At 30.9% G+C, this 57,671-nt stretch carries 51 protein-coding genes, 1 pseudogene, 1 riboswitch and 1 other annotated feature (2 of these 54 cut by a window edge); of the genes and pseudogenes, 44 read left to right on the plus strand and 8 right to left on the minus strand.

Translation table 11 applies throughout. From position 1 onward, the window contains the following. Nucleotides 1-216 carry the 5' portion of a pyridoxal-phosphate-dependent aminotransferase family protein gene (locus NST64_RS05355; protein ID WP_049418502.1) on the minus strand. 948 nt of this gene lie to the left of the window's left edge, so only the first 216 of its 1,164 coding nucleotides appear in the window; the start codon lies at nucleotides 214-216; the stop codon falls past the left edge of the window. Between the two features lie 97 nt (nucleotides 217-313). Then, entirely contained in the window at nucleotides 314-763 is a 450-nt protein-coding gene (locus NST64_RS05360; RefSeq protein ID WP_049418500.1) for an OsmC family protein, read from the minus strand. A gap of 78 nt (nucleotides 764-841) precedes the next feature. Between NST64_RS05360 and NST64_RS05365 the strand changes: the two genes are divergently transcribed. Further along, nucleotides 842-1,588, plus strand: a complete 747-nt coding sequence (locus tag NST64_RS05365; RefSeq protein ID WP_049418498.1) for a glycerophosphodiester phosphodiesterase — start codon at nucleotides 842-844, stop codon at nucleotides 1,586-1,588. Between the two features lie 51 nt (nucleotides 1,589-1,639). Here the strand turns inward: NST64_RS05365 and rpsD are convergent, their stop codons facing one another. Continuing rightward, nucleotides 1,640-2,242, minus strand: a complete 603-nt coding sequence (gene rpsD, locus NST64_RS05370) for a 30S ribosomal protein S4 (RefSeq protein WP_049418496.1) — start codon at nucleotides 2,240-2,242, stop codon at nucleotides 1,640-1,642. Between the two features lie 231 nt (nucleotides 2,243-2,473). Beyond that, nucleotides 2,474-2,941 carry a GAF domain-containing protein gene (locus NST64_RS05375; protein WP_049335921.1) on the minus strand — a complete coding sequence of 156 codons (468 nt, stop codon included), beginning with the start codon at nucleotides 2,939-2,941 and terminating at the stop codon, nucleotides 2,474-2,476. A 130-nt stretch (nucleotides 2,942-3,071) separates the two neighbouring features. On the opposite strand from NST64_RS05375, the gene ezrA reads away from it, so the two are divergent. The 7 genes from ezrA (at nucleotide 3,072) to NST64_RS05410 (ending at nucleotide 11,045) form a co-directional block, all read left to right on the plus strand. Further along, complete coding sequence (gene ezrA, locus NST64_RS05380; protein ID WP_002448287.1) at nucleotides 3,072-4,766, plus strand: septation ring formation regulator EzrA; 1,695 nt, start codon at nucleotides 3,072-3,074, stop codon at nucleotides 4,764-4,766. Between the two features lie 164 nt (nucleotides 4,767-4,930). Further along, complete coding sequence (locus NST64_RS05385) at nucleotides 4,931-6,067, plus strand: cysteine desulfurase family protein (protein WP_002455208.1); 1,137 nt, start codon at nucleotides 4,931-4,933, stop codon at nucleotides 6,065-6,067. Next, entirely contained in the window at nucleotides 6,068-7,291 is a 1,224-nt protein-coding gene (gene thiI / locus NST64_RS05390) for a tRNA uracil 4-sulfurtransferase ThiI (RefSeq protein ID WP_049418493.1), read from the plus strand. A gap of 30 nt (nucleotides 7,292-7,321) precedes the next feature. After that, entirely contained in the window at nucleotides 7,322-8,107 is a 786-nt protein-coding gene (locus NST64_RS05395; protein ID WP_002448299.1) for a sulfite exporter TauE/SafE family protein, read from the plus strand. Nucleotides 8,108-8,200: 93 nt separating this feature from the next. After that, nucleotides 8,201-8,695: a thiol peroxidase gene (gene tpx / locus NST64_RS05400; protein ID WP_002448307.1), complete on the plus strand. Its 495-nt coding sequence runs from the start codon at nucleotides 8,201-8,203 to the stop codon at nucleotides 8,693-8,695. Between the two features lie 123 nt (nucleotides 8,696-8,818). After that, complete coding sequence (locus tag NST64_RS05405) at nucleotides 8,819-9,766, plus strand: class I SAM-dependent methyltransferase (protein WP_002487979.1); 948 nt, start codon at nucleotides 8,819-8,821, stop codon at nucleotides 9,764-9,766. A gap of 82 nt (nucleotides 9,767-9,848) precedes the next feature. Further along, entirely contained in the window at nucleotides 9,849-11,045 is a 1,197-nt protein-coding gene (locus tag NST64_RS05410; protein ID WP_017176115.1) for an acetate kinase, read from the plus strand. 182 nt (nucleotides 11,046-11,227) lie between these two features. On the opposite strand, the gene NST64_RS05415 is transcribed toward NST64_RS05410, so the two are convergent. Next, entirely contained in the window at nucleotides 11,228-11,725 is a 498-nt protein-coding gene (locus NST64_RS05415; RefSeq protein ID WP_002448964.1) for a universal stress protein, read from the minus strand. A 152-nt stretch (nucleotides 11,726-11,877) separates the two neighbouring features. Between NST64_RS05415 and ald the strand changes: the two genes are divergently transcribed. After that, entirely contained in the window at nucleotides 11,878-12,996 is a 1,119-nt protein-coding gene (gene ald / locus NST64_RS05420; RefSeq protein WP_049418490.1) for an alanine dehydrogenase, read from the plus strand. Between the two features lie 89 nt (nucleotides 12,997-13,085). Here ald and NST64_RS05425 read toward each other — a convergent pair whose 3' ends face one another. Then, nucleotides 13,086-14,141 carry a M24 family metallopeptidase gene (locus NST64_RS05425; protein ID WP_019835451.1) on the minus strand — a complete coding sequence of 352 codons (1,056 nt, stop codon included), beginning with the start codon at nucleotides 14,139-14,141 and terminating at the stop codon, nucleotides 13,086-13,088. A gap of 129 nt (nucleotides 14,142-14,270) precedes the next feature. Between NST64_RS05425 and NST64_RS05430 the strand changes: the two genes are divergently transcribed. Beyond that, nucleotides 14,271-14,960 carry a metal-dependent hydrolase gene (locus NST64_RS05430; protein ID WP_002448970.1) on the plus strand — a complete coding sequence of 230 codons (690 nt, stop codon included), beginning with the start codon at nucleotides 14,271-14,273 and terminating at the stop codon, nucleotides 14,958-14,960. 58 nt (nucleotides 14,961-15,018) lie between these two features. Here the strand turns inward: NST64_RS05430 and NST64_RS05435 are convergent, their stop codons facing one another. After that, on the minus strand, nucleotides 15,019-15,432 hold the full coding sequence (locus NST64_RS05435) for a universal stress protein (RefSeq protein ID WP_002448952.1): 414 nt from the start codon (nucleotides 15,430-15,432) through the stop codon (nucleotides 15,019-15,021). Between the two features lie 216 nt (nucleotides 15,433-15,648). Here NST64_RS05435 and NST64_RS05440 point away from each other — a divergent pair, with 216 nt between their 5' ends. From NST64_RS05440 to pyk, 8 genes and pseudogenes are all read left to right on the plus strand, one after another. Beyond that, nucleotides 15,649-16,947 carry a DRTGG domain-containing protein gene (locus tag NST64_RS05440; protein WP_049418488.1) on the plus strand — a complete coding sequence of 433 codons (1,299 nt, stop codon included), beginning with the start codon at nucleotides 15,649-15,651 and terminating at the stop codon, nucleotides 16,945-16,947. 31 nt (nucleotides 16,948-16,978) lie between these two features. Further along, the gene (locus NST64_RS05445) at nucleotides 16,979-17,917 is read left to right on the plus strand and encodes a DHH family phosphoesterase (RefSeq protein WP_049418487.1); all 939 of its coding nucleotides are present in this window, start codon (nucleotides 16,979-16,981) and stop codon (nucleotides 17,915-17,917) included. Between the two features lie 20 nt (nucleotides 17,918-17,937). Continuing rightward, nucleotides 17,938-21,141 (plus strand): DNA polymerase III subunit alpha, encoded by a 3,204-nt coding sequence (locus NST64_RS05450; RefSeq protein WP_049418485.1) that lies wholly within the window; start codon nucleotides 17,938-17,940, stop codon nucleotides 21,139-21,141. Nucleotides 21,142-21,387: 246 nt separating this feature from the next. After that, nucleotides 21,388-21,617 (plus strand): annotated as a pseudogene (locus NST64_RS05455) (NAD-dependent malic enzyme); the annotation flags it as partial. Nucleotides 21,618-21,725: 108 nt separating this feature from the next. Then, nucleotides 21,726-22,592 carry an acetyl-CoA carboxylase, carboxyltransferase subunit beta gene (accD, locus tag NST64_RS05460; protein WP_002448997.1) on the plus strand — a complete coding sequence of 289 codons (867 nt, stop codon included), beginning with the start codon at nucleotides 21,726-21,728 and terminating at the stop codon, nucleotides 22,590-22,592. Beyond that, nucleotides 22,585-23,529, plus strand: a complete 945-nt coding sequence (locus NST64_RS05465) for an acetyl-CoA carboxylase carboxyltransferase subunit alpha (RefSeq protein WP_002448930.1) — start codon at nucleotides 22,585-22,587, stop codon at nucleotides 23,527-23,529. The genes accD and NST64_RS05465 overlap by 8 nt, the downstream gene beginning before the upstream one ends. A gap of 170 nt (nucleotides 23,530-23,699) precedes the next feature. Continuing rightward, a complete protein-coding gene (gene pfkA, locus NST64_RS05470) occupies nucleotides 23,700-24,668 on the plus strand; it encodes a 6-phosphofructokinase (protein WP_002448931.1) in 969 nt (322 codons plus the stop codon). Nucleotides 24,669-24,685: 17 nt separating this feature from the next. Further along, nucleotides 24,686-26,446, plus strand: coding sequence for a pyruvate kinase (gene pyk / locus NST64_RS05475; protein ID WP_002448942.1), 1,761 nt, complete (start codon nucleotides 24,686-24,688; stop codon nucleotides 26,444-26,446). Between the two features lie 314 nt (nucleotides 26,447-26,760). On the opposite strand, the gene NST64_RS05480 is transcribed toward pyk, so the two are convergent. Continuing rightward, nucleotides 26,761-28,113 carry an amino acid permease gene (locus tag NST64_RS05480; protein WP_002449012.1) on the minus strand — a complete coding sequence of 451 codons (1,353 nt, stop codon included), beginning with the start codon at nucleotides 28,111-28,113 and terminating at the stop codon, nucleotides 26,761-26,763. 348 nt (nucleotides 28,114-28,461) lie between these two features. Between NST64_RS05480 and NST64_RS05485 the strand changes: the two genes are divergently transcribed. The 26 genes from NST64_RS05485 to hemB form a co-directional block, all read left to right on the plus strand. Further along, nucleotides 28,462-29,580 carry a citrate synthase gene (locus NST64_RS05485; RefSeq protein ID WP_049418483.1) on the plus strand — a complete coding sequence of 373 codons (1,119 nt, stop codon included), beginning with the start codon at nucleotides 28,462-28,464 and terminating at the stop codon, nucleotides 29,578-29,580. Between the two features lie 35 nt (nucleotides 29,581-29,615). Next, nucleotides 29,616-30,887 (plus strand): NADP-dependent isocitrate dehydrogenase, encoded by a 1,272-nt coding sequence (gene icd / locus NST64_RS05490; RefSeq protein ID WP_002448978.1) that lies wholly within the window; start codon nucleotides 29,616-29,618, stop codon nucleotides 30,885-30,887. Between the two features lie 231 nt (nucleotides 30,888-31,118). Continuing rightward, the gene (locus tag NST64_RS05495) at nucleotides 31,119-31,829 is read left to right on the plus strand and encodes a response regulator transcription factor (RefSeq protein ID WP_002448933.1); all 711 of its coding nucleotides are present in this window, start codon (nucleotides 31,119-31,121) and stop codon (nucleotides 31,827-31,829) included. Then, complete coding sequence (gene pnpS, locus NST64_RS05500; RefSeq protein WP_002448928.1) at nucleotides 31,829-33,526, plus strand: two-component system histidine kinase PnpS; 1,698 nt, start codon at nucleotides 31,829-31,831, stop codon at nucleotides 33,524-33,526. Before NST64_RS05495 ends, pnpS begins: the two co-directional genes overlap by 1 nt. Before the next feature lie 180 nt (nucleotides 33,527-33,706). Continuing rightward, nucleotides 33,707-36,343, plus strand: coding sequence for a DNA polymerase I (gene polA, locus NST64_RS05505; protein ID WP_049335961.1), 2,637 nt, complete (start codon nucleotides 33,707-33,709; stop codon nucleotides 36,341-36,343). A gap of 15 nt (nucleotides 36,344-36,358) precedes the next feature. Then, nucleotides 36,359-37,231, plus strand: coding sequence for a bifunctional DNA-formamidopyrimidine glycosylase/DNA-(apurinic or apyrimidinic site) lyase (mutM, locus tag NST64_RS05510; RefSeq protein ID WP_049418481.1), 873 nt, complete (start codon nucleotides 36,359-36,361; stop codon nucleotides 37,229-37,231). Between the two features lie 21 nt (nucleotides 37,232-37,252). Further along, complete coding sequence (gene coaE, locus NST64_RS05515; RefSeq protein WP_107632404.1) at nucleotides 37,253-37,855, plus strand: dephospho-CoA kinase; 603 nt, start codon at nucleotides 37,253-37,255, stop codon at nucleotides 37,853-37,855. Between the two features lie 188 nt (nucleotides 37,856-38,043). Next, nucleotides 38,044-39,069: a type I glyceraldehyde-3-phosphate dehydrogenase gene (gap, locus tag NST64_RS05520; protein WP_002448943.1), complete on the plus strand. Its 1,026-nt coding sequence runs from the start codon at nucleotides 38,044-38,046 to the stop codon at nucleotides 39,067-39,069. A 289-nt stretch (nucleotides 39,070-39,358) separates the two neighbouring features. Beyond that, complete coding sequence (nrdR, locus tag NST64_RS05525) at nucleotides 39,359-39,829, plus strand: transcriptional regulator NrdR (protein WP_002448939.1); 471 nt, start codon at nucleotides 39,359-39,361, stop codon at nucleotides 39,827-39,829. Next, nucleotides 39,830-41,200: a replication initiation and membrane attachment family protein gene (locus tag NST64_RS05530; protein ID WP_049437856.1), complete on the plus strand. Its 1,371-nt coding sequence runs from the start codon at nucleotides 39,830-39,832 to the stop codon at nucleotides 41,198-41,200. Continuing rightward, nucleotides 41,201-42,121, plus strand: coding sequence for a primosomal protein DnaI (gene dnaI, locus NST64_RS05535; RefSeq protein WP_019835439.1), 921 nt, complete (start codon nucleotides 41,201-41,203; stop codon nucleotides 42,119-42,121). Between the two features lie 309 nt (nucleotides 42,122-42,430). Further along, the gene (gene thrS, locus NST64_RS05540; protein WP_049418475.1) at nucleotides 42,431-44,368 is read left to right on the plus strand and encodes a threonine--tRNA ligase; all 1,938 of its coding nucleotides are present in this window, start codon (nucleotides 42,431-42,433) and stop codon (nucleotides 44,366-44,368) included. 48 nt (nucleotides 44,369-44,416) lie between these two features. After that, nucleotides 44,417-44,592, plus strand: a riboswitch (Lysine riboswitch). Between the two features lie 152 nt (nucleotides 44,593-44,744). Next, entirely contained in the window at nucleotides 44,745-46,238 is a 1,494-nt protein-coding gene (locus tag NST64_RS05545) for an amino acid permease (protein WP_002448996.1), read from the plus strand. 62 nt (nucleotides 46,239-46,300) lie between these two features. After that, nucleotides 46,301-46,428: a sequence feature (ribosomal protein L20 leader region), on the plus strand. Nucleotides 46,429-46,451: 23 nt separating this feature from the next. Continuing rightward, nucleotides 46,452-46,979, plus strand: a complete 528-nt coding sequence (gene infC, locus NST64_RS05550; RefSeq protein WP_002448994.1) for a translation initiation factor IF-3 — start codon at nucleotides 46,452-46,454, stop codon at nucleotides 46,977-46,979. Between the two features lie 27 nt (nucleotides 46,980-47,006). Next, nucleotides 47,007-47,207 (plus strand): 50S ribosomal protein L35, encoded by a 201-nt coding sequence (gene rpmI / locus NST64_RS05555; protein WP_002448990.1) that lies wholly within the window; start codon nucleotides 47,007-47,009, stop codon nucleotides 47,205-47,207. 53 nt (nucleotides 47,208-47,260) lie between these two features. Then, nucleotides 47,261-47,617, plus strand: a complete 357-nt coding sequence (rplT, locus tag NST64_RS05560) for a 50S ribosomal protein L20 (RefSeq protein WP_002448983.1) — start codon at nucleotides 47,261-47,263, stop codon at nucleotides 47,615-47,617. Between the two features lie 182 nt (nucleotides 47,618-47,799). Continuing rightward, nucleotides 47,800-48,411, plus strand: a complete 612-nt coding sequence (locus NST64_RS05565) for an NUDIX domain-containing protein (protein ID WP_002448986.1) — start codon at nucleotides 47,800-47,802, stop codon at nucleotides 48,409-48,411. 12 nt (nucleotides 48,412-48,423) lie between these two features. Next, nucleotides 48,424-49,341, plus strand: a complete 918-nt coding sequence (locus NST64_RS05570; protein ID WP_002448991.1) for a hypothetical protein — start codon at nucleotides 48,424-48,426, stop codon at nucleotides 49,339-49,341. A 154-nt stretch (nucleotides 49,342-49,495) separates the two neighbouring features. Beyond that, nucleotides 49,496-50,812 (plus strand): trigger factor, encoded by a 1,317-nt coding sequence (gene tig, locus NST64_RS05575; RefSeq protein ID WP_340731101.1) that lies wholly within the window; start codon nucleotides 49,496-49,498, stop codon nucleotides 50,810-50,812. Nucleotides 50,813-50,969: 157 nt separating this feature from the next. Further along, the gene (clpX, locus tag NST64_RS05580; RefSeq protein ID WP_002448985.1) at nucleotides 50,970-52,232 is read left to right on the plus strand and encodes an ATP-dependent Clp protease ATP-binding subunit ClpX; all 1,263 of its coding nucleotides are present in this window, start codon (nucleotides 50,970-50,972) and stop codon (nucleotides 52,230-52,232) included. A 151-nt stretch (nucleotides 52,233-52,383) separates the two neighbouring features. Beyond that, nucleotides 52,384-52,974, plus strand: coding sequence for a ribosome biogenesis GTP-binding protein YihA/YsxC (gene yihA / locus NST64_RS05585; protein ID WP_002448982.1), 591 nt, complete (start codon nucleotides 52,384-52,386; stop codon nucleotides 52,972-52,974). A 136-nt stretch (nucleotides 52,975-53,110) separates the two neighbouring features. Beyond that, nucleotides 53,111-54,448: a glutamyl-tRNA reductase gene (hemA, locus tag NST64_RS05590; protein ID WP_002488006.1), complete on the plus strand. Its 1,338-nt coding sequence runs from the start codon at nucleotides 53,111-53,113 to the stop codon at nucleotides 54,446-54,448. A gap of 21 nt (nucleotides 54,449-54,469) precedes the next feature. After that, complete coding sequence (gene ccsA / locus NST64_RS05595; protein ID WP_107632406.1) at nucleotides 54,470-55,282, plus strand: cytochrome c biogenesis protein CcsA; 813 nt, start codon at nucleotides 54,470-54,472, stop codon at nucleotides 55,280-55,282. A gap of 28 nt (nucleotides 55,283-55,310) precedes the next feature. Next, nucleotides 55,311-56,243, plus strand: a complete 933-nt coding sequence (gene hemC / locus NST64_RS05600; protein ID WP_002448971.1) for a hydroxymethylbilane synthase — start codon at nucleotides 55,311-55,313, stop codon at nucleotides 56,241-56,243. Between the two features lie 31 nt (nucleotides 56,244-56,274). Next, entirely contained in the window at nucleotides 56,275-56,946 is a 672-nt protein-coding gene (locus tag NST64_RS05605) for a uroporphyrinogen-III synthase (protein ID WP_002448958.1), read from the plus strand. Beyond that, nucleotides 56,946-57,671, plus strand: partial view of a porphobilinogen synthase gene (gene hemB / locus NST64_RS05610; RefSeq protein ID WP_002448944.1) — the 5' portion only. Its footprint extends 249 nt past the window's final position; the window shows 726 of its 975 coding nt (coding positions 1-726); it begins with the start codon at nucleotides 56,946-56,948; its stop codon lies off the right edge, out of view. The genes NST64_RS05605 and hemB overlap by 1 nt, the downstream gene beginning before the upstream one ends.

The raw sequence follows: 57,671 nt of genomic DNA on the forward strand, positions 1-57,671 counted from the left end.
CATACTAGCTTCTAAAACACTAGTACCGCTTGAAGTAAGGATCATTACTTTGTTTTTAGTTCCAAACATAGGTTTTAAATGATTAAATGCTTCTTCTGCGACAGCTTCAAAATCTGAAGAACGATGGCCTATCATTGATAAATTAAGTGCATGTGTGATTTCATCAGGTACAGGGGTTGGTCCAGGTGTTAATAATAAAGGTTCGTAATAATACATCGTAAATCTTCCTCCTGATATAAGATTTTTTAATTTTACCAAATATTCTGAAATTTTAAAAGTCTAAAATAAAAAGCGGCAGTTTAATTGACCGCTTTTAGTTCTCATCTTGAATGGTTGCTTGAATTTCTATTTTAACGTTGTTTCGAATTGAGTTAGATATCATACAATGATGATCAGCAATATCTAATAGTTTAGGAAGTCGTTTATTAAGACGCGTTTTTTCTTCTTCTGTAAGAGATATTGTTGGATAATGAGTGATTTTTTCCATTTTAAATTTTCCATTTTCAAAAACTGCACTCCCAATTGACTTAATTTCTAAATGAATATTAGTAAATTTAGCTCGTTCAAGTGTAGCAGCTAAAGAGATAATATAACATGAGGAGGCTGCTGCAACTAACATTTCATCGGGATTTGTCCCAGTTCCATTACCCCCAAGTGAAGAGGGAATAGAAATTTGCTCAGAAATTACATCGCCTTTAACTTTACCGATTTCTTCACGACCTCCACGCCATGATGTATGAACTACAAAATCGTGTTTAACCATTATTATTGACCTCCTATATCATTATGGTAATTTAAGTGTAGTTGAACATATAACTAATTTAAAGGATGGTGTTTAAAAATGAAAATACAAAAGCCTAATACATCATTTCAAATCGTTGCACATCGTGGATTATCGCAGAAATATCCTGAAAATACGTTGGAAGGTTTTAAAGCAGCCCTTATGCAACATATTGATATGTTAGAAATTGATGTACATTTTACAAAAGATAAACAATTAGTAGTCATTCATGACGACTCCATTGATCGCACATCGAATCAAAAGGGTAAAGTAAAAGATTTTACTTTAGAAGAATTAAAACAATTTGATTTTGGAATCAAACATGGTGAATCTTTTAAAAATACCTGTATTTCTACTTTTAGCGAAGTACTTTCTTTATTTAAAAAGTATTCTAAAACATTACTTATTGAAATAAAAAAACCAGAACAGTATCCTGGCATTGAAAAAGCGTTACTTGAGGAACTAGATAAATTTCAAATTCCCTCTCATAGAGTCGTTATTCAGTCATTTGATGTGGAAAGTGTTAAAAAAATGTCTGAATACACAAAGAAATATGCACTAGGTGTTTTAATAAGTAAAAAGCAATACTGGTACAAACAACCTGATTATGAAAATATAGCTTCTTTTGCACAATTTATAAATCCTAATTATAAATTAATAAATAAAAAATTTATCAAGCGTGCTCATGAATATCATCTTAAAGTAATACCTTATACAGTAAATAAAGTGAAAGATGTGAAGAAATTGATTCATTTAGGAGTAGATGGAATTATTTCAGATATACCAGATGATATATTTAAATTATAAATAAAAAACCACCCTGACCAAAATGGAAAGGGTGGTAGAATATTAATCAACTTATCTTGAGTAGTACTCAACGATTAATTGTTCATTAATTTCAGCTGGTAATTCACTACGTTCTGGTAAGCGAACAAAAGTACCTTTTAAGCTGTCAGCATCGAAATCTAAATATTCTGGTACGAAATTGTTGATTTCAACAGATTCTTTAACGATATCTAAGTTTTGTGATTTTTCACGAACTGAGATAACTTGACCTGGTTTTAAAGCGTATGATGGGATGTCAACACGTTTACCATCAACTTCAATATGACCATGACCAACTAATTGACGAGCTTGACGACGTGTACGTGCTAAACCTAATGAGTAAACTACTGCATCTAAACGGCTAGCTAATAAAATCATGAAGTTTTCACCATGTACACCGTGTTGTTTACCAGCAATATCAAATGTATTACGGAATTGTCTTTCAGTCATTCCATATAAATAACGTAATTTTTGTTTTTCACGTAATTGTAAACCATATTCTGATAATTTTTTACGTTGGTTTGGACCATGTTGTCCTGGTGCGTAAGGACGTTTTTCTAATTCTTTACCAGTACCACTTAATGAGATACCTAAACGACGAGATTTTTTCCAGTTAGAACCTCTGAATCGAGCCATAATAAGACTCCTCCTTTTTCTTTTTTGTTGGAATGAATAAACAAAAAAGAGTGTTGTATGCTCATTAAGATATATTGTTTTATGTGTCTTCACCTTATAGCTACAGTTACGCGACACGTCCACATCGGGAACAACATAGAGCTTAATAATATACAACTGCTATTTTCGTTAATTCACACAAAATTCATTGTACCATTATTTTTTAAAGTGTCAAGGAATCATTTAAATTTATTATTTTGATAATTGGTGTTCTAAGATAGAAACGATTTCTTCAAGTCCTTGTTGATCGTCTTTACTAAATCGTTGCGTAATAGGTGCATCTATATCTAACACGCCGATGATTTCATTATTAACATGAATTGGAACGACAATTTCAGATTTACTATTAGCATCGCAAGCGATGTGACCAGGAAATGTATTTACATCATCTACAAGTTGTGTTTGGTTGTTTGCAACAGCAGTTCCACATACACCTTTTCCTATAGAGATATGCATACAAGCAGGATGGCCTTGGAAAGGACCTAAAATAAGTTCATTATTTTCAATTAAATAAAATCCTAACCAATTGATTTGATCTAAATTGTCATTGAGTAAAGCTGAAGTATTACTTAAAATTGCGATTAGATTTGTTTCATCTTCAATAAGACTTGCAAGTTGTTTACCTAATAAGTTGTAATTTGTTTCTTTAATTGTCGGCATATAAAAACCTCTCTATCAATATTTTGATTATTAGTATAAATGTAAAAAATTTTTCAATCAATTCTTTGAATTTTATTTTAATGACGAGATAAGATACGTTATAATAATGATAATATAGGAGGAGAATGAGATGGTTTTATACATTATATTAGCAATTATTATTATTATATTGATTGCTGTCGGTATTATGTTTTATTTACGTTCTAACAAACGTAAAATAGTTGAGCAAGCAGAAGAACGTAAATTAAAAGTTCAACAGTTACCTTTTGAAGATAATTTAGAAAAGTTATCAGCTTTAAATCTTAAAGGTGAAACGAGAACAAAATATGACGCGTTAAAACAAAACACATTAGATCACACTAATAACTATTTAGCACCAGTAGAAGAAAAAATTCATGACGCTGAGCTTCAACTTGATAAATTCCAATTTGCAGGAGCTCAAACTGAAATTGATGATGCTCATGAATTAATGGATAGATATGAAGCTGGTTATCAGTCACAAGTAGATGAAGTAAATGAAATTCTTTCTCTACATAAAGATAACGAAGCAATCTATGAAAAATGTAAAACAGATTATCGTGAAATGAAAAGAGATGTTTTAGCAAATAGACATCAATTTGGAGAAGCGGCAGCTCCTCTTGAAAAACGTATTGAGGCTTTTGAACCAGAACTTGATCAGTATGACATGCTGAAAGAAGAAGGTAACTATGTACAAGCTCATAATCATATTAATGGATTAAATGAATCTATTAATGAAACAAAAGAATACATGGATGAAATTCCAGATTTAATTAGAGAAACTCAAAAAGAGTTACCCGGACAATTCCAAGATTTAAAATATGGTTGTAGAGATTTAAAAGTAAATGGTTATGACTTGGATCATGTAAAAATTGATGGTACATTACAAAGCTTAAAAACTGAATTAAATTTTGTAGAACCTATGATTAGTCGTCTTGAATTACAGGAAGCTAATGATAAATTGCAACAAATTAATGATAAGCTTGATGAAATGTATGATTTAATTGAGCATGAAGTAAAAGCTAAAAATGAAGTTGAAGAAACAAAAGAAGATATTACAAATGAATTATTCAAAGCGAGAGAAATGAATTATACGCTTAGAACAGAAATCGACTATATTCGAGAAAACTATTTCATTAATGAAAGTGATGTTCATAGTATTAGACAACATGAAAATGAAATTCAAAATCTAGTTGTAGTATATGATGATATTCTAAAAGAAATGTCTAAATCTGCTGTGAGATATAGTGAAGTAAAAGATAATTTAGAATACTTAGATGAACATGTAAAAGTGATTAATGAAGAACAAGAAAAATTACAAAATCATCTGATTCAACTTAGAGAAGATGAAGCTGAGGCTGAAGATAATCTATTAAAAATTCAATCGAAAAAAGAAGAGATTTATCGTCGACTTCTTGCTTCAAACTTAACAAGTGTTCCAGAGCGATTTGTTATTATGAAAAATGAAATCGACCATGAAGTAAGAGCGGTCAGCGAACAATTTAACGAACGTCCGCTTCATGTTAAACAACTTAAAGATAAAGTTTCAAAAATCGTAATTCAAATGAATACGTTTGAAGATGAAGCGAATGATATATTAGTCAATGCAGTCTATGCAGAACGATTAATTCAATATGGAAATAGATATCGTAAAGATCATCATACTGTAGATAAAAGCTTAAACGAAGCAGAACGTTTATTTAAAAATAACCGTTATAAACGCTCAATTGAAGTATCAGAGCAAGCACTTGAAAGTGTAGAACCTGGTATAACAAAACATATTGAAAATGAAGTAATTAAAGGATAATACATTTTTATAGTTAGAGAATGACCTAGACATCCACATATTTCTAGGTTATTCTCTTTTATTTTTTAAAAAAAATAGTATAATGCTTGAGTGTCTATTTTTAAGTCGAGAAAGTTAAAATATGTTTTAGATATGTTATTGATGAAAGTGAGTGTTCTATATATATGATTTATTTAGACAATGCTGCCACAACAAAACCGAACCAAGCGGTTTTAGATTCATTTCTAAAAGTAAGTGAGAAAGCTTATTATAATGCTAATAGTCCTCATCAAATGGGTTTACAATCAGAAAAAATATTATTACAGGCTAAGTCGCGTGTAAAAGAGATGTTAAACCTCAATAAAAATGCTGATATCATTTTCACAAGTGGTGCTACTGAGTCTAATAATATTGCACTCAAAGGTATTGCATTAAGAAAAAAACAGTTTGCGAATGTAATCATTACCTCAGTCTTAGAACATCCATCAGTACTAGAAGTGATGCGTTATTTAGAAACACAAGGATTTATATTGAAATATGTGAATGTGACTCCAAATGGTCAAATAGATATTAATCATTTAGAACAATTAATGACGGATAATGTGGGCTTAGTTACATGTATGTATGTCAATAATGTTATGGGACAAATACAACCGATAAAAGAAATAGGATCATTATTAAAACAATATCCTAAGGCACATTTTCACGTAGATGGCGTACAGGCTTTAGGGAAAATTCCAATGCAATTAGAGGATGTAAATAGTATTAGTTTTAGTGGTCATAAATTTAATGGTTTAAAAGGTCAAGGCATATTAATTATCGATAATAAGGAAAAAATTGAACCGACAATATTTGGCGGTGGCCAAGAATATGGAATTAGAAGTGGCACTGTAAATTTAGCAATGAATGTTTCACTTGTGAAAGCAATGGAAATTGCAATTCAAAATTTAAATGAGCTTAATCATCGTCTATCACGCTATAATAAAGTAATTAGAGAATGTTTAGGTCAATATAAGGGAATGTATATTAATTCTCCAGAAAATAGTGCTCCGCATATTTTAAATATCGCTTTTCCAGGAGTAAAAGGAGAAGTGCTTGTTAATGCATTCTCAAAATTGGATATTATGGTATCGACTACAAGTGCATGTTCGTCTAAAAGAGAAAAATTAAATGAAGTTTTGTTAGCAATGGGTATTAAGGATAACAGAATAGAGGGAAGTGTTCGCTTATCCATGGGTGAAACGACAACAGAAAAAGATATCGAACAATTTAAAGATAAACTTGAATTAATCTATGCTCAAATAAAGGAGTTGTTGAAATAAATGAAATATGATCATATTTTGGTTAGATATGGAGAACTTACGTTAAAAGGAACAAATAGAAGAAGATTCACAAATGTATTAAAAGAAAATGTTATTCAATCATTACGTTCATTAGAAGGTACACAGGTTAAATGTGAGAGAGATCGCATGTTTATCTCGCTTTTTGAGGACGTAAATGTTAATGAAGTCATAAATCGTTTAACAAAGATATTTGGCATAAAATCTATTAGTCCAGTATTTAAAACAACACAAAATCTTGAAGATATGAAACAACTTTGTATTTCGTTAGCTAAAGACTTTGCAAATGGAGATACTTTTAAAGTTGATGTAAAACGTGTAGATAAATCATTTTCATTAGATACGTATCAACTACAAAGAGAACTAGGTGGCGCCATTTTAAAAGCAGTTGATCATTTAAAAGTAGATGTTAAACGTCCGACACATAATATTAAAGTAGAAGTACGTAAAAAAGGCGTGTATATCTATACTAAAGTTATCAATGGTGCTGGCGGATTACCTACCGGTACAGGTGGTAAAACACTTCTTCAGTTGTCAGGTGGAATTGATTCACCAGTAGCTGGTATGGAAATTATGAAACGTGGAGTAAAAGTAGAAGCTATTCATTTTCACAGTCCACCATTTACAAGTGAAAAAGCGAAAGACAAAGTGATTGAATTGACACGCATACTATCTGAACGTGTAGGACCAATTAAATTACACATTGTTCCTTTCACAGCACTTCAAAAACAAATCAATAAGTCTGTGCATCCACGATATACCATGACATCTACTAGACGCATGATGTTACGAGTGACAGATATTATCTTAGAACGTATTGGAGCGAATGCTATCGTAAATGGTGAAAATTTAGGTCAAGTAGCTAGTCAAACATTAAAGAGTATGTACGCAATCAATGATGTTACATCTACTCCTATTTTAAGACCACTTATTTCTTTAGATAAAGAAGATATTATTAAAAAAGCAAAAGAAATAGGAACATTTGAAGTTTCAATACAACCTTATGAGGATTGCTGTACGATTTTCACGCCTGAAAACCCTGTAACTGAACCAGATTTTGATAAAGTTGTTAAATATGAAAGTGTGTTTAATTTTGATGATCTTGTCCAAGAAGCAGCAGACAATGTAGAAACAATAGAGATTAATAAAGATTATAAAACTGAAAAAGATAAACATACTGATGCACTCATTGATGAATTATTTTAATATGAAAGTAGTAAAGTCATTTAATAAGAGGTGGGCGTTATTGAACTAAGTTTTCATATTATTTTCATTATTATTAGTTTTGGTTTCTTGGCAGCATTTATAGATGCTGTTGTGGGTGGCGGTGGCTTAATATCAATTCCTGCACTCTTAGCTATAGGAATGCCGCCATCATTAGCATTAGGTACAAATAAATTAGCGAGTGCGTTTGGCTCATTAACGAGTGCAATCAAATTTTTAAAATCTGGAAATGTGGATAAAAAAATAGCATTTAGACTATTTCCGTTTGTATTTATATTTGCAGTTGGTGGAGCAAGTTTAGCAACTTTCTTACCATCAGAAGTTTTGAAACCACTCGTTATAGTGATATTGACACTTGTTTTAATTTACACCATTTTTAAGAAAGAATGGGGTAATGTCAGAACGTTTTCTAAACTTACTATTAGTAAAGCGATTGCCTTTATATCACTCCTGCTTTTAATTGGATTTTATGACGGATTCTTAGGCGGTGGTACTGGATCATTTATGTTATTTGTATTATTAATGTTTGGATTTGATTTTTTAAGTGCAGCTGGAAATGCAAAAGTATTAAACTTTGCTTCAAACGTTGGTGCATTAACATTATTTATTATTCTTGGCCAAGTAAATATAACATATGGATTAATTATGGCAGTTAGTATGGTGATTGGGTCGTATACTGGTGCACATTTTGCAATCAAAAAAGGTGTAGGATATGTCAAAATTGTATTTATAATAGTCACCATTTTACTCATTTTAAAAAATACCTTTGATTATATTATGCAAATCATTTCAAATTAAAATAATAGTTAGCGTTTTAAATGATTGAAATAAGTTTAAATACTATCGTATCATTAAACTATAATTTAAATAACTAATGGGAGGTCATATAATATGACAGAAATTACTTTTAAAAATAACCCTATACATTTAGAAGGAACTGAGGTTTCAAAAGGAGATGTGGCTCCTAATTTTAAAGTTTTGGATAATAGTTTAAATGAAGTTACTTTAGATAATTTTAAAGGGCAAAAGAAATTGATTAGTGTCGTTCCTTCTATTGATACTGGTGTATGTGATCAACAAACTCGCAAATTTAATGAAGAGGCTTCTCAAGAAAATGGTGTAGTACTTACAATTTCAGCGGATTTACCTTTCGCTCAAAAAAGATGGTGTGCATCAAATGGTCTAGAAAATGTAATTACGTTAAGTGACCATAAAGATTTATCATTTGGTGAACATTATGGTGTTGTTATGAAAGAAATGAGATTATTAGCTCGTTCTGTTTTCGTATTAGATGAAAACAATCATGTAGTTTATAAAGAGTTAGTTCAAGAAGGTACTGATTTTCCAAATTTCGAGGCTGCTTTAGAAGCATATCGTAATATTTAAGTCACTACTAAACGATTAAATTAAAGATATAATACTAATATTGTCCATATGTATTTTAAAATGAATGATTTCGTTTTAAGACATTTGCATTATGGACATTTTTTTATTGGAAAGGAATTGAATATGGCAGAAGAACAAACTATTATGGAAAGATTATTCCGAACTTTAGATGATAAAGCTAAGTCGTTAAATGAAGAAAATGGTCAAAGCTTTATAGAAAATTTAGGCTTAGCAATGGAAGATGTATATCGTAATCAACGTACACTGTTAGAACAAGCAACGTTCCAAGATCGTCGAAAAGCATTTCAATTTGCTTACTTGAGCTTATTACAAGAAGAAAATATTCAAGCAAATCATCAAATTACACCAGATTCTATTGGTTTGATTTTAGGTTTTTTAGTACAAAAATTTACAGAAAATAATAAAGAATTACAGATTGTTGATATTGCAAGTGGAGCAGGTCATTTAAGCGCTACAGTGAATGAAGTATTAAAAGATAGCGAAGTTATGCATCACTTAATTGAAGTAGATCCTGTTTTATCGAGAGTTAGTGTGCATCTAGCGAATTTTTTAGAAATACCATTCGATGTGTATCCTCAAGATGCAATTATGCCATTACCATTGGAAGAAGCTGATGTTGTTATTGGAGATTTTCCTATTGGATATTATCCTTTAGATGGGCGTAGTAAAGAAATGAAACTTGGATTTGAAGAAGGCCATAGTTATTCACACTTTTTACTTATCGAACAAGCTGTCTATGCTTTAAAACAAAGTGGCTATGCTTTTTTAGTAGTACCTAGTAATATTTTTGAAGATGAACATGTGAAACAGCTACAAAATTTTATTACTACAGAAACTGAAATGCAAGCATTTTTAAACCTTCCTAAAACATTGTTTAAAAATGAAAATGCACGTAAATCAATTTTAATACTACAAAAGAAAAAAGCAAATGAAACTAAGCCTGTAGAAGTGTTATTAGCTAATATTCCGGATTTTAAAAATCCTAATCAATTCCATGGTTTTATTAACGAATTAAATGAATGGATGGACGCAAATCATTCACAAAAATAAACTGTGATATTCTTGAATTACTTCTGTATTAGTGGTTAAATAGATATGGATATTTAATATATAAATTGGAGGACAATGAATCATGTCTAAATTAGTTTTAGCGATTAATGCGGGAAGTTCTTCTTTAAAGTTCCAACTTATCAGAATGCCTGAAGAAGAATTAGTTACAAAGGGCTTAATTGAGCGTATTGGTATTAAAGATTCAATATTTACTATTGAAGTAAATGGTGAAAAAATAAAAAGAGTTAAAGATATTAAAGATCATGAAGAAGCAATTAATATCATGTTAGATAGCTTCAAAAAACATGGTATTATTAATGATATTAATGATATTGCTGGTACAGGGCATCGCGTTGTTCATGGTGGAGAATTATTCCCTAAATCTGCTTTAGTCACTGATGAAGTAGAAGAAAAAATTGAGTCATTAAGTGAATTAGCGCCATTACATAATCCTGCAAACTTAATGGGAGTTCGTGCCTTTAGAAAGTTATTACCTAATATTCCACATGTTGTAGTTTTTGATACTTCATTCCATCAAACTATGCCAGAAAGTTCTTATTTGTATAGTTTACCATATAACTATTACGAAGATTTTGGTATTCGTAAATATGGTTTCCATGGTACAAGCCATAAATATGTATCACGACGTGCGGCTGATATTTTAGAAAAACCTATTGAAGAATTACGTATTATTTCTTGTCATATTGGTAATGGTGCGTCAATTGCTGCAATTGATGGTGGGAAATCTATCGATACATCAATGGGCTTCACTCCATTAGCAGGTGTAACAATGGGTACACGCTCAGGAGATATTGATCCAGCTTTAATTCCATTTATTATGGAAAAAACAGGTAAAACTGCTGAGGAAGTTTTAACAGTTTTAAACAAAGAATCTGGATTATTAGGTATCTCTGGTACTTCAAGTGATTTACGTGATTTATTAGGTGAAGCTGCAAATGGCGATGAACGAGCTGAACTTGCTTTAGATATTTTTGCTTCTAGAATTCACAAATATATTGGTTCTTATGCTGCTAGAATGCATGGCGTTGATGTTATTGTCTTCACAGCAGGTGTCGGTGAAAATTCATCACCAATACGTGCTAAAATTTTAGAAGGCTTAGAGTTTATGGGTGTTTATTGGGATCCTAAGAAAAATGAATCTACTCACGGTGAAGAAGCTTTCATAAATTATCCACACTCTCCAGTTAAAGTAATTGTTGTTCCAACTAATGAAGAAGTCATGATTGCAAGAGACACAGTAAAATTCGGTGAATTATAAGATATATTAAAAAAACGATGAGATTAAACTTATCTCATCGTTTTTTTAGAACATAGCAGGGAAATAGGACAAAAGTCATGTTGAATTTGTTGTCCTACCCTGATGATGTATCTCTAACATATTAAAGAGACCTGAGACAATTCCTTATGTCTCAGGCCTCTTTATTTAAATACATTACTTTATTAAGAAAATTGTTTTCTAAATTCAGGAGTTGCAACTTCAGGTTGGAAATCATCTGGAATTTCTTCAGTACGCACGACAAGTACGTCACACGGTGCATGACGAACGATTGCTTCTGAAACAGAACCAACGATAAATCGTTCTACTGCATTTAATCCTGAAGTACCACACATTATTAAGTCGACACCTAATTCATTTGCTAATTTTTTAGGTATAATTGCTTTAGGTGAGCCAAATTCTAGACGAGTTTCTACATTTGTAACACCAGCACGTGAAGCAACTTCTTTATAGCCTTTTAAAAGTTCATCAGAAAAACCTTTAGATTTTTCTGTGAATTGAGCATCGTACACTTCATAAGAAGAGTAAGTTCTTGAATCGATAATATTAACAATAGTTAATTGAGCATCATTACGTTTAGCAACGTCTAAAGCTTTGTTGAAAGCCCATTCTGCTTCATGTGAACCATCAACTGCGATTAAAATATTTTTATAAGTTAACATCTTAAGTCCCCCTTAACTTTTCTTAATTCAATTTTAACATAAATTTCTGAATATTTAATATTTATAATTCAACAATTATGTGGACGTTGTGCACCTTTGATGATTGCGCTTTCATTAATTTAGCGTTACCATAAGGAGTGGAGGTGGATGGAATGAAAATCGGTATTCCAAAAGAAATAAAAAATAATGAGAACAGAGTAGGTTTATCACCAAGTGGTATACATGCATTAGTTGAACAAGGACATACAGTACTTGTTGAAACAAACGCAGGTTCTGGTTCATATTTTGAAGACGAAGATTATAAACAAGCCGGTGCAGAAATAGTTAACGATGCAAAAACAACTTGGGATGTAGACATGGTGATTAAAGTAAAAGAACCATTAGAAGAAGAATATAAATATTTCAGAGAAGGTCTTATCTTATTCACATACTTGCATCTTGCTAATGAGGAAAAACTTACTCAAGCATTAGTTGATAATAAAGTAGTAAGTATTGCCTACGAAACAGTTCAATTACCAGATCGTTCTTTACCTTTATTAACACCAATGAGTGAAGTTGCAGGACGTATGTCAGCTCAAATTGGTGCAGAATTCTTACAAAAAATTAACGGTGGAATGGGTATTCTACTTGGTGGCGTGCCAGGTGTACCAAAAGGCAAAGTTACCATTATTGGTGGCGGACAAGCAGGTACAAATGCTGCTAAAATTGCTTTAGGATTAGGTGCAGATGTAACTATTTTAGATGTAAATCCTAAACGTTTAGCGGAATTAGAAGATGTGTTTGACGGTCGTGTTAATACAATAATGTCTAACCCACTTAATATTGAAAATGCAGTTAAAGAAAGTGACTTAGTTATTGGTGCAGTATTAATTCCTGGAGCGAAAGCACCAAGTTTAGTTACTGAAGATATGATTAAACAAATGAAAGACGGTTCAGTAGTAGTCGACATTGCTATTGACCAAGGTGGTATCTTTGAAACTACTGATAAAATCACGACACATGATGATCCAACTTATGTTAAACATGGTGTTGTACATTATGCAGTAGCGAATATGCCTGGCGCAGTTCCACGTACGTCTACTATTGCTCTTAATAATGCTACTTTACCTTATGCACAGTTACTTGCTAATAAAGGTTATAAAGAGGCATTTAAAGCAAATGAGCCTCTTTCATTAGGTTTAAATACGTATAAAGGTTATGTAACTAATAAAGGTGTTGCAGAAGCCTTTGATTTAACTTATACATCTATTGAAGATGCATTAAAAGAATAATCTAAATTAATTCAATAAAAAGCGGAATAGCATTCTTTATGAGTGTCTATTCCGCTTTTTTGATATAAAAGAGAGATTTAACTTTTAAATTACTTATTATAATGTGTAAGTACTTCAAACCCAGTATCAGTGACTAAAATATCATCTTCAATTCGGACGCCAGCGACATTAGGCACATAAATGCCAGGTTCAATTGTAATCACCATACCTGCTTCAAGTAAATTTGTATTTGTACTTGATACATCTTGATATTCATGTTCTTCTAAGCCGAGTCCATGTCCCAATCGATGAGGGAAGAAATCACCGTAACCCGCTTCTGAAATAATGTCTCTAGCAATTTTATCAATATTTTGTAAAGGGATACCTGGTTTAATTGCTTCAATAGCACTTTGTTCAGCTTTTAATACAATATCATAAATTGTTCTTGCTTCTTTACTTGGTTCACCAAATTTTACAGTTCTTGTCATGTCACTACAATAATGATTATAGACTACACCTAAATCAAATAGTACATATTCATTCTTAACTAATGTTCGATCTCCAGGTGTACCATGTGGAGATGCAGCATGGTCACCAAATAGTACCATTGTATCGAAACTCATTTCACTGACACCATATTTTTTAATTTCATTTTCAATATGATTTACAACTTCTCTTTCAGTTACGCCTTCAGATAAAAATGAAACACCAATATCTATACATTTATCTGCAAGTTCAGCTGCTTTTTTTATATTTTTAACTTCATTTTCATCTTTAATATTTCTTAGCTTTTTAATAGTTAAATCGATATCTTCATACGCTTTAACGTTAAAGTTATTCGTAAGTTCTCTTTGACGTTTAACAGTGAGGTGTTCACTTTCAATTAATAAAGTATTAAATGTATGGGGTGCTAAATCGAAAGGACTCTCAGTATCTAAATAGCCAACAATATTTCCATTAAAAGGTGAATGCTTAACTTCTTCAACTTCCATTTTAGGACAATATAATGTGCATTCACCATTTGAAGTTATAAGTAACGCAAACAATCTTTCATGAGGTTCACTTCTATAACCTGTAAAGTAGAATATATTAAGTGGAGTAGTAATCCATGCTGCATCAGCATTTTTTTCTTTTAATGTTGCAATAATTTCATCTGTTTTAATCATAATACGTATCCTCCTATAGTTTAATCAATTTAATTTTACGTCTAAATAGAAATGAATTCAAAGTGTTTCAAGTTATAAATATAATTATCAGGGTATAATAATAATATTAAAATATAGGAGGTTCTATATATGAAACTTTCATTTCATGGACAGTCAACGATTTATTTTGAAAGTAATGGTAAAAAAGTAATTGTTGATCCATTTATTTCTGGTAATGATAAAAGTGATTTAGATGAGCAGACATTAGATGTGGATTATATTATTTTAACGCATGGACATGGTGATCATTTTGGTGATGTAGTTGAATTAGCTAATCGTAATCATGCTACAGTGATTGGTTCTGCAGAAGTCCAAGGCTATTTAACAACGTATCATGGAATTGAACACGCACATGGTATGAATATTGGAGGTAAATACAAATTTGATTTCGGTACAGTAAAATTTGTTCAAGCCTTCCACAGTTCAAGTTATACTAATGAAGATGGAATACCTATTTATTTGGGTATGCCAATGGGTGTTATCATTGAAGCAGAAGGTAAAACGATTTACCATGCAGGAGATACTGGTTTATTTAGCGATATGAAATTAATTGCTGAACGTCATCCGGTAGATGTATGTTTTATTCCTATTGGTGATAATTTTACTATGGGTATTGAAGATGCAAGTTATGCAATAAATGAATTCATTAAACCTAAAATTTCAGTGCCTATTCATTACAATACATTCCCATTAATTGAACAAGATCCAGAGAAATTTAAAGAAGCAGTATCTCAAGGAGAAGTACAAATTTTACAACCTGGTGATGAAGTGACATTTTAATGATATATAGAAAAGACGGTAAATATAGCATTTACCGTCTTTTTTTATAAGATTAAAATTATTTAACTATTAAAACAGGGATAGTAGCACGTTTAGCAACTTTATGACTAACACTACCTAAAACAAATTTCTTTTGTTGTTCAGCTTTACGGTTACTTAATACGACAATGTCATATTTACCACTATTTGCATGTTTCACTAATTCCTCTTTTGGATTTCCACGAACGATAATTTGATCATAATTAATACCATAATCATCTAAAGTATGACGTGTGTGTTCAAGACCTTGATCACGACGATGTGTCAATTGTTCGATGTGAGTACCTCCTTTAATAGAGGCTTGGATGTCTTGTTCACCAATCGCATTCATGATTGTAACAACGGTATCTGGGCCAGCTAATTTTGAAATTTCTTTCAATGCTTTGTCATTTTTTAATTGAGTATCTACACCTAGTAATATGTTTTTATACATAGGTCATCCCTCCTTATATTTAATTATATAATTAGTGATTTAATATTTCCATCAAATTTATATTTTTATTATTTAAATTAACTTCATTTATATACATTAAAAACAAAATGATACCGATATATCAGTTTTTGATACTTTTGTCGCATTCAAATCGATTTTTATAAATAAAAAAGTTATAATATATTAGACATTGTCTAAAAATGAAGAGGGTTGAAAATGACTAAACATGAACAAATTGTATCCTATATAGAATCATTAAATATAGGACAAAAAATTTCAGTTAGAAAAATAGCCAAAGTAATGAATGTTTCTGAAGGGACTGCTTATAGAGCAATTAAAGATGCTAGTCAACTTGGCTTTGTAACTACCATCGATAGAGTAGGTACGGTTCGGATAGATAAAAAGAGTCGTGAACAAATTGAACATCTTACTTTTCAAGAAATTGTGAATATTATTGAAGGTGACATCATAAGTGGCAAAAGTGGTTTAAATAAAACTGTTAGTAAATTTGCAATAGGCGCTATGGAACTAAAAGATGTAGTAAAGTATATTGGAAATCAAACGTTATTAATTGTAGGTAACCGTCCTGAAGTTCAGATGGAAGCATTAAAAAGAGGAAGCGGTATACTTATTACCGGTGGATTTAGTACAGCTCAAAATATTATTGATTATGCAAATAAACAAGAACTACCTATTATTTCTTCAAATTATGATACATTTTTAGTAGCTAATATCATTAATAGAGCCATGTATAATCAAATGATAAGAAAAGAAATACTTATTGTTGAAGATATCGTAAAACCTATCAATGATATGACGGTAGTGTTCGATGAAATGGGTTTAGACGACTATATTTCTCGTGCAAAAGTCACAGGACATTCTCGTTTTCCAGTAGTAAATAAAGATTGGAAACTTGTGGGAATTGTAACGAGTAAAGAAGTTATTCACATGAACGAAGATGATAGGATTAATAAAGTCATGACAAGACGACCTATCAATGTTGAATTAACAACTACAGTAGCGAGTTGTGCTCATATAATGATTTGGGAAGGAATTGAAATTTTACCTGTCACAACAAGAAATAAAAAAGCAATAGGTGTTATTACACGAAATGATGTGTTAAAAGCAATGCAATTAATTGGAAGACAACCTCAAATTGGAGAAACCATTATCGATCAAATTGCCAAACACATCTCAATAAATCATAATGAGACGTCTGTTAAAATTTCACCAGCTTTAACCAACCAATATGGTACGTTGAGTAAAGCAATATGTGTCGCAATTATTGAAGAAACAATTAAACATGAATTGCGTAAGTATAAAAAAGTAGATGTTATGATTGAAAGCTTGAATATTATTTATATTAAAAATGTCGCAATTGAAAGTACGCTTGATGTAAAGTATAACATGTTAGATGTAGGAAGAAATTTTGCTAAATTAGAGGTCACTATGACTTGTAAAAATGAGAAAGTTGCAAATGCAATGATCATATGTCAAATGTTTGAAGATATTTAAAAATAGTTTTTGAAATTAAAGGAGAAAAGAAATGGTAGAAATTTTTAATAAAATAATGAATGAAATTGATAAATATGAAACTGTTATTATTCATAGACACGTTCGACCTGATCCAGATGCATATGGTTCACAGTTAGGCTTAAAATATTATTTGCAACGTAAATTTCCAGAAAAGTCTATTTATGCAGTTGGACAACCAGAATCTTCTTTAGCATTTATAGGAGACTTAGACAGAGTTAAAGATGATATGTATCAAAACGCTCTAGTGATTGTTTGTGACACAGCAAATGCACCTCGTATCGATGATCAGAGATTTAATCAAGGCAAAGATTTAATTAAAATTGATCACCATCCTGCTACTGATCAATATGGCAGAATAAATTATGTCGATACCAATGCAAGTTCAACCAGCGAAATTATTTTTGATTTTATTACACATTTTAATGATATTAATATTATCGATGAATCTGTCGCACGTGTTCTATATTTAGGAATTGTCGGAGACACAGGTCGTTTTTTATTTAGTAATACCACACCACATACTATGAATGTTGCTAGTCGTTTGCTAGAATTTCCATTTAATCATAATGATGTATTAAATCAATTGGGTGAGAAAGATCCAAAACTTATGCCATTTCAAGGATATATTTTGCAAAATTTCCAATTAAGTGAAAATCATCAATATTGTCAAATAAAGATTACTAAAGATGTCCTAAACAGATTTCAAATTGCACCTAACGAAGCATCTCAGTTTGTTAACACTGTAGCGGATATCAAAGGTCTAAAAATATGGATGTTTGGTGTTGATGAAGGTGATCAAATTAGATGTCGATTACGTTCTAAAGGAATTACTATCAATGATATAGCTAATCAATTTGGCGGTGGAGGACATCCAAATGCATCTGGAGTCTCTGTTGAAAATTGGGAACAATTTGAGATTTTAGGTGAAGCCTTGCGCCAAAAACTATAAATTACGAAAGGAAGTCATACATGTTTGTACATTTGAATATTCATTCAACATATGATTTATTATATTCAAGTTTAAAAATTAACGATGTCGTATCAAAGGCAAAAGCAAATGGATATCAAGCACTTGCAATTACGGATACGAACGTATTATATGGCTTCCCTAAGTTTTATGACGCATGTATTAATGAGGGAATTAAGCCAATATTTGGAATGACTGTAATGGTTTCTGATGAAATTAGCACAATTGAAACCGTATTATTCGCAAAGAATAATGAAGGTCTCCATGCTCTGTATCAACTTTCTTCTGCAATTAATATGAAACAAAAGACTACGATACCCCTAAAATGGCTACAAAAATATAGTTACCATCTTGCTATTGTTTTTAAAGATGCTAATGCGTCTCACCAATCGTTAATTCAAACACTAAAGAATAATGAGTCAGTATTTATAAATCATACAAGTCAATTAGATTTTTCAGACGATAAAATTGTCTTTCTTAATAATGCAAGATATTTAAATCCTGAAGATGCAGATACAATACTTGCATTAAAAGCAATAAAAAACAATACAAAATTGGATTTAGTAAATGATATCAAGGATGCTCATGAATATTTTCCAACTAGTGAAAATATTAAAGAACTTCAGTTGTCTGAAAAAATAATAGCTAATACAAAGGCTTTAGCTGATGAGTGTAACGCAGAAATTCAATACCATCAAAATCTATTGCCTAACTTTAAAACGCCCAATCAACAAAGTGCTAAATCCTATCTTTTAGAAAAGTTAAAATATAATCTTAAAGAATTTAAATTAGATAAAGATCAGCGATATATTGACCGATTACATCATGAATATTCAATAATAACGAATATGGGATTCGAAGATTATTTTTTGATAGTGAGCGACTTAATACATTTTGCTAAAACGCATGATGTGATGGTTGGACCTGGACGTGGTTCATCTGCAGGATCTTTAGTTAGTTACTTATTAGGTATCACGACTATTGATCCAATTAAATTTGATTTATTATTCGAGCGCTTTTTAAATCCAGAACGTGTCACTATGCCAGATATTGATATTGATTTTGAGGATACGAGAAGAGAAAAAGTGATTCAGTACGTACAAGAAAAGTATGGTCAATATCACGTATCGGGCATCGTCACTTTTGGTCACTTATTAGCAAGGGCTGTAGCGAGAGATGTAGGCCGTATTATTGGTTTTGACGAAAAAACGTTAAATGAAATATCGAATTTAATCCCACATCAATTAGGTATTACACTAGAAGAAGCCTATCAAAATGAAAAATTTAAAGCATTTGTTCATAAAAGTTATCGTCATGAAAAATGGTTTGAAATTAGTAAAAAACTAGAGGGCTTACCACGTCATACATCTACCCATGCTGCAGGAATAATTATTAATGATAAACCATTGTATCATTTTGCTCCTTTAACAATGGGGGATACAGGTATATTGACTCAATGGACAATGACTGAAGCAGAACGATTAGGTTTATTAAAAATTGATTTTCTTGGTCTTAGAAATTTATCAATTATTCATCAAATTATCACTCAAGTAAAAAAAGATTTAAATATTGATATCGATATAGAACGAATCCCTTTTAATGATCAAAAAGTATTTAAATTATTGTCTCTAGGAAACACTACAGGTATATTTCAATTAGAATCAGAAGGTGTTAGAAAAGTATTGATGGAATTACAGCCTGAACACTTTGAAGATATCGTTGCTGTAACATCATTGTATAGACCCGGTCCAATGCAAGAAATACCTACATACATATCAAGAAGACATCGTCAAAGTGACATTAAATACTTACATCCTGATTTAAAGCCTATTTTAAAGAAGACATATGGCGTCATTATTTATCAAGAACAAATCATGCAAATTGCTAGTCAATTCGCTAATTTTAGTTATGGTCAAGCAGATATATTAAGACGTGCAATGAGTAAAAAAAATAGAGCTATCCTAGAAAGTGAACGTCAACACTTTATTGAAGGGGCTGTAAGTAATAATTATGATGCATCAATTAGTGAACGTATTTTCGAACTAATATTAAAATTTGCGGATTATGGTTTTCCTAGAGCTCATGCGGTGAGTTATTCTAAAATTGCGTATATCATGGCTTATTTAAAAGTGCATTATCCTAATTATTTCTACGCGAATATTCTTAGTAATGTTATAGGTAATGAAACAAAAACGGCAATAATAATAGAAGAAGCTAAAACTCAAAGTTTAAATATTTTACCTCCAGATATTAATAAAAGTCATTGGTTTTACAAAGCGACAGAAAAAAATATTTATTTATCGTTGGGCGCAATAAAAGGTGTCGGATATCAAAGCGTCAAATCTATAGTAGACGAACGAATTGAAAATGGATTGTATAAAGACTTTTTTGATTTCACCAGAAGAATTCCTAAAAGAATTAAAACTAGAAAATTATTAGAAGCATTAATATGTGTGGGCGCATTTGATTCATTTGGTAAAACTAGATCAACACTATTATCTACAATTGACGAAGTTATTGATCAAGTTTCGAATGTTGAACAAGATGAATTTTTATTTAATATGTTAACACCAAAGCAATCCTATGAAGATAAAGAGGAATTCAGTGATCAAATCATTAGTGCTTATGAAAAAGAATACTTAGGATTTTATATTTCTAACCATCCAGTTGAAAAATTATTTTATATCAAACAATATTTAGGTATTTTTACGATTAAGAATAGTTTAGATTATCAACCTATACTTGTTCAGGTTAATCAATTTAAGCAAATAAGAACAAAAACTGGACAACATATGGCGTTCTTAGTTCTAGATGATGGTAGAACCACTATTGATGGTGTTTTGTTTCCAGATAAGTACAAACAATATGAGACAATGATTCAACAACAAAATGATATTCTAGTCGTTCATGGCAAATTTGAAGAACGAAATCAAAAGAGACAAATTATCATTCAAAATATGGATACAATTAACGACTTTGAAAATAACAAATTATCTCAAGCCAAACAAATAGTGATTAGAAACGTCAATCAATTAGAAGATATTAAATCATTTTTAATAGATCAGACTACACATAACGATTTAGAAGTAGTTTTATTTAATGAAATGCAACAACAAACTCAATCTTTAGGATTTTTACAAAAAGAAATGGAACAAGTCGAAAGGTTTATAAAGATGTTCAAGCCAAGTGACATCAGAATTATATAACTTTTATATGCAAAAAAATTATGATATAGTTAGTTGATGGTTATAAAGAAGAATTAATAATTTTATTGATTTTTTATCTCTTGATTTAATAACATGTAGCATATAAAAAGATTTTTAAAATTGAACTTAATTGTTACAAAAATCCCTCTTTTCAAAAGTAATTTAATTATAAATCAATTAGAAGTTGATTGAATGTCTTTAAGAGACGATGCATTACAAATGCATAAAGAGAATCAAGGTAAATTAGAAATCAAACCTGATGATGCGAAAGAAGTAGTGCTAAAGTAGTAGGAACGAGACGACCTTATTTTCCAAATCAAGTTAATAAGGTATTAGCTTTTCTAGGTATTTTTAAAGATATCTTAGATATTGAAACTACTCCTTTCGATTAAAGAGTGGCACCATCAGTGACACGAGATTTAACACGATCTGTTATAGAATTAGGTGTTGCATGTATTGAAGTAGATTTCCAATAAGTATATGATAAAACAATGAAGTTAATAGATTTAAAATAAAGTAAGCGAATTTAAAAGTAACTATTTAAAATAACGAAATTATTGAGTGAGTTATGCGGAGGTTTACGCATGTTTAAAGATTTTTTTAATAGAAGTAGTAAAAAAAAGAAATATTTAACGGTACCGGATTCTAAACAAAATGACGTACCAGCAGGCATCATGACTAAATGTCCTAATTGTAAAAAAATAATGTATACAAAAGAACTAACTGAAAATTTAAATGTATGCTTTAATTGTGATCATCATATTGCACTTCCTGCGTACAAAAGAATAGAAGCTATTTCAGATGAAAATTCGTTCAAAGAATTCGATAAAGAAATGGTTTCTTCTAATCCTTTGGATTTTCCTGGCTATCAAGAAAAAGTCGAAAAAGATCAAAAGAAAACGGGTTTAAATGAAGCCATCGTAACTGGTACAGCAGAATTAGATGGCGTGAAATATGGTATTGCAGTCATGGACTCACGATTTAGAATGGGAAGTATGGGTTCAGTCGTAGGGGAAAAAATCTGTAGAATCGTTGATTATTGTACTGAACATCGGTTACCATTTGTACTATTTTCTGCAAGTGGTGGTGCCAGAATGCAAGAAGGTATTATTTCATTAATGCAAATGGGAAAAACAAGTGTATCATTAAAACGACATTCTGATGCTGGATTATTATATGTTTCATATTTAACACATCCTACTACTGGTGGTGTATCAGCTAGTTTTGCTTCTGTGGGTGATATTAACCTAAGCGAACCTAAAGCTTTAATCGGTTTTGCTGGACGTAGAGTGATAGAACAAACAATTAACGAAAAATTGCCGGAAGATTTTCAAACTGCTGAGTTTTTATTAGAACATGGTCAATTAGATAAAGTTGTGCATAGAAAAGACATGAAAGCAACACTTTCTGAAATTTTAAAACTACATCAAGAGGTGAAGACGAATGCTTGATTTCGAGAAATCTTTATATGAGATTAAAGAAAAGATTAATTCATTGAAGGAATCTCAAGAAAAAAATGACGTCGACTTACAAGATGAAATTGACTTGTTAGAAGCCTCTTTGGAAAGAGAAAGAAAAAAAATATATACCAATTTAAAACCTTGGGATCGAGTACAAATTGCAAGACTTCAAGAAAGACCTACAACACTTGATTATATTCCATATATCTTCGACTCATTCATTGAATTACATGGAGATCGTAATTTTAGAGATGACCCTGCGATGATTGGTGGAATAGGATATCTCAACAATCAACCGGTAACTATCATAGGTCAGCAACGAGGGAAAGATACTAAAGATAATATTTATCGTAATTTTGGAATGGCTCATCCTGAAGGTTACCGTAAAGCTTTACGCTTAATGAAACAAGCTGAAAAATTTAAGCGTCCTATTTTTACGTTTATTGATACGAAAGGTGCATATCCGGGGAAAGCCGCTGAAGAACGAGGGCAAAGTGAATCAATTGCGAAAAATTTAATTGAGATGGCTTCGCTTAAAGTACCTGTGATTGGTGTTGTCATCGGTGAAGGTGGAAGTGGTGGTGCGCTTGGTATTGGTATAACTAATAAATTATTAATGCTTGAAAATAGTACTTATTCTGTTATTTCTCCAGAAGGGGCGGCAGCATTACTTTGGAAAGATAGCTCTTTAGCAAAAATGGCTGCTGAAACGATGAAAATTACTGCAAAAGATTTACTGGAATTAAACGTGATAGATGAAGTTATTACTGAACCACAAGGTGGCGCTCATAAAGACATCGTTTTTCAAGCAAAACAAATTAAACAATCTTTTATTCATCAGCTTAATGAATTAAATAAATTAGATGGACAAGCTTTAGCGAATCATCGATTTAATAAGTTTAGAAATATTGGTACTTTTATTAATTAGCACAGAATGACTAGAAATTTTAATTAAATTTCTAGTCATTTTTTTATATAAATTAAATTAAAATTTAAAACGTTTACATATATATAATCTATCAATATTAATGGAATAGATAATAAAATTATGGTAATTTATACATGAAGATTATTATAGTTAGGAAAGGGAATGTCGCTATGAAGAGAATTGCGGTATTAACAAGTGGTGGAGATTCACCAGGCATGAATGCTGCTGTTAGAGCAGTCGTACGAAAAGCAATTTATAATAATATCGAAGTTTTTGGTGTTTATCAGGGTTATCAAGGTTTACTTGATGATAATATCCACAAACTTGAATTAGGAAGTGTTGGAGATACGATTCAACGAGGAGGAACTTTTCTATATTCTGCTAGATGTCCTCAGTTTAAAGATGAGAGTGTAAGACAAAAAGGGATTGAGAACTTACACAAGCATGGTATTGAAGGACTTGTAGTAGTCGGTGGAGATGGCAGTTATAGAGGTGCTCAACGTATTAGCGAGGAAACAACCGATATAAAAACAATTGGTATCCCTGGAACAATTGATAATGATATTAATGGTACTGATTTCACGATTGGTTTCGATACAGCATTAAATACGATTATTGACTGTGTCGATAAAATCAGAGATACTGCTTCAAGTCATGCGAGAACTTTTGTTGTAGAAGTAATGGGACGTGATTGTGGTGATTTAGCACTGTGGGCTGGATTGTCAGTAGGTGCTGAAACAATCTTAGTTCCAGAAGTGCACACAGATATTAAAGATGTTGCTGAAAAAATTGAAAGTGGTATTAAACGTGGAAAAAAACATTCTATCGTTATGGTAGCAGAAGGTTGTATGAGTGGCCATGAATGTGCAGAACAATTAACTAAATATATCAATGTTGATGCACGTGTATCTGTTCTTGGTCACATCCAACGTGGTGGTAGTCCATCTGGTGTAGATCGAGTGCTTGCTTCAAGATTAGGCGGTTATGCTGTTGAATTGTTAATGCAAGGTCAAACAGGATTCGGTGTAGGTATACAAAATAACCAACTTACAGCAACACCATTTGATGAAATTTTCAATAATGAAAGCCATAAATTCAACACTCGTATTTATGACTTAGCAAAAGAATTATCTATTTAATTTAGGAGGCTTTTATAATGAGAAAGACTAAAATTGTATGTACTATAGGACCTGCTTCAGAGTCTGAGGAAATGTTAGAAAAATTAATGAATGCTGGAATGAACGTTGCGCGTTTAAATTTCTCTCATGGTAGTCATGAAGAACATAAAGCACGTATTGATTCAATTCGTAAAGTATCTAAAAAATTAGGTAAAACTATTGGTATTTTATTAGATACTAAAGGACCTGAAATTCGTACACATGATATGAAAGACGGCTTAATTGTACTTGAAAAAGGTAAAGAAGTTATTGTGAGTATGTCTCAAGTTGAAGGTACACCTGAGAAATTCTCAGTCACATATGAAGATTTAATTAATGATGTTCAAATTGGATCATACATTTTATTAGATGATGGTTTAGTAGAATTACAAGTTAAAGATATTGATAAAGATAAAGGCGAAGTTAAATGTGATATCTTAAACACTGGTGAATTAAAAAATAAAAAAGGTGTAAACTTACCTGGTGTTAAAGTAAACTTACCTGGTATCACTGATAAAGATGCTGCAGATATTAAATTTGGTATTAAAGAAGATATTGATTACATTGCAGCAAGCTTTGTACGTCGTCCTAGTGATGTATTAGATATTCGCGAAATTTTAGAACAAGAAAATAATGATAATATTACTATCTTCCCTAAAATTGAAAACCAAGAAGGTATTGATAATATCGAAGAAATTTTAGAAGTATCTGATGGTTTAATGGTTGCTCGTGGTGACATGGGTGTTGAAATTCCACCTGAATCTGTGCCAATCGTTCAAAAAGATTTAATTAGAAAATGTAATAAATTAGGAAAACCTGTTATTACTGCAACTCAAATGCTTGATTCAATGCAACGTAATCCACGTGCAACAAGAGCTGAAGCAAGTGACGTTGCTAATGCAATCTATGATGGTACAGATGCAGTTATGTTATCTGGTGAAACAGCTGCAGGACAATATCCTGAAGAAGCAGTTAAAACAATGAGAAATATTGCAATTTCAGCTGAAGCTGCTCAAGATTACAAAAAATTATTATCTGATCGTACTAAATTAGTAGAAACATCATTAGTAAATGCGATTGGTGTGTCTGTAGCACATACTGCTCTAAATTTAAATGTTAAAGCAATTGTAGCTGCAACTGAAAGTGGTTCAACAGCGATTACAATTTCTAAATATCGTCCACATTCAGATATTATTGCAGTAACACCTAGTGAACATACTGCAAGACAATTAGCACTAGTATGGGGTGCATATCCAGTTGTTAAAAAAGGACGTAAAACAACAGATGATTTATTAAATAATGCAGTAGCAACAGCTGTTGCTACTGAAAAAGTTGGTAATGGTGATTTAATTATCATTACTGCTGGCGTTCCAACTGGTGAAAAAGGTACGACTAATATGATGAAATTACATTTAGTAGGTGATGAAATTGCTAAAGGTCAAGGTGTTGGTCGTGGATCAACAACTGGTAAAACAGTGATTTCTAAAACTGCTAGTGATTTAGAAGGAAAAGACCTAAGTCAATCAATTATTGTGACTAATTCAATAGATGAAAGCTATGTTCCATATGTTGAAAAAGCTGCAGGTTTAATTACTGAAGAAAACGGTATAACATCACCAAGTGCAATCGTTGGGCTTGAACAAGGTATCCCAACTATTATTGGTGTTGAAAATGCAACGAAAGAATTGAAAAATGACTTATTAGTTACTGTTGATGCAAATCAAGGTAGAATTTTTGAAGGGTATGCAAATGTCCTTTAATTAAACAATTGTATAAGTATGTTTAAATAGAAAGCTAGAAGAGCGGGAATAACCACGTTACATGTTAATGGATAAAATTCTCGCTCTTTTTTATGTTATTTAAACATATTAGAAAAAAGTGGGAGAGAGCCGTATTCGTCGTCCCAACTTGCATTGAACGTAGATTTTCATTAAGAAAATCTCTATGTTGGGGATAGTAGTGTTGAAAAAGCTTGTTACAAGAGTATTTCAATTCAGACATCGACTGCATTAACATAAAAATGACTGGGACATTATTAATTGTTCCAGTCATTTTTCATATTGATATTTTAATGTTATTTTGCTACTTTTTTATATCTTAAATACATAATACCTAAAATAATAAACCAAATAGGTGTTAAGAAAATAGCGTTTCTTGTTGTTGCATTTACAAATAGTAAACAAAACACAAATAAGAAGAATGCTAAAATAATATAGGCCATATATTTTCCACCAGGAAGTTTGAATTTTGCTTTTTTATGTAATTCAGGATTTTTTCTATGATAATTAATATAAGCCCAAATAATTAAAGCCCACACGATAATAAATAATACTGTTGAAATTGTTGTAACATATGTAAATACTAGCGTTGCATTTGGAAAAATATAGTTTAATAATGCTGTCACCAATAATAACGCAGATGATACAATAATTGCGATATGTGGTACACCTTGCTTGTTAGTACTTTTAAATATAGAAGGCGCTTGTTTTTGTTCAGATAATCCAAATAACATACGACTATTTGAGAAGATACCACTATTACAAGATGAAGCAGCAGCAGTTAAAACTACAAAGTTAATTAATCCAGCTGCAAATGGAATACCAATTAATGAGAACAATCTAACAAATGGGCTCTCATTTGGATCCACTTTGTCCCAAGGAATAATAGACATAATGACTGCTAAAGCACCTACATAGAAAATTAAAATTCTAATCGGTACTGCATCTATAGCTTTAGGTATTGTTTTTTCTGGATTTTTAGTTTCACCAGCAGTTACCCCAATCATTTCAATACCAACAAATGAGAATAAAGCCATTTGGAATGACATAAAGAAACCAGAAGTTCCATTGGTAAAAATACCATGTTTATAAAGATTAGTTAAACTTGCATGTCCAAATTGAGTTTTATAAGCAAATAAAATCATTATTGCACCAATGACGATTAAAGCTATAATAGTTATAATTTTAATAATAGCAAACCAGAATTCTAATTCTCCAAATAATTTTGCACTTAATAAGTTAAAAACCATTAATATTAATACGCAAAATAAAGCAGTAATCCAGTTTGGTATAGTTGGAAACCAGAAACTAACATATTTGGCAACTGCAGTTACTTCTGCCATTCCCGTTATAATCCAGCATAACCAATATGTCCATCCAGTAACGAATCCTGCAAATGGTCCAATATACTCGTTTGTTACATCAGCAAATGATTTAAAACGAGTATTTTGAATAATGATTTCTCCAAGGCCTCTCATAAACATAAATAGCATGAATCCAATAATGATATAGGTTAATAGAATAGAAGGTCCAGTCATAGCTATAGTTTGACCTGCACCTAAGAATAATCCAGTTCCGATAGCGCCACCAAGAGCAATCAATTGTACATGACGATTACTTAATCCTCTTTGTAATTTTTCTTCTGCCATAAGACAACTCCCTTACATTTAATTAATATTAATTATGCACTTATATATTAAATTCGACAATTATTTTTCTAAATTTTTTCTAAAAATTTTATTAACATTGAGTTAATAAAAGATAATCATTATTGATAAATAATTAAAATATTCATTATTTTCACATAAGTCAACCTTGTCTTAATTCTTATAAATAGCTTTATAACAATTTTTATAATCATTATAATTAAAATTAATATATAAATAATTTACCAATGAAAATTTAAACCACATATATCATGATTCACAAAACTTATAATTTTAGATATACTATTTATGAAAGCCATTACATTATGTAAAAGAAAAGGGGAATTACTTATGGCAGAATTACAAAAAGGTTTAGAAGGGGTTATCGCAGCAGAAACTAAAATCAGTTCAATTATTGATAGTCAATTAACTTATTCAGGATATGATATTGATGATTTAGCTGAAAATGCTCAATTTGAAGAAATCATGTTCTTATTATGGAATTATAGATTACCAACACAAGAAGAACTTGAAGAATTAAAAGAGAAACTAAAACAATATATGACATTAAATCCAAGGGTATATAAGCATTTTGAAGAATATGCTACAGATGATGTACATCCAATGACTGCATTACGTACCTCTGTTTCTTATATTGCACACTTTGATCCAGATGCTGAAGAGGAAACAGATGAAAGTCGAAAAGATCGAGCTATTCGTATCCAAGCAAAGATTGCATCATTAGTTACAGCGTTTTCACGCGTACGAGAAGGAAAGGAACCTGTTAAGCCTAACTCTGATTTAAGCTATGCAGCAAACTTCTTGTATATGTTAAAAGGGGAATTGCCATCTGATACTGAAGTTGAAGCTTTTAATAAAGCTTTAATATTACATGCCGATCATGAACTCAATGCTTCAGCATTTACAGCAAGATGTGCAGTATCATCTCTATCTGATATGTATTCAGGTATTGTAGCAGCAATTGGTTCATTAAAAGGGCCTTTACATGGTGGAGCAAATGAACAAGTAATGAAAATGTTATCAGAAGTTAAATCACTTGATGAAGTAGATAATTATTTAGATAAGAAACTTGCTAACAAAGAAAAAATCATGGGATTCGGTCATCGAGTATATAAAGAGGGAGATCCACGTGCTAAGTACTTAAAAGAAATGAGTCGAAAAATAACTTCTGAAACCGGACATAACGAATTATATGAAATTTCTCTTGCAATTGAAAAGCGTATGCACGATGAAAAAGGCTTAATTCCAAATGTAGACTTCTTTAGTGCAACTGTTTATCATAGTATGGAAATTCCACACGATATTTTTACACCTATCTTTGCTGTGAGTCGTACTGCAGGATGGACCGCGCATATTTTAGAACAATATCGTGATAATCGAATTATTCGTCCGCGTGCAAAATATGTTGGAGAAACAAATCGTAAATATGTACCAGTTGAAGAAAGATAAAATATTTTAAAATTTAATTTATGGAGGCTTTTATAATGGCAGCTGAAAAAATTACTAGAGCAAATGATGAATTATTAAATGTACCTAATGAACCAATTATTCCATTTATTATTGGGGATGGTATCGGTCCTGATATTTGGAAAGCAGCTAGTCGTGTTGTTGATGCGGCGGTTGAAAAAGCATATAACGGTGAAAAGCGTATTGAGTGGAAAGAGGTATTAGCTGGTCAAAAAGCGTACGATGAAACTGGTGAATGGTTACCACAAGAAACTTTAGATACTATCAAAGAATACTTAATCGCAATTAAAGGACCATTAACTACACCAATTGGCGGAGGCATTCGTTCTTTAAATGTAGCATTAAGACAAGAACTAGATTTATTTACTTGTCTTCGTCCAGTACGTTGGTTTAAAGGTGTACCTTCACCAGTTAAACGTCCTCAAGATGTTGATATGGTTATCTTCCGTGAAAATACTGAGGATATTTATGCAGGAATTGAATTTAAAGAAGGAACAGAAGAAGTTAAAAAAGTTATTGACTTCTTACAAAATGAAATGGGTGCTACAAATATTCGTTTTCCCGAAACTTCTGGTATTGGTATTAAACCAGTTTCTAAAGAAGGGACTGAACGTTTAGTAAGATCTGCTATTCAATATGCAATTGATAATAATCGTAAATCAGTAACATTAGTTCACAAAGGTAATATTATGAAGTTTACAGAAGGATCATTTAAACAATGGGGTTATGATTTAGCTCATAATGAATTTTCTGATAAAGTATTTACTTGGCAACAATATGATGAAATTGCTGAAAAAGATGGTAAAGATGCTGCAAATGACGCACAACAAAAAGCTGAAAAAGATGGTAAAATTATTATTAAAGATTCAATAGCAGATATTTTCTTACAACAAATTTTAACACGTCCAGCAGAACATGATGTAGTAGCTACAATGAACTTAAATGGCGACTATATCTCAGATGCACTTGCTGCACAAGTAGGAGGAATCGGTATTGCTCCTGGTGCTAATATTAACTATGAGACAGGGCATGCTATTTTTGAAGCAACACATGGTACAGCACCAAAGTATGCTAACTTAAATAAAGTGAATCCATCATCTGAATTATTAAGTTCTGTATTAATGTTAGAACATTTAGGATGGCAAGAAGCGGCTGATAAAATTACTGATGCTATTGAAGCTACAATTGCTTCTAAAATTGTAACATATGATTTTGCTCGTTTAATGGACGGGGCTACTGAAGTATCAACTTCAGAATTTGCCGATGAACTTATTAAAAACTTAAAATAAACATAATATTTATTTTGATAAAACAGTCTAAGATGGATTTTGATGTCTTAGACTGTTTTTTTGTTCATTATTAATAAATATCATAGCAAGATTAACAAAAATATCCTTCACAAATAGAAAATATTAATTAAATGTTAAGTTTATGTAAATTCAATATGTTGTATGTTATTTTTATTTAAATTTCAGTTATAATAAAATTGAAATTGTTAATTCTATTTAGGGAGGCAAATCATGTCACAAAAAGTATTAGTGGTTGATGACGAGCAATCAATAGTAACGTTACTAAAATATAACTTAGAAACAGCAGGTTATATTGTAGATGTAGCGTATGATGGTGAAGAAGCACTCAAAAAAGTTAAAGAGGTTAAACCTGAACTGATTGTATTAGATGTCATGTTACCCAAAAAAGATGGAATAGAAGTATGTAAAACGATTCGATCTGATAAAAATCTTGTACCTATTTTAATGTTAACAGCTAAAGATGATGAGTTTGATCGTGTGTTAGGCTTAGAATTAGGTGCTGATGATTACATGACTAAACCATTCTCTCCAAGAGAAGTTGTAGCGAGAGTAAAAGCTATTTTAAGACGCTCTCAAATTGCTAATGAAGTCGTAAAAGATGACGTGGATGATGAAGATATTGTAATTGATAATATTAGAATTCGTCCTGAATTCTTTGAAGTCTATAGAGATGATACCTTGCTTGAACTTACACCTAAAGAATTTGAGTTACTACTTTATCTTATTGAACGTCAAGGACGCGTAATTACTAGAGAACATATGTTAAATTCAGTGTGGAATTACGAGTTTGCAGGAGATTCAAGAATTGTAGATGTTCATATTAGTCATTTAAGAGATAAATTAGAAGAAAATCCTAAACAACCTAAGTTGATAAAAACAGTGCGTGGATTGGGTTATAAATTAGAAAGACCTAAAGCTTAATGATTAAATTTCATCATAGATTATTACTTCTACTATGTACAATAACAATTATTAGTTTTATAGGTTTAGGTGCAATTCTTCATCATACGATTTATCAAATATTATCAGATACTCAAACTAGAGAATTAAATCATCTATCAGAAAATATCGTAAATTTAAATAATCGAAATAAACAAGCAGACATTCAGCGTATAGCACAAAATCAAAACTTGGTTGTTGAAATTTCTGAAAATGGACATGTGTTATATCAAACTGGTAATCAACATCAAATTAATCATACTATTGATAATGCAGCTAATCCTTCGAATATTATATATCATAAAAATAAGGATAAAGTGGATTACACATTTAAAAATACTGTAAGTAATAAAACAATATACATAAGTGGTATTAATACTGAAATTTTAGATTTACAAAAAAATATGTGGAAGTACTTATCATTAATTGGAATCATTGTGTTAATTGCTATTTATTTAGCTGTAAGAAGCATTAATCGCACCTATATAAGACCAATCAACGAAGTTACTTATGCGACATCTTTAATTGCAGATGGATATTATCATGTTAGAGTACCTGAAAGTAATGTGAAAGAAACAAAAGCATTATTTGTCACTACCAATGATTTAGCAAGACGATTGCAAAAATTAAATAATAAACAAAAAATGCAATCTAATCGTCTTAAAACAACATTAGAAAATATTCCTAGCTCGGTATTAATGATAGATAAGCAAGGTGAAATTGTTATTGCAAACCATGCTTATTACGAGGTATTCAAACCAGATAGTAAAGTCGAAAATAAAGATTATACTGTACATTTAGATAAAGAAATTCAACATCTTGTTATTGAAAGCTTTAAAACTGAAAAACCGTTGCATGAACAAATTGAGTTATACATTAATGATGTTCATCAAAAATATTTTGATGTTTCTTGTATTCCCATCTTAAGTAAAGCAAAAAAGAAACTTCAAGGTATGGTTGTAGTATTACATGATATCACTAATTTAAAAAAATTAGAAAATTTGAGACGTGAGTTTGTTGCAAATGTTTCACATGAACTTAAAACTCCAATTACTTCAATTAAAGGATTTGCAGAAACCTTAATTGAAGGTGCAAAGAATGATGAACAATCTCTTGAGGTGTTTTTAAATATTATTTTAAAAGAATCAAATCGTATAGAATCACTTGTCATGGATTTATTAGATTTATCTCATATTGAACAACAAACTGAGATTGAGACTACTTATGTTAATCTTTCAGATTTAGCACATAATACAATCCATAATCTACAAACTCAAGCTAAGTATAAAAACATCGCTATTAAATCTGAAATAGAAAATGATGTTATTATTGAAGCGCATGAAGGAAAGTTGTCTCAAGTTATCACAAATTTACTTTCAAATGCCATTAACTATTCGTACGAAAATAATAAAGTTATTGTTAGAGTTTACAGAGAAGATATAAAAGTTAATCTAGAAATCCAAGATTATGGCATTGGGATAGACAAAAAAGATCAAAAGCATATTTTTGAGAGATTTTATAGAGTAGATAAAGCAAGAAGTCGTGACTCTGGTGGAACAGGTTTAGGATTATCGATTACAAAACATATTGTAGAAGCACTTCACGGTACAATTATGGTCGAAAGTGAACTGAATAAAGGATCGCTATTTAGAGTCTCATTTATAGATAAAATCGAATAACTATTTTGTCCTACAATTTTAGGTCATCCACACTTTAAAATACTTTTTTATGCTTTTATAATTTTAAAGGGACCTAAACTTGTAGGACTTTATTTTTTGAAATTCGTAAAATATCGTTCAGTCGTTATGACCAAAGGTTTATGCTAAAATATAATTAAACTCATTCTGGAGGTTTAAAATTTGAATAAATTAGTGTTGATAGATGGCAATAGTTTAAGTTTTAGAGCTTTTTACGCATTGCCACTTTTATCTAATAAAGCAGGTATTCATACAAATGCGATTCTTGGGTTCGCCAAATTACTCGAAAAAATTATCAGAGAAGAACAACCTACACATTTCTTAGTAGCCTTTGACGCAGGTAAGACTACTTTTAGACATTCTAAATATAGTGAATACAAAGGTGGACGTCAAAAAACACCACCCGAATTAAGCGAACAATTTCCATATATTCGACAATTGTTAGATGCTTATCATATTAAACATTATGAATTAGAAAACTACGAAGCAGATGACATTATTGGTACGCTAAGTAAAGAAGCAGATCAAAATGATTTTGAAACTATTATTGTAACTGGAGATAGAGACTTAACACAGTTAGCAACTCAAAATGTGACTATTTATTATACTAAAAAAGGGGTCACAGACGTTGATCACTATACTCCAGAATTTATAGCAGAAAAATATAATGGTTTAAAACCAATACAAATTATTGATATGAAAGGTTTAATGGGAGATAGTTCAGACAATATACCCGGTGTAGCTGGAGTAGGAGAAAAAACAGCAATTAAACTTTTAAATCAATTTGATTCTGTAGAAGGTGTCTATGAGAATATTGATAAAGTATCTGGTAAAAAATTAAAAGAAAAGCTCGAACTTAGTCATGAAGATGCATTAATGAGTAAAGAGCTTGCTACAATTAATCGCTATAGTCCAATAGAAGTCACTTTAAATGATACTAAATTAAGTGATATCAAGGATAATCATGAAAAAATTGAACTTTTTAAGAAATTAGAATTTAAACAATTATTAGCAGATATAGATAATAAAGCATCTGAGTTTGAGCAAGAACAAAAACAAGTTTCTTTTGATATTTTACCTACTTTTGAATATGTTGATTTTAATCATCTTGATGAAGCAGTGATTCATTTCGAAATAGATGGTTCTAATTATTTAAAAGATGATATTTTAAAGTTTGGATTTTATGATAAAGAACGTTATATCGTAGTTGATGCAGATAATATTAAAGATTATCCAGAACTTATTAAATGGTTAGAAAATGAAAATTCTAAAAAGGTAGTTTATGATGCAAAGAAAACATTTGTTATAGCACACAGATTAAATATCAACATTCAAAATATCGTTTTTGATGCGATGTTAGCAAGCTACATTATTGATCCATCACGAACGATTGATGATGTCTATTCGGTTGTAACAAATTATCATCAAACGTATGTTAAAGAAGATGTCTCTATTTATGGGAAAGGTAAAAAGCGACAAGTTCCTGATACTGAAATTTTAAATACGCATATTGCATCTATTACTAAATCTATTGATGCTGTTAAACCGTTAATGGAAAAAGAACTAGAATCACATCAACAAATGAATTTACTAAAAGATTTAGAACTTCCGCTAGCACGTATTTTAAGTAAAATGGAAGAAATTGGTATTTATACAGATGTAAATGATTTACAACGCATGCAACAAGAATTACAAGAGAAGTTAGAATTGTTAGTTCAACGTATTCATGACGCAGCAGGTGAAGAATTTAACATTAATTCACCTAAACAACTCGGTGTGGTTTTATTTGAAACATTAAAACTACCTGTCATTAAAAAAACAAAAACTGGTTATTCTACAGCAGTCGATGTTTTAGAACAGTTACAGAATGAACATCCTATCATTAATGATATTTTGGAATATCGTCAATTAGCTAAATTACAATCTACTTATGTGGAAGGTTTACAAAAAGTCATTAGTAATGATAAGCGTATACACACTCGTTTTAATCAAACATTAGCACAAACTGGACGATTATCTTCAGTTGATCCTAATTTACAAAATATACCGATTCGACTTGAAGAAGGGCGTAAAATACGTAAAGCATTTAAACCTTCATCTGAAGACAGTGTTATTTTATCTGCAGATTATTCTCAAATTGAATTACGTGTCTTAGCGCATATTACACAAGATGACAGTTTAAAAGAAGCATTCATTCATGGACAGGACATTCATACTGCTACAGCACGAAAAGTATTTGGTGTTGAAGCGGAGGAAGTCACTGATTTAATGCGTAGACAAGCCAAAGCTGTAAATTTTGGAATCGTTTATGGTATTAGTGATTATGGCTTAAGTCAAAGCTTAAATATAACACGTAAAGAGGCAAAAATATTTATTGATGATTATTTAGCAAGTTTCCCTGGAGTTAAGCAATATATGAGTGACATTGTAAAGGATGCTAAAGCAAATGGCTATGTTGAAACATTATTGCATCGTAGACGTTATATTCCTGACATCACTAGTCGTAATTTTAATTTAAGAGGTTTTGCGGAACGTACAGCAATGAACACTCCAATTCAAGGAAGTGCAGCCGATATTATTAAACTTGCTATGGTTGAATTTGATAAGCAAGTTCAACATACGTCTTACAAAGCTAAATTACTTTTACAAGTACATGATGAATTAATATTTGAAGTGCCTAAGTCTGAAGTTGAAGAATTTAGTTTATTTGTTGAAGATATAATGGAGCATGCATTAGACTTAGATGTTCCATTAAAAGTAGACTCTAATTATGGTCCTACTTGGTATGATGCGAAATAGAAAGAGGAATGAATAATGCCAGAATTACCAGAAGTTGAACATGTTAAAAGGGGAATAGAACCTTTTATTGTAAATGCTACAATTAAAAATATTTCATTTTCTAAAAAAGTAATTGAAGGTAAAAGTCAGAATAAAGAAACGATTATCAAAGGAATGAATTTAGATGGTTTTCGTTTGAATTGCGAAGGCTATAAGATAATTAAAGTCGAACGAAGAAGTAAATATATTGTTTTTCATATTGAAAAACATAATCGTAAACGTGTGTTACTTAGTCATTTAGGTATGGCTGGTGGATTTTTCATTGTCAATCACCTATCTGAGATAGCAATTCCCAACTATCGTAAACATTGGCACGTGATTTTCCATTTAAATAATGGAAAAAAATTAGTGTTTTCAGATATACGTCGATTTGGTGAGATTAGAAACCTAAATTCATTTGAAGATTATCCTTCATTTTTAGAAATAGCGCCTGAGCCTTTTGACGAAGAAGCGTTACAACATTTTAATCACTATTTATCTCAAAAAAAAGTAGCCAATAAACCTATTAAACAGATGTTACTGGATCATAAAATCATAGCAGGATGTGGAAATATCTATGCTTGTGAAGCATTGTTTAGAGCAGGTATCCATCCTGCGAGAAAAGTAAAAGATACGTCTCATCAAGAAAGACAAATGCTCTTTTATTATGTACAAGAAGTTTTAAAAGAGGGTATTGATAATGGTGGAACAAGTATTTCAGATTATCGTCATGCTGACGGAAAAACTGGAAAAATGCAATTACATTTAAATGTATACAAACAAAAGACATGTAAAGTATGTGGCCATGATATTGAACAAAAAGTTATAGCATCTAGAAACAGTCATTTTTGTCCATATTGTCAGAAATAAATAAAGTGAGCGGTGATACAAATGCCTAAAGTAATTGGATTAACAGGTGGAATAGCTACCGGAAAGTCAACAGTTTCTAAATTATTATCAGAATATGGATTTAAAATTGTCGATGCAGATATAGCTTCAAGAAAAGCAGTAGAGAAAGGATCAACTGCTTTGGAACAAATAAAAGAAACGTTTGGTGACGAAGCAATCACAAGTGACGGAGAAATGAATCGACAATACATTGGAGAATTAGTATTTAATCATCCAGAAAAACGATTAGAACTTAATGAAATTATTCATCCTATTGTAAGAACGATTATGGAACAAGAAAAGCAACAGTATTTACAACAAGGGTATGATGTGATTATGGATATTCCGCTTCTGTTTGAGAATGATTTACAAAATACTGTGGATGAAGTCTGGCTGGTCTACACATCTGAAAGTGTACAAATTGAACGTTTAATGAAACGTAACAATTTAGACTTGGATCAAGCAAAAGCGAGAGTTCATAGTCAAATATCAATTGATAAAAAAAGCAGAATGGCTGATCATGTTATAGATAATTTAGGAAGTAAATCTGAATTAGAAACCCTTCTTAAACAACTATTGATTGAAAAAGGATACATTCATGAATAATATGAGAAAAAGAGTTTAGGACTTTATTTTTAGTCTTAAACTCTTTTTATTTATATAATAAATATATTAGTTATATAAACTTAAAATGTAAAAAATATTACATTATTTTTGGTAAACGCTTTCAATCGGAATCTATTATGTTATACTAATTTTATAAAGTATAACATATAAAACAAGGGGTGCTTTAAATGTCAACAAATATTGCAATTAATGGAATGGGTAGAATAGGAAGAATGGTTTTAAGAATTGCATTACATAATGAAAATTTTAATGTGGTTGCGATTAATGCAAGCTATCCACCTGAAACAATTGCACATCTAATTAACTATGATACAACGCATGGACGTTATGATAAAAAGGTAGAACCAATTGAGGATGGTATACGTGTTGATAACCATAACATTAAGTTAGTGTCAGATAGAAATCCTGAAAATTTACCATGGAAAGATTTAAATATAGATATCGTAATTGAAGCAACTGGAAAATTTAATCATGGTGATAAAGCAGTTGGACATATTCATGCTGGAGCTAAAAAAGTATTACTAACTGGCCCATCTAAAGGTGGAGAAGTCCAAATGATTGTTAAAGGGGTAAATGATGACAAATTAGATGTTGAAAAGTATGACATTTTCAGTAATGCTTCATGTACGACAAATTGTATAGGACCAGTTGCTAAAGTTTTAAATGATCAATTTGGTATTGTAAATGGATTAATGACTACTGTTCATGCAATTACTAATGATCAAAAAAATATTGATAATCCCCATAAAGATTTACGTAGAGCACGTTCATGTAATGAAAGTATTATTCCAACTTCTACTGGAGCAGCAAAAGCATTGAAAGAAGTTTTACCAGAACTAGAAGGTAAACTTCATGGGTTAGCTTTACGTGTGCCTACAAAAAATGTTTCTTTAGTTGATTTAGTTGTAGATTTAGAAAAACCGGTAACTGTTGACGAAATTAATAATGCATTTCGTCATTCAGATTTAGATGGTGTTTTAGAAGTAGAAAATGCACCTTTAGTATCTGTCGATTTCAATACAAATCCACATTCAGCTATTATCGATGCTGAGAATACAATTGTAATGGATGATCATAAGGTGAAAGTGATTGCTTGGTATGATAATGAATGGGGTTATTCTAATAGAGTAGTAGAAGTAGCTGAAATGATTGGTGAACAACTAGTAGAAAAGTCTACCGTGACTGCAGTTTAAGCTTTTAATAAGTAAAAGATTGTTAATTTTAGAGTTGATATTCTAATATAATGTCATTGATTTTATAGATTAAAAAATTATAAAACATTAAATAATTTTTTTAATGAGTCATATGTAGGAAAGTGAAAAAAGAATTTATATTGAATTCTATTTCACTTTCCTTTTTATATTTTATTATAGGTTTAGACAGCTAAGTTGTATCAATTTATTATCAATACATATGAGTTCTTTTGTCATAAATCGTTTTTATAGTATAATGAAGCATAATCTATTCAAGAGGGTGACAGATATGAAATGCCCAAAATGTAGTGCCACACATTCACGCGTGGTAGATTCAAGACATGCTGATGAAGCTAACGCAATACGTAGAAGACGTGAATGTGAGAATTGTGGGACAAGATTTACAACATTTGAACATATTGAAGTGAGTCCACTTATTGTGGTCAAAAAAGATGGCACACGTGAACAATTTTTAAGAGAAAAAATATTAAATGGTCTTGTAAGATCTTGTGAAAAAAGACCAGTTAGATATCAACAATTGGAAGACATTACTAATAAAGTAGAATGGCAATTACGCGATAAAGGTCATACAGAAATTTCATCTAGAGATATAGGTGAATATGTAATGAATTTGCTCATGCATGTAGATCAAGTCTCTTATGTACGATTTGCGTCAGTATATAAAGAGTTTAAAGATGTGGATCAATTACTAGCATCGATGCAAGGTATTTTGGATGATAACAAACGGAGTGATTCATAAATGAGTTTTAAATCTTATGAGTATGGTTTAAGTCCACACGATGGATTTAAAGTATATCGACATTTTTTCTTTAATCATCAACAATTAGAGATATTAAATCGATTGTACATACCGTTAATTGGCTTTAAAGCTATTGGTGTATATCATTTCATGAACCAATTTATCGATGAAGTTGAAGATACTATTCTCACACATTACACTATCATGAATGAGCTTAAAATAAATTTATTAGAATTCCGTGAATATATGGATTTACTTGAAGGCATTGGGTTAATTAAAACATTTGTAAAACATGATAGTAATCAGTCATTGTTTATATATGAATTGATTCAACCTCCAACGGCATACCAATTTTTTAATGATCCAATGTTATCTATATACCTATACAATGAAGTTGATAATCGAAGATATAAAGATTTAAAAGCGTATTTTGAAAAAGATGAACCAGATTTAAAAGAATTTCAGCAAGTAACGCGCAAATTTACTGATGTATTCAAAGTTCCACATAAAAATATATCTATTGATGCTTCAACAATTCAAAAGGAAAATCATTCAGCTACTATAGATTTAGATAATGAATCATTTGACTTTGATATGTTGAGAGATATGTTACAACATCATTTTATAAGTGGAGAAATTATTACTAAAGAGGCAAAACAATTAATTTTACAATTGGCTACTTTATATGGGTTAACGCCTACTTCTATGAAACGAATCATTCTTAACTCTATCACACAAAATCAAACGTTATCATTTGAAGAGATGAGAAAACAAGCAAGGTCTCATTACTTAATTGAGCATCAACAACAGCTTCCTAAGTTACAAACTAAAGCTAATCCTTCTAATTATTTAGAACAATCACAGCGTCCAAATGAGACTACTGATGATATAAAGGAAAGTGATAGTTGGTTTAAGTTATTAGAAAACACAAGTCCTATTGATATGTTAGCGTCTTGGTCTGAATCAGAACCAACTTTACAACAAAAAAGAATGGTAGAAGAGTTAATAGAGCGTGAAAAATTGTCATTTGGTGTAATTAATATTTTATTACAATTTGTAATGCTTAAGAATGAAATGAAACTTCCTAAATCCTATATATTTGAAATCGCTTCAAATTGGAAAAAGTTAGGTATTAAAACTGCACAACAAGCATATGATTATGCGCTGAAAACAAATCAACAAATCAATGATAGTATAACTAAAAAAACAAAACGTCAATATAAACAACGTGACGTTGCATCAATAGAAAAAACACCAAAATGGTTAAAAGATAAAAACCAACAAGATGAAAAACCAAACAATAATGATGCGCAATTTGAAAAAGATAGAGAAGCGTTTCGTGCTCAATTAGAACAAGATTGGGAGGATTAGATGAAACCATTTAGTAAACTTATAAAAAATCAAGATAATTTAAACAAAAGAATTGCTAAAATAAAACATCAAGTCATTAATGATTCTGATGTTAAACAATTTTTAAATCAACACCAGTCAGAACTTACTAATGAAATGATTGATAAAGATTTAAATGTACTTCAAGAATATAAAGATCAACAAAAACACTACGATGGTCACGATTATGCACACTGTCCAAACTTTGTTAAAGGTCATATTCCAGAATTATATATAGAAAATGAGCGTATTAAAGTTCGTTATCGATTATGTCCTTGCAAAATTAAATACGATGAAGAACGTTTAAGTTCACAACTCATTACTGCTCATCACATGCAACGAGATACGTTAAATGCAAAAGTTAAAGATATCTATACTAACGATAGAAGTCGACTTGAAATAGCTATGGAAGTTAACGATATTTGTAAAAAGTTAGTTAACGGTGAACGCGTTAAGGGTCTTTATATACATGGCCCTTTTGGAACAGGCAAATCTTTTATTTTAGGAGCTATCGCAAACCAGCTTAAGTCAAAACATGTGCCATCTACAATAGTATATTTACCTGAATACATTCGTATACTAAAAGGTGGTTTTAAAGATGGGAGTTATAATGAAAAGTTAGAGCGTATACGAGAAGCAAATATATTAATGTTAGATGATATCGGAGCTGAGGATGTCACAACATGGGTAAGGGATGAGGTGATAGGTCCCTTATTACATTATCGTATGGTTCATGAATTACCAACATTCTTTAGTTCAAATCTAAATTTGGAAGAATTAGAACATCATTTATCTATATCAAACAAAGGGGCAGAAATAACGAAAGCTGCTCGAATTATCGAACGTATCAAAAGTTTAGCAAATGAATTTTATTTAGATGGAAAAAATTTACGAAATAATTGAAATTTACAATGTGTGATGTATAATAAAGATAAATCTAAATCGTTGAAATAAATGAAGATATGATAATTTAATCTCTATCATACAGCAAGCCAACAATTGATGAGAATTTGGTTGATATATTAAATTATTACTCCTTCATATTTAGATGCTGGTAATCAGTATCCGGCTCAAGACCGTTATCTTATGAAGAGATATCTAGAATAATCTAGATAACTAGGGTGGTACCGCGACGAACTCGTCCCTTTTATAGGGAGGAGTTTTTTTATTTTCTTCAGCGATCATAGAATAAAATTTATGGAGGGTTTCGATATGGAACAAATTAATATTAAATTTCCAGATGGCAATTCAAAATCATTTGATAAAGGAACTACTACAGAAGACATTGCACAATCAATTAGTCCTGGACTTCGAAAAAAAGCAGTAGCAGGAAAATTTAATAATCAACTCGTTGATTTAACTCGTCCACTTGAAGAAGATGGGGCAATTGAAATTGTTACACCTGGTAGTGATGAAGCTCTAGAGGTATTACGTCATTCAACTGCTCATTTAATGGCTCAAGCATTAAAACGAATTTATGGAGATGTTAAATTCGGTGTTGGTCCAGTGATTGAAGGCGGTTTTTACTACGACTTTGACATGGATGAAAAAGTATCATCAGATGACTTTGAAAAAATCGAAAAAACAATGAAACAAATTGTTAACGAAAATTATAAAATTGAACGTAAAGTGGTTTCTCGTAAAGAAGCAAAAGATTTCTTTAAAGATGATCCATATAAATTAGAATTAATAGATGCAATTCCTGAAGATGAGAATGTAACATTATATACTCAAGGTGAATTTACAGATTTATGCCGTGGTGTTCATGTGCCATCAACTTCAAAAATTAAAGAATTTAAACTTCTTTCTACTGCAGGTGCATATTGGCGTGGGGATAGCGACAATAAAATGTTACAACGTATATATGGTACTGCTTTCTTTGATAAAAAAGATTTAAAAGCACATTTAGACATGTTAGAGGAACGTCGTGAACGTGATCATCGTCGTATTGGTAAAGATTTAGAATTATTTACAAATAATCAACTTGTTGGTGCTGGTCTTCCACTATGGTTACCAAATGGTGCAACAATTCGCCGTGAAATTGAACGTTATATTGTAGATAAGGAAGTAAGCATGGGATATGATCATGTATATACCCCAGTTCTAGCTAACGTTGAACTTTATAAAACTTCAGGTCATTGGGATCACTATAGAGATGATATGTTCCCACCAATGAAATTAGATGAAACTGAAGAAATGGTATTACGTCCAATGAACTGTCCACATCATATGATGGTTTATAATAATAAACCACATTCTTATCGTGAATTACCAATTCGTATTGCTGAATTAGGTACTATGCATAGATATGAAGCAAGTGGTGCAGTATCAGGCTTACAACGTGTAAGAGGTATGACTTTAAATGATTCTCATATCTTTGTACGTCCTGACCAAATTAAAGATGAATTCAAACGCGTTGTTCATATGATACAAGATGTTTATGAAGACTTTGGTTTTGAAGATTACACATTCAGATTAAGTTACAGAGATCCTGAAGATAAAGAAAAATATATGGACGATGATGACATGTGGAATAAAGCTGAGTCTATGCTTAAAGAAGCAGTAGATGAAATGGGCTTACCATATGTTGAAGCTATTGGAGAAGCAGCATTCTATGGTCCTAAATTAGATGTTCAAGTTAAAACTGCAATGGGTAAAGAAGAAACCCTTTCAACTGCACAACTTGATTTCTTACTACCTGAACGATTTGATCTTTCTTATATTGGTAGTGATGGTGAAAATCACCGACCTGTTGTTATTCATCGTGGCGTAGTTTCAACTATGGAACGTTTTGTAGCTTTCTTAACTGAAGAAACTAAAGGTGCTTTCCCAACATGGTTAGCTCCAAAACAAGTTGAGATTATTCCAGTAAATGTAGATTTACATTACGACTATGCGAGAAATTTACAAGATGAATTAAAATCTCAAGGTGTTCGTGTAGAAATTGATGATCGTAACGAAAAAATGGGCTATAAAATTCGAGAGGCACAAATGCAAAAAATTCCTTATCAAATTGTAGTAGGAGATAAAGAAGTTGAAAACAACGAAGTAAATGTTCGTAAGTATGGCTCACAAGATCAAGAAACAATAGAAAGAGATGAATTTATCTGGAACTTAGTAGATGAAATTCGTCTAAAAAGACGTAGATAGTCTTGATAAAATAATATCCTTAATGTATATTACAAAGTAGTTAAATAAAAATGAGTTAGAGGTTGCATCTTTAAAAAGTAATACTTCAGAAGTTGATATGGAACGTATGTTGAAAGTATGAAAGGTAAAGATGCCGAAACAAATGATAACCATACTTATGATTTGTTGGGACAGTTATCGAATAGAAACTGTACTGTCACAGTTTGTGATGTGCTACCGACATAGATTAAGTAATGGGTGCATATCTTAACGGTATGTACCTATTTTTTAATTTGTAATTTGATTTACATATCATTTATAAAAATTAAATATGTTAATTATCTTCACATAACAAATAAATACTTAGCTAACCTCTACATTAAGAAAGGGAGCTTATATGAGTAAAGTTGAAAATCAAGATAGCGGTATGAAGAGAGGGTTAAAAGATCGTCATATCTCTATGATTGCAATGGGAGGCTGTATTGGTACAGGCCTATTTATGACATCAGGTGGTGCTATTCACGATGCTGGTGCATTAGGTGCGCTTATTGCATATGCAATTATTGGAGCTATGGTATTCTTTTTAATGACTTCTTTAGGAGAAATGGCTACGTATTTACCTGTTTCAGGTTCATTTAGTACCTATGCAACACGATTTGTAGATCCATCATTAGGATTCGCATTAGGTTGGAACTATTGGTTTAACTGGGTAATTACTGTAGCGGCAGATGTAACTATTGCAGCGCAAGTCATTCAGTATTGGACACCTATGGCAGGGATACCAGCATGGGTATGGAGTTGTATCTTTATAGTTATTATTTTCGCATTAAACTCTTTATCTGTAAGAGTATATGGTGAAAGTGAATATTGGTTTGCACTTATAAAAGTGATTACAGTAATTATTTTTATAATTATTGGTATTTTAACTATATTAGGAATTATGGGTGGACATTTTGTAGGATTTGAAACATTTACTAAAGGTGATGGGCCAATCCTAGGTGGAAATCTTGGCGGTAGTTTACTTTCAATCCTAGGTGTATTCTTAGTTGCTGGTTTCTCATTCCAAGGTACTGAATTAATAGGTATTACTGCTGGAGAATCTGAGAATCCAGAACGTGCTGTCCCAAAAGCAATTAAACAAGTTTTTTGGAGAATATTATTATTTTACATCTTAGCCATCTTTGTTATTGGTATGTTAATTCCTTATAATAGTAATGCTTTAATGGGTGGAGATAACGATGTTGCAACATCTCCATTTACGCTTGTCTTTAAAAATGCAGGCTTAGCATTTGCTGCTTCATTTATGAATGCAGTTATTTTAACTTCAGTATTATCAGCTGGTAATTCAGGGATGTATGCATCAACACGTATGTTATATTCAATGAGTAAAGATAAATTAGCATTCGCTTCGTTTGGTAAAACGAATAAACACGGCGTGCCATATTTATCATTGATTGCTACTGGTGTACTTGTAGTCGTTATTTTCTTAGTACAAAAATTAAGCGGAAATGCTTATGAATACATTGTAGCTGCCAGTGGTATGACAGGCTTTATTGCTTGGGTAGGTATTGCAGTAAGTCACTATCGCTTTAGACGAGCATTTAATGTTCAACATCATCGTAAATCAGAATTGAAATATAAAGCGAAATGGTTCCCATTCGGTCCAATATTTGCAGGTATATTGTGTGTGATTGTGATTGTTGGACAAGATGTGGATTTCATTAAAACAGGGCACTTTGATCTTAATCGATTTATTATTACGTATATGGGTATTCCAGTATTTTTAGTATTCTTTATTTATCATAAATTAAGATATAAAACTAAAAAAATACCTCTTGAAGAAGTTGATTTAAGCCAAGATGTCTCAATGAATGAAGTAAAACATCACTAATTTCAAAAAACAATTGACATGCTTAATAAAACTTGATATGATTAGTATCGTTGATTACGAAACGAACCAAGTAGAAACACCCGTTTCTCACCTGTAGCGACGCAAAAAGCTGTTGGCAGGTTAATCATGTCACACAATTATTGTGTATGAGTGAAGAGCGGGCAAATATTGTCCGCTCTTTTTGCTTGGGAAAATTTCGTAAAATTTTGGGAGGTGTCAACCATAGCAAAAAATCAAACGCAAGTTAACGAAAAAATTCGCGCAAAAGAATTACGTTTAATTGGCCAAAATGGTGACCAAATTGGTGTTAAATCTAAAAGAGAAGCTCTTGAGATGGCTGAAAGAGTTGAATTAGATTTAGTAGTTGTTGCACCAAATGCTAAACCACCTGTTGCAAGAATTATGGATTATGGTAAATATAAATTCGAACAACAGAAAAAAGAAAAAGAAATGAAGAAAAAACAAAAAGTTATCAATGTTAAAGAAATTCGTTTAAGTCCAACTATTGAGGAACACGATTTCCAAACTAAGTTAAAAAATGGACGTAAATTCTTAACTAAAGGTGACAAATGTAAAGTTTCTATTCGTTTCAGAGGTCGTGCAATTACACACAAAGAAATTGGTCAACGTGTTTTAGAAAAATTTGCAGACGAATGTAAAGATATTGCCACTGTTGAACAAAAACCTAAAATGGAAGGGCGCCAAATGTTTATTATGTTAGCGCCTGTAAACGAAAAATAATTTACTTTTATTAGGAGGAAATGAATCATGCCAAAAATGAAAACTCACCGTGGAGCAGCTAAACGTGTTAAAAGAACTGGTTCAGGTCAATTAAAACGTTCTAGAGCTTTCACATCTCACTTATTTGCAAATAAAAATACTAAACAAAAACGTAAATTACGTAAAGCTAAACTAGTATCTAAAAGCGATATGAAACGCGTAAAACAATTATTAGCTTACAAAAAATAATTAATATTACTTTCGAACGATGATAAAGCGATATATTTAAGGAGGAATTTAACATGCCACGAGTTAAAGGTGGAACAGTAACAAGAGCACGTCGTAAAAAAACGATTAAATTAGCTAAAGGTTACTTCGGTTCAAAACATACATTATATAAAGTAGCAAAACAACAAGTGATGAAATCAGGTCAATACGCATTCCGTGACCGTCGTCAACGTAAACGTGATTTCCGTAAATTATGGATTACACGTATTAATGCAGCTGCACGTCAACATGACATCAGCTATTCTCGTTTAATGAACGGCTTGAAAAAGGCTGACATTAACATTAACCGTAAAATGCTTTCTGAAATTGCTATTTCAGACGATAAAGCTTTCGGTGAATTAGTATCAAAAGCTAAAGATGCTTTAAAATAATTCATATTTAAAAGCCAATAAGGTAACTATAAAACCTTATTGGCTTTTTTTATTTACTTTTATTCATCAAATATTCTTTAATAGAATTATGATAAGTAAACGAACCAGTTAAATATCATTGTGATTTAAATCATTGGTTTGTTAAACTATTAAAAAAGAATATTAATTTCAAGGAGTTAACTATGTCTAAATTTGATGAACAAATCATCGTCGTATCAAGAGAATTATTATTTAATAATGAAAAAAATGCATTTAATGGATTCTTATCGAAAAACGATGGTCAAGGTGAAGAAATATTTAATACGTTTAAAAATTATGAAGTAAAAAGACGTGGAGATATGGAAGAAGATCCATCTTATAAACAACTTATTTCATATTGTCTTTTAGAAAATGAAAATGATGAAATCTTAGTATATCAACGTTTAAGTGGTGGCGGAGAAGAACGCTTACACGGACAGTCTTCAGTGGGTGTTGGTGGACATATGAATAATGTTGTTGGCGCCGATTCAATTAATGAAGTTTTAAGAGTGAATGCACAAAGAGAACTTAATGAAGAAGTAGGATTATCTGAAGATAGATCTCAAAATATAGAATATATTGGTTTTATTAATGATGATACTAATGCGGTAGGTAAAGTTCATATAGGTGTTGTTTTCAAAATTAAGGTGAAATCTAGTGATGTAGAAGTTAGAGAAACCGACACTTTAAAAATTAATTGGGTATCACAAGATGAAATAAATGATTTAAATCATTTTGAATCATGGAGTGCGTTAATTTTAAAAGATTTAAAATAAAGGGGGCTCAATATGTCTGATATTATCCCTTTTCCTCAATCAAAGCAAAAATTATATCATAATATTTTAAATGCACAACAACAAAATAAATATAAAGAAATGTATCAATTGTTTGATATATATGAAGCCTCATTCGAATTAGATAATCAATTATCTTTGATTAAATGTGACATGTTAAATGAATTAGGGTTATATTTAGAATTAAGAGAAGAAGCAATTATTTTCTTAAAAAAAGGTATACCTCATTACGACGAACTGATTATTTTCTATATTAAAGCATTAATAGGTTTAAATCAGAATTATGAAGCAATTGAAGTCATTAATCAAATCATTAACGAAGTGAAAGAACATAAAACTAGAATGGCACTCTTTCCATTAAAAGAATATGCACAATCTAAATTAGATGAAGACAAGAAACTTTCTAGTCAATTATTATCAGAATTTACTAGTTTAGATTTAAATCGTCAAACTAAATTAATGATTAAACTCATTGATAACGGACATTATGAATTCAGAAAGACGGTTGCTTTTTTATTATCTAATCAAGTAGAATCTTATAATTTGAAAAGTCTCATGCTTGAGTATTTACGTTTTTCAAATTATGATAGTGAAATAAAAATTGAGAAGTATGGTTATGAAGTCAACATCTTACCTACAACATTAAAAGGTTTAGAACACACAGATATGAAAACTACTGTTATTCCCAAAGTTCTCGATAGATTAGAAAATGGAGCTTTGAATATACAAAATGAAGCTCAGTATGTGATGAATAATCATTCAATAAAACTATATCCACTTGATATATTTTCACTTTTTAATGAAGAAGATTGGATAATAGCTTATGATGTTTATTTTAAGTCAATGATTGGTATAGAAGTAAGTGAAGCAAATCAAGAATTATTAGCATTAATTTATCAGTTAGATAATTAAATGTGAGCAAATCATTTTAGTTTACTTAAATGATTCTGTAAAGTTGAATTATTATTTAAAATCGCCTATAAAACATTGTTTGTGTCCATATTGGACCTATGATATAATAGGGAAGTTGAAAAAATTAAAAATGTAAGCATGGAGGTATTTATACATGACAGCAACTTGGGAAAAAAAAGAAGGTAACGAAGGTTTATTAAAAGTTACTGTTCCAGCAGAAAAGGTAAATAAAGCATTAGATCAAGCATTTAAAAAAGTGGTTAAACAAATTAACGTGCCTGGTTTCCGTAAAGGTAAAGTGCCTCGTCCAATTTTCGAACAACGTTTTGGCGTTGAAGCATTATATCAAGATGCAGTAGATATTCTTTTACCTGAAGCTTATGGTGAAGCTATTGAAGAAACTAAAATCAATCCAGTCGCTCAACCTGAAATTAATGTAACTCAAATTGAAAAAGGTAAAGATTTCGAATTTGAAGCAACAGTGACTGTTGAACCTGAAGTTAAATTAGGAGATTATAAAGGTCTTGAAATTGAAAAACAAGATTCTGAATTAACTGATAAGGATTTACAAGATGCAATTGATCATAGTTTAGGTCATTTAGCTGATATGTTAGTTAAAGAAGATGGTGCAGTTGAAGAAGGAGACACTGTAAATATTGACTTTGATGGTTATGTAGATGGCGAACAATTTGAAGGTGGCCAAGCTGATGGTTATGATTTAGAAATTGGTTCAGGTTCATTTATTCCAGGATTTGAAGATCAATTAGTAGGCGTTAAAACTGGAGAAGAAAAAGATGTTGTTGTAACATTCCCAGAAGAATATCACGCTGAAGAATTAGCTGGTAAAGAAGCTACATTCAAAACTAAAGTAAATGAAATTAAATACAAAGAAGTACCCGAATTAACTGATGAAATTGCAAATGAATTAGATTCAGATGCTAATTCAGTAGATGAGTATAAAGAAAACTTACGCAAACGTTTATCAGAAGAAAAAGCACAAGATGCTGAAAATGTGGAAAAAGAAGAAGCAATTAATAAAGCAACTGAAAATACAACAATTGATATTCCACAAGCTATGATTGACACTGAATTAGATCGTATGGTTCAAGAATTTGGTCAAAGAATCCAACAACAAGGTTTAGACTTACAAACTTACTTCCAAATTTCTGGTCAAGATGAATCTCAATTAAGAGAACAAATGAAAGACGATGCAGAGCAACGTGTTAAAACAAACTTAACATTATCAGCAATTGCAGATGAAGAAAATATCGAAGTCACAGATGAAGATATTGATAAAGAATTAGAAAAAATGAGCAGTCAATTTAATATCTCAGTAGAAGATATTAAACAAACTCTTGGTAATACTGATATCATTAAAAATGATGTACGTATTCAAAAAGTAATTGATTTATTAAGAGACAATGCTAAATATGTTGATTCAGCTAAAGACGATAAAAAAGAAGACAAATAATAAACTTTTAAATTGATATAAAGTTTAAAAAATAAGTAGCAGGTGCATCATTATATGTATCTGCTACTATATGTTTTAAGCATTTTAGTTGTTAACTATCAATTTGCATTGTAGAATGCTATCTAGTATAGTCGTTTAAGGATAGAGGTGTAAATGAATGTTTAAATTTAATGAAGATGAAGAAAATTTAAAATGTTCTTTCTGTGGTAAGGACCAAGATCAAGTTAAAAAATTAGTAGCAGGCAGTGGTGTATATATTTGTAATGAATGTATCGAACTATGTTCTGAAATTGTTGAAGAAGAATTAGCTCAAGCTACTTCAGAAGAATTTACTGAATTACCGACGCCTAAAGAAATTATGGACCATTTAAATGAATATGTTATTGGCCAAGAAAAAGCTAAAAAATCTTTAGCAGTGGCAGTTTACAATCATTACAAACGTATTCAACAATTGGGTCCAAATGAAGATGATGTTGAGTTACAAAAAAGTAATATCGCCTTAATTGGACCAACGGGTAGCGGTAAAACTTTACTTGCACAAACACTTGCTAAAACATTGAATGTACCATTTGCTATTGCAGATGCGACAAGTTTAACTGAAGCAGGTTATGTTGGTGATGATGTTGAAAATATTTTATTACGTTTGATTCAAGCTGCTGATTTTGACATTGATAAAGCAGAAAAAGGAATTATTTATGTAGACGAAATTGATAAAATTGCTAGAAAATCTGAAAATACATCAATTACGCGTGATGTTTCTGGTGAAGGTGTACAACAAGCATTACTTAAAATCTTAGAAGGTACAACAGCAAGTGTACCACCTCAAGGTGGCCGTAAACATCCTAACCAAGAATTGATTCAAATTGACACAACTAATATTCTATTTATATTAGGTGGTGCGTTTGATGGTATTGATGAAGTCATTAAACGCCGTTTAGGTGAAAAAGTTATCGGTTTTGCTAGCAATGAAGCAGATAAGTATGATGAAGAAGCTTTATTAGCACAAATTCGTCCTGAAGATTTACAAGCATATGGTTTAATTCCAGAATTTATTGGACGTGTACCAATAGTTGCTAATTTAGAAACATTAGATGTTGAAGCGCTTAAAAATATTTTAACGCAACCTAAAAACGCGTTAGTTAAGCAATATACAAAAATGTTAGCTCTTGATAACGTTGAATTAGAATTTACTGAAGAAGCTTTGGCAGCAGTCAGTGAAAAAGCAATTGAACGAAAAACTGGAGCACGTGGATTACGATCAATTATAGAAGAATCTTTAATTGATATTATGTATGATGTACCTTCAACAAGTGATGTTGCTAAAGTTGTAGTAACTGCTCAAACAATTAATGAGGAAATAGAGCCTGAAATGTATGATTCAGAAGGTAATTTATTGAACGGTACTAAAACTTCAGCTTAATTATCAACCATATAATAAGGAAGTGGTGATAGAATTCATTTGAGTTCGAAACTGCTTCCTTATTTTTATACATATCATTTTTTTAAAATTTTAGATTTTTAAACATTTATATTATAATAAAGCAGCTATAATAATGAAGAGGTGTTTGAATATGAATATTAACCCAAATAATATAGAATTAATGATTAGTGCAGTGAAAGAAGAACAATATCCTGAAACCAATTTAACTGAAATCGCTTTAAGTGGACGTTCTAATGTGGGTAAGTCCTCTTTTATTAATAGTATGATTGGTAGAAAAAATATGGCTCGTACTTCACAACAGCCTGGAAAAACGCAAACTCTAAACTTCTATAATATTGATGAACAACTTATTTTTGTTGATGTTCCTGGATATGGATATGCAAAAGTAAGTAAATCACAGCGTGAAAAATTTGGGAAAATGATAGAAGAGTATTTAACTAAACGAGAAAATCTAGGTTTAGTCATTCAACTTGTAGATTTACGACATAATCCTACCGAAGATGATGTATTAATGTATAATTATTTAAAACATTTCGATCTGCCAACACTAGTCATTTGTACTAAGGAAGATAAAATTGCGAAAGGTAAAGTTCAAAAACATATAAAAAATATAAAACAAAAATTAGATTTAGATCCAAACGATACAATTATAAGTTACTCTTCTATTCAAAATTCTAAACAGCAATACATTTGGGATATTATTGCTAATTATATAAATTAAAAGACATATCTTGTAATTAAGTGACGAAATTTTGACTTCACATTAGAATGTTTCTAATTTATTTGAGCATCAAACTTAAATTCATTCTAAAATGTGTTATACTAACGATATTGTTAGTATATGGAGGGCGTTATAAATGCATTTTATTGCTATTAGCATAAATCATCGTACTGCTGATGTAGCTTTAAGAGAGCAAGTTGCTTTTAGAGATGATGCCTTACGATTAGCCAATGAAGATTTATTCGAAACTAAAGCAATTTTAGAAAATGTAATATTATCGACATGTAATCGTACAGAAGTATATGCTGTAGTGGATCAAATTCATACAGGACGATATTATATTCAACGATTTTTAGCTCGTTCATTTGGATTTGAAGTAGATGATATTAAAGCAATGTCTGAAGTTAAAGTGGGGGACGAAGCAGTAGAACATCTATTGCGTGTAACTTCAGGTTTAGATTCAATTGTGTTAGGAGAAACACAAATTTTAGGCCAAATGCGTGATGCATTTTTCTTAGCGCAAGATTTAAAAACAACTGGAACTATCTTTAATCATCTATTTAAACAAGCAATTACTTTTGCTAAAAAAGCACATAATGAAACAGATATCGCAGATAATGCTGTAAGTGTTTCATATGCTGCTGTGGAATTATCAAAAAAAGTATTAGGTAAATTAAAAAATAAACATGCTGTTATTATTGGTGCAGGTGAAATGAGTGAATTGTCGTTATTAAATTTACTCGGCTCAGGCATTAATCATATTACAATTGTAAATCGAACAGAAAGTAAAGCTAGAATTTTAGCTGAAAAACATCAAGTTAGTTATGATAAGCTAGAATCTTTACCTAGTTTATTAACTTCAACTGATATTGTTATTAGTTCTACTAGTTCACCAGATTATATTATTACTAAAAGTATGATTAATCAGGCACTATCATATAGAAAATCTAAATTATTATTATTAGACATTGCAGTACCACGAGATATTGAACCATGTCATAATTTAAGTGATGACGTATTTAATTATGATGTAGATGATTTAAAAGGTTTAGTTGATGCTAATTTAAAAGAACGACAAATGGCGGCTGAAGCTATTTCTAATGAAATTCCTGCTGAAATTAAAGCACATAATGATTGGGTAAATATGTTGGGTGTAGTTCCTGTAATAAGAGCTTTACGTGAAAAAGCAATGACTATTCAAGCTGAAACAATGGATAGTATCGATAGAAAATTACCGAATCTATCTGAACGAGAACGAACAGTCATTTCTAAACATACTAAAAGTATTATTAATCAAATGTTGAAAGATCCAATTAAACAGGCTAAGGAATTGAGTAACGATAAAAAAAGTAATGAAAAATTAGAGCTATTTCAAAATATATTTGATATTGAAGCCGAAGATCCTTATAAAGCAGTGAAAGAACGTAAAAAAGAAAAGGAACTTTCAGTACGACATATCTTTAGTTTTGAATAAGCATATTAAAATGGTGATAATATGCAAGAAACGCTATTTATTAGATTTCATGAAATTATATTAATTGTATATTTAATTAGCATTCTTTGTTATTTTATAGACTTTGTTCGGAAGAGTCATAAGATTAGAGTACTTGGAATTTATGCCTTAGGGATTGTTTGGTTTTTACAAACAATCTCTTTGTCTATGTGTATTACTTCGCATAGTGATGTATTGTTTAATTCCATATTTGATGTTTTTTTCTTCTTGTCATGGATGATTATTTCTATTTCTTTAGTTTTAAATATTATTAAAGTTCTAAGTTTTTCTGTGTTTTTTTTGAATGTAATTGGATTTATCTTATTAACGATGAATACATTTAGACCTGAACACTATACAAACAGTATACAAAAAGTACAAGTTATAAATGAATTATTACTTGTACATGTAGGGCTTGCAGTATTGAGTTATGCTTTTTTTGCACTTGCATTTGTAAATGCATTGCTATATATCATTCAATATAAAAACCTTAAAGAAAAAAACTTTAATCAGAAATATTTTAGAATTGGCAGTGTAGCAACTCTTGAAAAAATTATATTTTTTTCAACTTTGGGCGGTTTAGTAATATTAATATTGAGTGTAATTTTAATTGCTCAATGGGGAATCTATGCGGTTGGTATAGCAATATTTAAAGATCCGAAGGTTATGTTGTCTGTCATTATTACGCTTCTTTATACAGTATATATCGTTATGTATTTAAAAAAGAAAATCATCTCAATTAATTTAATTTATTTTAATATTATGATATTTTGCCTATGTATGGTGAATTTATTCTTCACTACTCATTTTAATTAAAAGAAAACTTATGTAGGAGGCCTTGTTTATGCGTAAATTAGTTGTGGGTTCACGTAGAAGTAAACTTGCTTTAACACAAAGTAAACAATTCATTGATAAATTAAAAGCCATTGATCCATCTTTAGAAATCGAAATTAAAGAGATTGTCACAAAGGGAGATCGAATTGTGAATCAACAACTATCTAAGGTTGGAGGAAAAGGCCTATTTGTTAAAGAGATTCAAAATGAACTATTTAACAACGATATCGATATGGCAATACACTCATTAAAAGATGTTCCTAGTATTATTCCAGAAGGTTTAACATTAGGTTGTATTCCTGATAGAGAAATACCATTTGATGCCTATATTGCCAAAAATCACGTACCATTAGAAGAACTTCCTAAGAATAGTATAGTTGGTACAAGTTCATTAAGAAGAGGTGCACAAATATTATCTAAATATCCTCATCTAAAAATTAAATGGATTCGTGGTAATATTGATACACGTTTAAATAAATTAGAAACAGAAGATTATGATGCGATTATTTTAGCAGCAGCAGGACTCAAACGTATGGGTTGGTCTGATGACGTAGTAACAACTTATTTAGATAAAGACACATTACTACCTGCAATCGGTCAAGGTGCTCTTGGCATTGAGTGCCGTAGTAACGATATTGAACTTCTCGAGTTACTTCAAAAAGTTCACAATAATGAAGTTGCAAATTGTGTAACGGCCGAACGAACATTTTTAGCTTCAATGGATGGAAGTTGTCAAGTTCCAATTGGTGGATATGCGAATTATAACAATAACAATGAAATTGAGTTTACAGGCTTAATCATGACACCAGATGGTAAGGAACGTTATGAACATACTGAAGTAGGAACTGACCCTGTAAAATTAGGGAACAGAGTAAGTGAGATACTTAAAGAACAAGGTGCGTATGAAATTATAAGAAAATTAAACGAAGAAGCATCACATTAATACTAAATCTTAGTAGAGGTGTTACAGTTAGATGAAACCAGTGATAGTTATGACGCAAACGAGTAAAGTACAGAGTGATATGGTAGAAGTCATTCATAAGCCATTTATTAAAATTCAATCACTTGAATTTGATACTCAACTCTTGCATGATAATTATGACTGGCTTATTTTTTCTTCAAAAAATGCCGTACATTTATTTTATAAATATTTAGAGTACGTGAATGTAAAACATATTGCAGTAGTAGGCGCTAAAACTGCGCAGTTATGTAAACAATTAGGTATAAATATAGATTTTATACCTAACGATTATTCTCAAGAAGGTTTATTAGAAGGATTAAATCTAGAAAAATCTTCTATTTTAATTCCGAGCAGTGCACAGGCAAGACCAAAATTGCAACAAACTCTCGCTGAACATAATAATGTTGTGAAAATTGACTTGTATACACCTATAGCGGATAGAGAGAATATTATTGAAGTTATCAATCTAATTCAACATAATCAAGTTGAAGCATTAACATTTTCAAGTTCATCTGCAGTGCGTTATTATTTTAGTGAGGCATTTCCTAAGCATTTTAAAAATTACTATGCTATAGGTCAACAAACTGCAAATAGCATTAGAGCCTATGGTTATGAACCTTATATTGCAGATAAACAAACTTCTGAAGCATTAATAAACACATTTTTAGAAAGTAGGAATAAATAATGAAATTCGATAGACATAGAAGATTACGCTCTTCAGCTACAATGAGAAGTTTAGTAAGAGAAAATCATGTTAGAAAAGAAGATTTAATTTATCCAATTTTTGTAGTAGAAAAAGATAATGTTAGAAGCGAAATTAAATCGTTACCTGGTGTATATCAAATAAGTTTAAATCTATTAGATGATGAAATTAATGAAGCATATGATTTAGGTATTAGAGCGATTATGTTTTTTGGCGTACCTAATGAAAAAGATGATGTGGGTTCTGGTGCATACGATCATAATGGCATTGTTCAAGAGGCAACACGTAGAGCAAAAAAACTTCATAAAGATTTATTAATCGTTGCTGATACTTGTTTATGTGAATATACGGATCATGGTCATTGCGGTATCATTGATGATCATACGCATGATGTTGATAATGACAAATCTTTACCATTATTAGTTAAAACAGCAATTTCTCAAGTCGAAGCTGGCGCTGACATTATTGCTCCAAGTAATATGATGGATGGTTTTGTTACCGAAATTCGACAAGGTTTAGATGAAGCTGGTTATTATAATATTCCAATTATGAGCTATGGCATTAAATATGCTTCTAGTTTCTTTGGACCATTTAGAGATGCTGCAGATTCAGCTCCTTCATTTGGAGATAGAAAAACGTATCAAATGGATCCAGCTAATCGTTTAGAAGCACTAAGAGAATTAGAAAGTGACTTAAAAGAAGGCGCA

Source organism: Staphylococcus sp. FSL W8-1268, from assembly GCF_038003965.1.
GTDB lineage: Bacteria > Bacillota > Bacilli > Staphylococcales > Staphylococcaceae > Staphylococcus > Staphylococcus hominis.

What these genes read in the sequence shown, in the direction of transcription:
- NST64_RS05360 (WP_049418500.1), bottom strand. Translation starts at nt 763, where the DNA reads ATGGTTAAACACGATTTTGTAGTTCATACATCATGGCGTGGAGGTCGT.
- NST64_RS05365 (WP_049418498.1), top strand. Translation starts at nt 842, where the DNA reads ATGAAAATACAAAAGCCTAATACATCATTTCAAATCGTTGCACATCGT.
- rpsD (WP_049418496.1), bottom strand. Translation starts at nt 2,242, where the DNA reads ATGGCTCGATTCAGAGGTTCTAACTGGAAAAAATCTCGTCGTTTAGGT.
- NST64_RS05375 (WP_049335921.1), bottom strand. Translation starts at nt 2,941, where the DNA reads ATGCCGACAATTAAAGAAACAAATTACAACTTATTAGGTAAACAACTT.
- ezrA (WP_002448287.1), top strand. Translation starts at nt 3,072, where the DNA reads ATGGTTTTATACATTATATTAGCAATTATTATTATTATATTGATTGCT.
- NST64_RS05385 (WP_002455208.1), top strand. Translation starts at nt 4,931, where the DNA reads ATGATTTATTTAGACAATGCTGCCACAACAAAACCGAACCAAGCGGTT.
- thiI (WP_049418493.1), top strand. Translation starts at nt 6,068, where the DNA reads ATGAAATATGATCATATTTTGGTTAGATATGGAGAACTTACGTTAAAA.
- tpx (WP_002448307.1), top strand. Translation starts at nt 8,201, where the DNA reads ATGACAGAAATTACTTTTAAAAATAACCCTATACATTTAGAAGGAACT.
- NST64_RS05405 (WP_002487979.1), top strand. Translation starts at nt 8,819, where the DNA reads ATGGCAGAAGAACAAACTATTATGGAAAGATTATTCCGAACTTTAGAT.
- NST64_RS05410 (WP_017176115.1), top strand. Translation starts at nt 9,849, where the DNA reads ATGTCTAAATTAGTTTTAGCGATTAATGCGGGAAGTTCTTCTTTAAAG.
- NST64_RS05415 (WP_002448964.1), bottom strand. Translation starts at nt 11,725, where the DNA reads ATGTTAACTTATAAAAATATTTTAATCGCAGTTGATGGTTCACATGAA.
- ald (WP_049418490.1), top strand. Translation starts at nt 11,878, where the DNA reads ATGAAAATCGGTATTCCAAAAGAAATAAAAAATAATGAGAACAGAGTA.
- NST64_RS05425 (WP_019835451.1), bottom strand. Translation starts at nt 14,141, where the DNA reads ATGATTAAAACAGATGAAATTATTGCAACATTAAAAGAAAAAAATGCT.
- NST64_RS05430 (WP_002448970.1), top strand. Translation starts at nt 14,271, where the DNA reads ATGAAACTTTCATTTCATGGACAGTCAACGATTTATTTTGAAAGTAAT.
- NST64_RS05435 (WP_002448952.1), bottom strand. Translation starts at nt 15,432, where the DNA reads ATGTATAAAAACATATTACTAGGTGTAGATACTCAATTAAAAAATGAC.
- NST64_RS05440 (WP_049418488.1), top strand. Translation starts at nt 15,649, where the DNA reads ATGACTAAACATGAACAAATTGTATCCTATATAGAATCATTAAATATA.
- NST64_RS05445 (WP_049418487.1), top strand. Translation starts at nt 16,979, where the DNA reads ATGGTAGAAATTTTTAATAAAATAATGAATGAAATTGATAAATATGAA.
- NST64_RS05450 (WP_049418485.1), top strand. Translation starts at nt 17,938, where the DNA reads ATGTTTGTACATTTGAATATTCATTCAACATATGATTTATTATATTCA.
- accD (WP_002448997.1), top strand. Translation starts at nt 21,726, where the DNA reads ATGTTTAAAGATTTTTTTAATAGAAGTAGTAAAAAAAAGAAATATTTA.
- NST64_RS05465 (WP_002448930.1), top strand. Translation starts at nt 22,585, where the DNA reads ATGCTTGATTTCGAGAAATCTTTATATGAGATTAAAGAAAAGATTAAT.
- pfkA (WP_002448931.1), top strand. Translation starts at nt 23,700, where the DNA reads ATGAAGAGAATTGCGGTATTAACAAGTGGTGGAGATTCACCAGGCATG.
- pyk (WP_002448942.1), top strand. Translation starts at nt 24,686, where the DNA reads ATGAGAAAGACTAAAATTGTATGTACTATAGGACCTGCTTCAGAGTCT.
- NST64_RS05480 (WP_002449012.1), bottom strand. Translation starts at nt 28,113, where the DNA reads ATGGCAGAAGAAAAATTACAAAGAGGATTAAGTAATCGTCATGTACAA.
- NST64_RS05485 (WP_049418483.1), top strand. Translation starts at nt 28,462, where the DNA reads ATGGCAGAATTACAAAAAGGTTTAGAAGGGGTTATCGCAGCAGAAACT.
- icd (WP_002448978.1), top strand. Translation starts at nt 29,616, where the DNA reads ATGGCAGCTGAAAAAATTACTAGAGCAAATGATGAATTATTAAATGTA.
- NST64_RS05495 (WP_002448933.1), top strand. Translation starts at nt 31,119, where the DNA reads ATGTCACAAAAAGTATTAGTGGTTGATGACGAGCAATCAATAGTAACG.
- pnpS (WP_002448928.1), top strand. Translation starts at nt 31,829, where the DNA reads ATGATTAAATTTCATCATAGATTATTACTTCTACTATGTACAATAACA.
- mutM (WP_049418481.1), top strand. Translation starts at nt 36,359, where the DNA reads ATGCCAGAATTACCAGAAGTTGAACATGTTAAAAGGGGAATAGAACCT.
- coaE (WP_107632404.1), top strand. Translation starts at nt 37,253, where the DNA reads ATGCCTAAAGTAATTGGATTAACAGGTGGAATAGCTACCGGAAAGTCA.
- gap (WP_002448943.1), top strand. Translation starts at nt 38,044, where the DNA reads ATGTCAACAAATATTGCAATTAATGGAATGGGTAGAATAGGAAGAATG.
- nrdR (WP_002448939.1), top strand. Translation starts at nt 39,359, where the DNA reads ATGAAATGCCCAAAATGTAGTGCCACACATTCACGCGTGGTAGATTCA.
- NST64_RS05530 (WP_049437856.1), top strand. Translation starts at nt 39,830, where the DNA reads ATGAGTTTTAAATCTTATGAGTATGGTTTAAGTCCACACGATGGATTT.
- dnaI (WP_019835439.1), top strand. Translation starts at nt 41,201, where the DNA reads ATGAAACCATTTAGTAAACTTATAAAAAATCAAGATAATTTAAACAAA.
- thrS (WP_049418475.1), top strand. Translation starts at nt 42,431, where the DNA reads ATGGAACAAATTAATATTAAATTTCCAGATGGCAATTCAAAATCATTT.
- NST64_RS05545 (WP_002448996.1), top strand. Translation starts at nt 44,745, where the DNA reads ATGAGTAAAGTTGAAAATCAAGATAGCGGTATGAAGAGAGGGTTAAAA.
- rpmI (WP_002448990.1), top strand. Translation starts at nt 47,007, where the DNA reads ATGCCAAAAATGAAAACTCACCGTGGAGCAGCTAAACGTGTTAAAAGA.
- rplT (WP_002448983.1), top strand. Translation starts at nt 47,261, where the DNA reads ATGCCACGAGTTAAAGGTGGAACAGTAACAAGAGCACGTCGTAAAAAA.
- NST64_RS05565 (WP_002448986.1), top strand. Translation starts at nt 47,800, where the DNA reads ATGTCTAAATTTGATGAACAAATCATCGTCGTATCAAGAGAATTATTA.
- NST64_RS05570 (WP_002448991.1), top strand. Translation starts at nt 48,424, where the DNA reads ATGTCTGATATTATCCCTTTTCCTCAATCAAAGCAAAAATTATATCAT.
- tig (WP_340731101.1), top strand. Translation starts at nt 49,496, where the DNA reads ATGACAGCAACTTGGGAAAAAAAAGAAGGTAACGAAGGTTTATTAAAA.
- clpX (WP_002448985.1), top strand. Translation starts at nt 50,970, where the DNA reads ATGTTTAAATTTAATGAAGATGAAGAAAATTTAAAATGTTCTTTCTGT.
- yihA (WP_002448982.1), top strand. Translation starts at nt 52,384, where the DNA reads ATGAATATTAACCCAAATAATATAGAATTAATGATTAGTGCAGTGAAA.
- hemA (WP_002488006.1), top strand. Translation starts at nt 53,111, where the DNA reads ATGCATTTTATTGCTATTAGCATAAATCATCGTACTGCTGATGTAGCT.
- ccsA (WP_107632406.1), top strand. Translation starts at nt 54,470, where the DNA reads ATGCAAGAAACGCTATTTATTAGATTTCATGAAATTATATTAATTGTA.
- hemC (WP_002448971.1), top strand. Translation starts at nt 55,311, where the DNA reads ATGCGTAAATTAGTTGTGGGTTCACGTAGAAGTAAACTTGCTTTAACA.
- NST64_RS05605 (WP_002448958.1), top strand. Translation starts at nt 56,275, where the DNA reads ATGAAACCAGTGATAGTTATGACGCAAACGAGTAAAGTACAGAGTGAT.